General features: G+C 62.8%; 43 protein-coding genes and 3 pseudogenes (2 of these 46 running past the window's edge). 26 read left to right on the forward strand and 20 right to left on the reverse strand.

From position 1 onward, the window contains the following. A protein-coding gene (locus AB5I78_RS18295) for a branched-chain amino acid aminotransferase (protein ID WP_145163725.1) crosses the window boundary here: on the forward strand, window positions 1-774 show its 3' portion. Its footprint begins 246 nt before the window's first position; the window shows 774 of its 1,020 coding nt (coding positions 247-1,020); the start codon falls outside the window, past its left edge; it ends in the stop codon at window positions 772-774. 138 nt (window positions 775-912) lie between these two features. Here AB5I78_RS18295 and AB5I78_RS18300 read toward each other — a convergent pair whose 3' ends face one another. The 5 genes from AB5I78_RS18300 to AB5I78_RS18320 form a co-directional block, all read right to left on the reverse strand. Further along, on the reverse strand, window positions 913-1,806 hold the full coding sequence (locus AB5I78_RS18300; RefSeq protein ID WP_369303047.1) for a GNAT family acetyltransferase: 894 nt from the start codon (window positions 1,804-1,806) through the stop codon (window positions 913-915). A gap of 236 nt (window positions 1,807-2,042) precedes the next feature. Next, on the reverse strand, window positions 2,043-2,876 hold the full coding sequence (locus AB5I78_RS18305) for a TIGR03915 family putative DNA repair protein (protein WP_369303048.1): 834 nt from the start codon (window positions 2,874-2,876) through the stop codon (window positions 2,043-2,045). Continuing rightward, window positions 2,873-4,093 (reverse strand): putative DNA modification/repair radical SAM protein, encoded by a 1,221-nt coding sequence (locus AB5I78_RS18310; RefSeq protein WP_242199283.1) that lies wholly within the window; start codon window positions 4,091-4,093, stop codon window positions 2,873-2,875. The genes AB5I78_RS18305 and AB5I78_RS18310 overlap by 4 nt, the downstream gene beginning before the upstream one ends. A gap of 81 nt (window positions 4,094-4,174) precedes the next feature. After that, window positions 4,175-5,512 carry a lysine N(6)-hydroxylase/L-ornithine N(5)-oxygenase family protein gene (locus tag AB5I78_RS18315; protein WP_106578884.1) on the reverse strand — a complete coding sequence of 446 codons (1,338 nt, stop codon included), beginning with the start codon at window positions 5,510-5,512 and terminating at the stop codon, window positions 4,175-4,177. Window positions 5,513-5,631: 119 nt separating this feature from the next. After that, window positions 5,632-6,114, reverse strand: coding sequence for a sigma-70 family RNA polymerase sigma factor (locus AB5I78_RS18320; protein WP_277933685.1), 483 nt, complete (start codon window positions 6,112-6,114; stop codon window positions 5,632-5,634). Between the two features lie 256 nt (window positions 6,115-6,370). On the opposite strand from AB5I78_RS18320, the gene AB5I78_RS18325 reads away from it, so the two are divergent. The 15 genes from AB5I78_RS18325 to AB5I78_RS18395 all read left to right on the forward strand — a co-directional run bounded on the left by AB5I78_RS18325 (window position 6,371) and on the right by AB5I78_RS18395 (window position 23,188). Continuing rightward, window positions 6,371-7,543, forward strand: a complete 1,173-nt coding sequence (locus AB5I78_RS18325) for an efflux RND transporter periplasmic adaptor subunit (RefSeq protein WP_369303049.1) — start codon at window positions 6,371-6,373, stop codon at window positions 7,541-7,543. Then, window positions 7,527-9,518, forward strand: a complete 1,992-nt coding sequence (locus AB5I78_RS18330; protein ID WP_369303050.1) for a MacB family efflux pump subunit — start codon at window positions 7,527-7,529, stop codon at window positions 9,516-9,518. Before AB5I78_RS18325 ends, AB5I78_RS18330 begins: the two co-directional genes overlap by 17 nt. Further along, entirely contained in the window at window positions 9,511-10,923 is a 1,413-nt protein-coding gene (locus AB5I78_RS18335) for an efflux transporter outer membrane subunit (protein ID WP_369303051.1), read from the forward strand. Before AB5I78_RS18330 ends, AB5I78_RS18335 begins: the two co-directional genes overlap by 8 nt. A 106-nt stretch (window positions 10,924-11,029) precedes the next feature. Next, the gene (locus AB5I78_RS18340) at window positions 11,030-11,791 is read left to right on the forward strand and encodes an alpha/beta fold hydrolase (RefSeq protein ID WP_369303052.1); all 762 of its coding nucleotides are present in this window, start codon (window positions 11,030-11,032) and stop codon (window positions 11,789-11,791) included. Between the two features lie 109 nt (window positions 11,792-11,900). Then, window positions 11,901-12,668 (forward strand): FadR/GntR family transcriptional regulator, encoded by a 768-nt coding sequence (locus tag AB5I78_RS18345; protein WP_369303053.1) that lies wholly within the window; start codon window positions 11,901-11,903, stop codon window positions 12,666-12,668. A 239-nt stretch (window positions 12,669-12,907) separates the two neighbouring features. Beyond that, entirely contained in the window at window positions 12,908-14,110 is a 1,203-nt protein-coding gene (locus AB5I78_RS18350; RefSeq protein ID WP_145163707.1) for an ABC transporter substrate-binding protein, read from the forward strand. 68 nt (window positions 14,111-14,178) lie between these two features. Further along, window positions 14,179-15,039, forward strand: coding sequence for a branched-chain amino acid ABC transporter permease (locus tag AB5I78_RS18355; protein WP_369303054.1), 861 nt, complete (start codon window positions 14,179-14,181; stop codon window positions 15,037-15,039). Window position 15,040: 1 nt separating this feature from the next. Further along, window positions 15,041-16,051 carry a branched-chain amino acid ABC transporter permease gene (locus AB5I78_RS18360; protein WP_369303055.1) on the forward strand — a complete coding sequence of 337 codons (1,011 nt, stop codon included), beginning with the start codon at window positions 15,041-15,043 and terminating at the stop codon, window positions 16,049-16,051. After that, complete coding sequence (locus AB5I78_RS18365) at window positions 16,048-16,797, forward strand: ABC transporter ATP-binding protein (protein ID WP_242199272.1); 750 nt, start codon at window positions 16,048-16,050, stop codon at window positions 16,795-16,797. The genes AB5I78_RS18360 and AB5I78_RS18365 overlap by 4 nt, the downstream gene beginning before the upstream one ends. Then, a complete protein-coding gene (locus AB5I78_RS18370; RefSeq protein ID WP_145163701.1) occupies window positions 16,797-17,492 on the forward strand; it encodes an ABC transporter ATP-binding protein in 696 nt (231 codons plus the stop codon). The genes AB5I78_RS18365 and AB5I78_RS18370 overlap by 1 nt, the downstream gene beginning before the upstream one ends. Before the next feature lie 13 nt (window positions 17,493-17,505). Continuing rightward, a complete protein-coding gene (locus AB5I78_RS18375; RefSeq protein ID WP_262209216.1) occupies window positions 17,506-18,774 on the forward strand; it encodes a Zn-dependent hydrolase in 1,269 nt (422 codons plus the stop codon). Beyond that, window positions 18,771-20,171: an amidase gene (locus tag AB5I78_RS18380; protein ID WP_369303056.1), complete on the forward strand. Its 1,401-nt coding sequence runs from the start codon at window positions 18,771-18,773 to the stop codon at window positions 20,169-20,171. The genes AB5I78_RS18375 and AB5I78_RS18380 overlap by 4 nt, the downstream gene beginning before the upstream one ends. A gap of 126 nt (window positions 20,172-20,297) precedes the next feature. After that, entirely contained in the window at window positions 20,298-20,540 is a 243-nt protein-coding gene (locus tag AB5I78_RS18385) for a hypothetical protein (protein WP_178119722.1), read from the forward strand. Between the two features lie 873 nt (window positions 20,541-21,413). Then, window positions 21,414-22,091 carry a sterol desaturase family protein gene (locus tag AB5I78_RS18390; protein ID WP_369303481.1) on the forward strand — a complete coding sequence of 226 codons (678 nt, stop codon included), beginning with the start codon at window positions 21,414-21,416 and terminating at the stop codon, window positions 22,089-22,091. Further along, window positions 22,088-23,188, forward strand: coding sequence for an SMP-30/gluconolactonase/LRE family protein (locus tag AB5I78_RS18395; protein WP_369303482.1), 1,101 nt, complete (start codon window positions 22,088-22,090; stop codon window positions 23,186-23,188). Before AB5I78_RS18390 ends, AB5I78_RS18395 begins: the two co-directional genes overlap by 4 nt. A 46-nt stretch (window positions 23,189-23,234) precedes the next feature. Here AB5I78_RS18395 and AB5I78_RS18400 read toward each other — a convergent pair whose 3' ends face one another. The 4 genes from AB5I78_RS18400 to AB5I78_RS18415 all read right to left on the reverse strand — a co-directional run bounded on the left by AB5I78_RS18400 (window position 23,235) and on the right by AB5I78_RS18415 (window position 29,119). Further along, window positions 23,235-24,677: a hypothetical protein gene (locus AB5I78_RS18400; protein ID WP_369303483.1), complete on the reverse strand. Its 1,443-nt coding sequence runs from the start codon at window positions 24,675-24,677 to the stop codon at window positions 23,235-23,237. A gap of 255 nt (window positions 24,678-24,932) precedes the next feature. Next, the gene (locus tag AB5I78_RS18405; RefSeq protein ID WP_369303484.1) at window positions 24,933-25,997 is read right to left on the reverse strand and encodes a lipocalin-like domain-containing protein; all 1,065 of its coding nucleotides are present in this window, start codon (window positions 25,995-25,997) and stop codon (window positions 24,933-24,935) included. Further along, on the reverse strand, window positions 25,987-28,449 hold the full coding sequence (locus AB5I78_RS18410; RefSeq protein WP_369303485.1) for an FtsX-like permease family protein: 2,463 nt from the start codon (window positions 28,447-28,449) through the stop codon (window positions 25,987-25,989). The genes AB5I78_RS18405 and AB5I78_RS18410 overlap by 11 nt, the downstream gene beginning before the upstream one ends. 1 nt (window position 28,450) lies before the next feature. Beyond that, the gene (locus AB5I78_RS18415) at window positions 28,451-29,119 is read right to left on the reverse strand and encodes an ABC transporter ATP-binding protein (protein WP_369303486.1); all 669 of its coding nucleotides are present in this window, start codon (window positions 29,117-29,119) and stop codon (window positions 28,451-28,453) included. A 277-nt stretch (window positions 29,120-29,396) separates the two neighbouring features. Between AB5I78_RS18415 and AB5I78_RS18420 the strand changes: the two genes are divergently transcribed. From AB5I78_RS18420 to AB5I78_RS18430, 3 genes are all read left to right on the forward strand, one after another. Further along, on the forward strand, window positions 29,397-30,071 hold the full coding sequence (locus AB5I78_RS18420; RefSeq protein WP_242199521.1) for a histidine phosphatase family protein: 675 nt from the start codon (window positions 29,397-29,399) through the stop codon (window positions 30,069-30,071). 187 nt (window positions 30,072-30,258) lie between these two features. Next, complete coding sequence (gene arnT / locus AB5I78_RS18425; RefSeq protein ID WP_369303487.1) at window positions 30,259-31,914, forward strand: lipid IV(A) 4-amino-4-deoxy-L-arabinosyltransferase; 1,656 nt, start codon at window positions 30,259-30,261, stop codon at window positions 31,912-31,914. Window positions 31,915-31,940: 26 nt separating this feature from the next. Beyond that, the gene (locus AB5I78_RS18430) at window positions 31,941-33,458 is read left to right on the forward strand and encodes an ArnT family glycosyltransferase (RefSeq protein WP_369303488.1); all 1,518 of its coding nucleotides are present in this window, start codon (window positions 31,941-31,943) and stop codon (window positions 33,456-33,458) included. A gap of 1,107 nt (window positions 33,459-34,565) precedes the next feature. Here AB5I78_RS18430 and AB5I78_RS18435 read toward each other — a convergent pair. After that, window positions 34,566-40,834: pseudogene (locus tag AB5I78_RS18435) on the reverse strand (amino acid adenylation domain-containing protein). A gap of 490 nt (window positions 40,835-41,324) precedes the next feature. Here AB5I78_RS18435 and AB5I78_RS18440 point away from each other — a divergent pair. Both AB5I78_RS18440 and adeC read left to right on the forward strand, forming a co-directional pair. Beyond that, window positions 41,325-42,119 (forward strand): helix-turn-helix transcriptional regulator, encoded by a 795-nt coding sequence (locus AB5I78_RS18440; RefSeq protein WP_106578919.1) that lies wholly within the window; start codon window positions 41,325-41,327, stop codon window positions 42,117-42,119. Then, window positions 42,119-43,543, forward strand: coding sequence for an AdeC/AdeK/OprM family multidrug efflux complex outer membrane factor (adeC, locus tag AB5I78_RS18445; protein WP_369300963.1), 1,425 nt, complete (start codon window positions 42,119-42,121; stop codon window positions 43,541-43,543). Before AB5I78_RS18440 ends, adeC begins: the two co-directional genes overlap by 1 nt. Before the next feature lie 42 nt (window positions 43,544-43,585). Here the strand turns inward: adeC and AB5I78_RS18450 are convergent. The 8 genes and pseudogenes from AB5I78_RS18450 to AB5I78_RS18485 form a co-directional block, all read right to left on the reverse strand. After that, window positions 43,586-44,056, reverse strand: a pseudogene (locus AB5I78_RS18450) (sorbosone dehydrogenase family protein); the annotation flags it as partial. A 47-nt stretch (window positions 44,057-44,103) separates the two neighbouring features. Continuing rightward, window positions 44,104-45,039 (reverse strand): pyridoxamine 5'-phosphate oxidase family protein, encoded by a 936-nt coding sequence (locus AB5I78_RS18455; protein WP_369300964.1) that lies wholly within the window; start codon window positions 45,037-45,039, stop codon window positions 44,104-44,106. An 80-nt stretch (window positions 45,040-45,119) separates the two neighbouring features. After that, entirely contained in the window at window positions 45,120-46,004 is an 885-nt protein-coding gene (locus AB5I78_RS18460) for a LysR family transcriptional regulator (protein WP_369300965.1), read from the reverse strand. Continuing rightward, window positions 46,004-46,924: a LysR family transcriptional regulator gene (locus tag AB5I78_RS18465; RefSeq protein ID WP_369300966.1), complete on the reverse strand. Its 921-nt coding sequence runs from the start codon at window positions 46,922-46,924 to the stop codon at window positions 46,004-46,006. The genes AB5I78_RS18460 and AB5I78_RS18465 overlap by 1 nt, the downstream gene beginning before the upstream one ends. 29 nt (window positions 46,925-46,953) lie before the next feature. Then, a complete protein-coding gene (locus tag AB5I78_RS18470) occupies window positions 46,954-47,586 on the reverse strand; it encodes a glutathione S-transferase family protein (protein ID WP_369300968.1) in 633 nt (210 codons plus the stop codon). A 103-nt stretch (window positions 47,587-47,689) separates the two neighbouring features. Continuing rightward, window positions 47,690-47,917: pseudogene (locus AB5I78_RS18475) on the reverse strand (LysR family transcriptional regulator); the annotation flags it as partial. 253 nt (window positions 47,918-48,170) lie between these two features. Next, window positions 48,171-48,962 (reverse strand): iron export ABC transporter permease subunit FetB, encoded by a 792-nt coding sequence (gene fetB, locus AB5I78_RS18480; protein ID WP_369300969.1) that lies wholly within the window; start codon window positions 48,960-48,962, stop codon window positions 48,171-48,173. Continuing rightward, on the reverse strand, window positions 48,959-49,636 hold the full coding sequence (locus AB5I78_RS18485; RefSeq protein ID WP_262210257.1) for an ATP-binding cassette domain-containing protein: 678 nt from the start codon (window positions 49,634-49,636) through the stop codon (window positions 48,959-48,961). Before AB5I78_RS18485 ends, fetB begins: the two co-directional genes overlap by 4 nt. Before the next feature lie 131 nt (window positions 49,637-49,767). On the opposite strand from AB5I78_RS18485, the gene AB5I78_RS18490 reads away from it, so the two are divergent. Next, entirely contained in the window at window positions 49,768-50,844 is a 1,077-nt protein-coding gene (locus AB5I78_RS18490; RefSeq protein WP_369300970.1) for an aldo/keto reductase, read from the forward strand. 266 nt (window positions 50,845-51,110) lie between these two features. Beyond that, entirely contained in the window at window positions 51,111-52,316 is a 1,206-nt protein-coding gene (locus AB5I78_RS18495) for a DUF1835 domain-containing protein (RefSeq protein ID WP_369300971.1), read from the forward strand. Here AB5I78_RS18495 and AB5I78_RS18500 read toward each other — a convergent pair. After that, complete coding sequence (locus tag AB5I78_RS18500) at window positions 52,302-53,417, reverse strand: catalase family protein (protein WP_370004782.1); 1,116 nt, start codon at window positions 53,415-53,417, stop codon at window positions 52,302-52,304. The genes AB5I78_RS18495 and AB5I78_RS18500 overlap by 15 nt on opposite strands. Before the next feature lie 232 nt (window positions 53,418-53,649). Here AB5I78_RS18500 and AB5I78_RS18505 point away from each other — a divergent pair, with 232 nt between their 5' ends. Continuing rightward, window positions 53,650-56,007, forward strand: a complete 2,358-nt coding sequence (locus AB5I78_RS18505; protein ID WP_369300973.1) for an FdhF/YdeP family oxidoreductase — start codon at window positions 53,650-53,652, stop codon at window positions 56,005-56,007. On the opposite strand, the gene AB5I78_RS18510 is transcribed toward AB5I78_RS18505, so the two are convergent. Next, on the reverse strand, window positions 55,950-56,471 hold the full coding sequence (locus AB5I78_RS18510; RefSeq protein ID WP_262210266.1) for a chemotaxis protein CheY: 522 nt from the start codon (window positions 56,469-56,471) through the stop codon (window positions 55,950-55,952). The two genes, AB5I78_RS18505 and AB5I78_RS18510, sit on opposite strands and share 58 nt — an antisense overlap. A gap of 220 nt (window positions 56,472-56,691) precedes the next feature. Here AB5I78_RS18510 and AB5I78_RS18515 point away from each other — a divergent pair, with 220 nt between their 5' ends. Both AB5I78_RS18515 and AB5I78_RS18520 read left to right on the forward strand, forming a co-directional pair. Next, the gene (locus AB5I78_RS18515; protein WP_369300975.1) at window positions 56,692-57,363 is read left to right on the forward strand and encodes a molecular chaperone; all 672 of its coding nucleotides are present in this window, start codon (window positions 56,692-56,694) and stop codon (window positions 57,361-57,363) included. Window positions 57,364-57,413: 50 nt separating this feature from the next. After that, on the forward strand, window positions 57,414-57,671 hold the 5' end (the start) of the coding sequence (locus tag AB5I78_RS18520) for a fimbrial protein (protein WP_242199229.1). The gene runs 699 nt beyond the window's last position; only the first 258 of its 957 coding nucleotides appear in the window; it begins with the start codon at window positions 57,414-57,416; its stop codon lies off the right edge, out of view.

Below are 57,671 nucleotides of genomic sequence, written 5' to 3' on the forward strand. Positions count from 1 at the left end.
ATGCAGCGCAGCTGTGCACGCCTGCTGATGCCGCACGTGTCGACCGAAGACTTCATCGAAGCGTGCAAACAAGTGGTCAAGGCCAACGAGCGGTTCATCCCGCCGTACGGCAGCGGCGGCGCGCTGTACCTGCGCCCGTTCGTGATCGGTACCGGTGACAACATCGGCGTGCGTACCGCGCCGGAGTTCATCTTCTCGGTCTTCGCGATCCCGGTCGGCGCCTACTTCAAAGGCGGCCTGGTGCCGCACAACTTCCAAATCTCCACTTTCGACCGCGCCGCCCCACAAGGCACCGGCGCCGCCAAAGTAGGTGGCAACTACGCTGCCAGCCTGATGCCGGGTGCCGAAGCGAAAAAATCCGGTTTCGCCGATGCGATCTACCTGGACCCGATGACCCACTCGAAGATCGAAGAAGTCGGCTCGGCCAACTTCTTCGGCATCACCCACGACAACCAGTTCATCACGCCGAAATCGCCTTCGGTGCTGCCAGGCATCACCCGCCTGTCGCTGATCGAGCTGGCTCAGTCGCGCCTGGGCCTGAAAGTGGTTGAGGGCGAAGTGTTCATCGACAAACTGGATCAGTTCAAGGAAGCCGGGGCCTGCGGCACAGCCGCCGTGATCTCGCCGATCGGCGGCATCCAGTACAATGGCAAGCTGCACGTGTTCCACAGCGAAACCGAAGTCGGCCCGATCACCCAGCAGCTCTACAAAGAGCTGACCGGCGTGCAAACCGGCGACGTCGAGGCGCCAGAAGGCTGGATCGTCAAGGTCTAAGCCCAAAAAGCCAGCAACACCACAAAACCCATGTGGGAGCTGGCTTGCCTGCGATGGCGGTTTATCAGTGACTGAACAAGTTGACTGATAGACCGTCATCGCGGGCAAGCCCGCTCCCACATTTGCGTTACGGTGTTTTCAGGATTGCGGCGGGATATTCACGGCGACCTTCTTGCCCATACTGATCCTCGGCTCCACCCCATACCCCAGCGCCTCATAAAACCCCACCACCGCATCATTGCCGCCCGTAATCTGCAAATTGATCTTCATGCACCCCAGTGCAGTCAGCGCCTGTTCGGCATACCGTACCAACGAAGCCCCCAGGCCCTGCCGGCGATAATCGCTGTGTACCGCCACCGAATACAGCCAACCACGATGCCCGTCGTAACCGGCGAGAATGCTGCCGATCACAGCCTTTTTATCCGTGGCCACAAAAAACAACCCATCGTTGACCGCCAGCTTCTTATCAATCGCCAACGTCGGCAGGTTGTGCGCGGTGTCGTACCCGAACGCCTGCTGCCACAAAGCCACCACTTGCGCACGGTGCTGACGGTCGCGATACGGCCCGATGGGGTGGCGGGATAACAATGCTTTCTCCATCACCAGCGTGCGCTCGTTACCGTGGTAGACGTCGCGCACGGTGTGAAAACCAATCTTGGTGTAGAACGGCTCGGCGGTCAGCGAAGACGGCACGCTCAAGACCGTCACCCCGGCCTCTCGCGCACGCAGTTCGATCTCAATCATCAGCAACCGGCCAATGCCCTGCCCCTGCAACGCCGGGTTGACGAATACCGAGCGCACCACATTGGCATCCAGCGCCGCAGTGGCGACGATCACCTGCCCCTGCACCGCCACCAGCACAACCCGACGCTGGAGCAAGGCCAGCACGGCGTCAGGGGTAAAATTGCTCGCCACGCGAGCGATCACATCCGCCGGGTAATCCCGCGCATTGCTGCTGTGTAAGGCCGCCAGGATGACCTGGCTGATCCCCTCGGCATCGGCTGCCTGGGCGAGACGAACGGCGGTAGACATGATTGCTCCTGGCTGAAAACAGATTTCATTAGCACCGCCATACTAATGTGGGAGCTGGCTTGCCTGCGATAGCGATCTATCTGTTAATACAGTTGGCACTGATACACGGCTATCGCCGGCAAGCCAGCGCCCACGAAATCAACAGTGGGAGGGAGCTTGCTCCCGATAAGGGCGTGTCTGGCGATGCATTCGGTGACTGACACACCGCTATCGGGAACCAGCCCGCTCTCGCATTTTTAACCGTGCCCGCTGGAAATACGCTTGCCCGGCCTGGTACCAATCAGCTTTGCCTGCCCATCGCGCTGCTTGCCCGTCCGCGCCTCGCTGATCAACCCTGGAATCAACTTGCCCTCCGGCAGGTTCTTCCAGAATCGACTGGGTAAATGCCCTTCCATCACCTTGGGGTTCAAGCGCGCCGGGTTGAAGATATGGCTGTAGTAAGTCAGCCACATGGCGCTGTGAGGGTCTTCGACCTTTTGCGCCAGTTGCTGCCAGGCTTCGGGGCATTCACGTTGATGAATCAACTCCTGACCGTCGTAATAGACCCCATCCAGCGGCGTGGCGATCATCCAGCGATGGCGGCCCATGCGCCCGATGAAGTGCTGACTGGCTGATTTCAATATGTCATGGGCCGGCTCATGCCAGGCCACGTACTCCGGTAACTGCGGCCCGGCCTCCGGGGGCAGCGCGATAAACCGCACAAATGCGTGCAGGTGGTGAGCTTCGCGACTGACCTGCTTGATCCGCCGTTGCAACTCACTGCCCAGCTTGTCCCCGGCCAGCATCGCGGTACGGTCGCCATGGCTGACACGCCACAGCACTTCGTAGAGCAAGCTCCAACGCTGATCGCCGTGATAGCAGGCGGCCGATTCCAACAACGCCAACAGCGCCTTGGGAATTCGCGCCTGGAACGGCCCAAGCTGCTCAGGAATCGGCTCGTCAGTGGCAAACAGGTCCGCCACCTCGGCCTCGCCCCAGCTCACCTGACTGGGGTCGACCTGATGGCTGAGCAGCCAGCGCGCCTGTTCGCGCCAGGTGCTGAACAGGTTGTCGCATTCCAGGCTGATCATCCCCACAACCCCATTTGCTGAGGCTGCGGGCGGTCGCGCAGTTGCTCGCGCAACAACACGCTGGTGGTGTCGGCCTGTTGTGGGTGGTAGTCGCTGGTGATGAAAAATGGCTTGGCCTTGGCCAGCACGCAGCGCATGCGCGCCAAGTCTTCAAAACGGATCTTGCGTTCGCGGCGCAGGTCCACCAGGCGTTGAGTAGTGCGCAGGCCGATGCCGGGGATGCGCGCAATCAACGTGGGTTCGGCGCGATTCAAGTCCAGCGGAAACACCTCGCGATGCTCCAGCGCCCAGGCCAGCTTGGGGTCGATGTCCAGCGCCAGGTGACCGGGGCCTTCAAACAGTTCGTTGGCGCTGAAACCGTAACTGCGCAACAGAAAGTCTGCCTGATACAACCGGTGCTCGCGCATCAGCGGCGGCGCGGCCAGGGGCACGCTTTTCGGGCTGTTGGGGATGGGGCTGAACGCCGAATAATAGACGCGGCGCAACTTGAAGTTGCCGTACAGCGCCTCGGCGCCGTGCAGGATGGTGCTGTCGTCGGTTTCATCGGCGCCGACGATCATCTGCGTGCTCTGCCCGGCCGGCGCGAAACGCGGCGCGCGCGGCTCGTTAAGCACGGTTTGTTCACCGGTGTAGATGGTTTGCATCGCCTGTTTGATCGAAACGATCTGCTTCTCCGGCGCCAGGGTTTGCAGGCTGGCATCGGTGGGCAACTCGATGTTCACGCTGAGCCGATCGGCATAGCGCCCGGCCTCGGCGATCAGCGCAGGGTCGGCTTCGGGAATGGTCTTGAGGTGAATATAGCCGCGAAAGTCATGCTCTTCGCGCAACAGCTTGGCGACCCTGACCAGTTGCTCCATGGTGTAGTCGGCCGAGCGAATGATGCCGGAACTGAGAAACAGCCCGCTGACGCAATTGCGCCGGTAGAAATCCAGGGTCAGGGTGACCACCTCCTCCGGGCTGAAACGCGCACGGGGCACGTCGCTGGAGCGGCGGTTGACGCAGTATTGGCAGTCGTAAAGACAGAAATTGGTCAGCAACACCTTGAGCAACGACACGCAACGGCCGTCCGGGGTGTAACTGTGGCAGATGCCCATGCCGTCGGTGGAACCCAGCCCGGCCTTGCCCTCGGAACTGCGCTTGGGCGCGCCACTGCTGGCGCAGGAAGCGTCGTACTTGGCGGCGTCGGCGAGGATACTGAGTTTTTCGATCAACTGCATGGAGAGCTACCGATACTGGTTTTTTGTACAGTACCAGTAGCTCAACCTTGGCGCCAGTGCCGTCTGTAGGACCGTGCTCGATCAGCTCGCAGTCGCAAGGAGCAAGTCCTGCACCGAGCGTGCTTTGCCCCGATGGCGATCGTTTTCATACAACGACGCCGCGATCTCATCCGCCCGAATCGGCAGTACCGACAGCAAGGTATCGCTCAAGCCATGGCTGGCCTGGCTGAAGCCCTGGATATAAATGCCGGCCTTGCAGCGCTCGTCGGTGACGATGCGGTAGTCGCGCGCTACCTCGAAGTCGCCCATATAGGCTTCCAGCGGCGCGAGCAGTTCGCGGTGCATCTGGCGCTCGTAACCGGTGGCCAGGATCACCGCGTCGTAATGGCTGACGCTGGTTTCGCCGCTGGCGTTGTTGCGCAAGGACAGTTCGATGCCCAGCGGGCTGGCGCTGGCTTTCTCGACCACCGTCATGGTGCGGAACGCCTGGCGGGCGACACCGGAGACTTTCTGGCGATAAAAAATGCCGTAGATGCGCTCGATCAGGTCCAGGTCAACCACCGAATAGTTGGTGTTCTGGTACTCGGCCACCAGGCGTTCGCGCTCGGCGCCGACCTGCTGGAACACCAGGTCGGTAAACGCCGGTGAGAACACTTCGTTGACGAACGGGCTATCGTCGGCGGGCTTGAGCGCCGAACCGCGCAGGATCATGTCGACCTGCACCGACGGGAAACTGTCGTTCAAGTCGATAAAGGCTTCAGCCGCGCTTTGCCCACCGCCGATGATCGCAATGCGCATCGCCTTGCCTTCAACACACGGCTGCTGGGCCATGCGTGCCAGGTATTGGGAGTGGTGGAACACGCGGCCATCATCTTTGAGAGCCTTGAACGCCTCAGGCACACGCGGCGTGCCACCGGCACTGACCACCACCGAACGGGTGGTGCGCACATGCTGTTCGCCCAGCGCGTCACGGGAGATCACGCGCAGTGCTTCAACGTGTTGCTGTTGCAGGATCGGCTCGATGGCCAGCACTTCCTCGCCGTAGCGCGCCTGGGCCTGGAACTGCCCCGCGACCCAGCGCAGGTAGTCGTTGTACTCCATGCGGCACGGGTAAAAAGTGCCCAGGTTGATGAAGTCCACCAGGCGGTCGTGGGCCTTGAGGTAGTTGACGAAGGAATAAGGGCTGGTGGGGTTGCGCAAGGTCACCAGGTCCTTGAGGAACGAAATCTGCAGTTCGCTCTGGGTCACCAGGGTATTGCCGTGCCAACGGTAATCGGCCTGTTTGTCGAGAAACAGCACGTCCAGTTTGCCCTGGGCTTTTTCGCGCTCCTGCAGGGCGATGGCCAACGCCAGGTTCGAAGGGCCGAAACCGATACCGATCAGGTCGTGAACCGCGGGCGAAGCAATTGCCTGTGTCATTCCAGTGTCCTCTGGATAAGCCCCTTGGCGGTGGGGCGGGAATACCTTCAAGACCTGCACAACAGGTCATGTGTTGATAGGAAACGAGGACAGTGAAATAAAATTTAACTGATCATTGATCAGTGCGCGTCCCACTCGCGCATGCGCACCCGGCAATGCTTCATGGCGTTGACGATGTGTTTTTCCACCAGGCTGCGGGAAATACTCAGGCGTTCAGCGATTTGCGGGTGGGACAGGCCGTCAAGTTTGCGCAGCAGGAAGCTGTCACGGCACGTAGCCGGCAGCTCGGCCAGGGCACGCTCGAGCATTTCCAAGCGCAAGTCCTGATCGTGGCAGGCATGCGGCGAACTGGTGGCGAAACGCTCTTCGGTATCCAGTACGTCCAGGGGTTCGGACTGGCGCAAGGCGTTACGCCGATGACCGTCGATTACCAGGTTCAGCGCGGTGCGGTACAAAAACGCACGCGGTTGTTCAATCGGCGTGTCACTGGAGCGCTCCAGCACTCGGACATAAGCGTCATGCACCACATCCTCGGCCACCTGACGGTTGCCCAGCTTGGCGTTGAGGAAACACACCAGCTCGCGATAGTAGTTTTCCACCATGACTCCCGGCCGTCAGGGGCGACGGCATCAAATCCTTGAGTACTAAAGAAGACAGGCCATAGATGATGGCAGTTTGAGTGCGTGCAATTTATAGTAATTCTCATCTACTTTTAAAGAAGTCTTGCATCAATGCGCGAGTTTTTTATTCCATAGAGCTGTTTCCGTGTATGTAAACGCCTAAATCTGCGAGCAATTTTCTCGTATAACACTCAGCCCCCCGCAACTGCGGCCCTCACTTCCTGGCTGGAACCAACGCATGAAACGCCCTCGCCCCGCTCGACGCGCCCTGCTCGCTGTCGCGTGCCTGATCCCCATCCTTGCGGTGGCCGCCTGGCAGGTGCTGCCGCCCGGCCGCGATACGCTGTCCACTGTCACCGTCACCCGCGGCAATATTGAAAACAGCGTCACGGCGCTGGGTACGCTGCAACCGCGCCGGTATGTCGACGTCGGCGCCCAGGCATCCGGGCAGATCCGCGAGATTCATGTGGAGGCCGGGGATCAGGTTAAAGAAGGCCAGTTGCTGGTGGAAATCGACCCTTCCACGCAACAAGCCAAACTCGACGCCAGCCGCTATTCCATCGAAAACCTCAAGGCCCAGCTGCAGGAACAGAAGGCCCAGCACGAACTCGCGCGCCAGAAATACCAACGTCAACAGCGCCTGGCTACCGGCAACGCCACCCGCGAGGAAGACGTGCAAACCGCCAAGGCCGAATTGAGTGCCACCCAGGCCCGGGTCGAGATGTTTCAGGCACAGATCCGCCAGGCCCAGGCCAGCCTGCGCAGCGACGAGGCGGAATTGGGCTATACCCGCATCTACGCGCCCATGAGCGGCACCGTGGTGGCGGTGGACGCACGGGTCGGCCAGACCCTCAACGCCCAGCAACAGACGCCGCTGATCCTGCGCATCGCCAAGTTATCGCCGATGACCGTGTGGGCCGAAGTCTCCGAAGCCGACATAGGTCACGTCAAACCGGGCATGACCGCCTATTTCACCACCCTCGCCGGCGGCAGCCGACGCTGGACCAGCACCGTGCGCCAGATCTTGCCGATACCGCCCAAGCCGCTGAATGAAACCAGCCAGGGCAGTGGCAGCCCCAGCAGCGCCAGCAAAAGCGGCAGTGGCCGCGTGGTGCTCTACACCGTGCTGCTGGATGTGGACAACGCCGACAATGCGCTGATGGCCGAAATGACCACCCAGGTGTTTTTCGTTGCCAGTCAGGTCAAGGACGTACTCACCGCCCCCGTGGCGGCCTTGCTGGGCAGCCACGGCCCCGACCGGCCATTCGCACGGGTGGTGGCCAAAAACGGCGACATCGAGGAGCGCCCGGTACGACTGGGTATCAGCGACCGCCTGCGGGTCGAAGTGCTTGAGGGCTTGAACGAAGGCGATCACCTGCTGATCGGCCCGGTCGATGGCAACGGGGGTTGACTTGACCACGCCGCTGATCGAACTCAAGAACATCCGCAAATCCTACGGCGGCGGCGACAGCCCGCAGGTCGACGTGTTGCGCGGGATCGACCTGTCGATCCATGCCGGGGAATTCGTCGCTATCGTCGGCGCGTCGGGCTCCGGCAAATCCACGCTGATGAACATTCTCGGCTGCCTTGATCGCCCCACCGTGGGCGACTATCTGTTCGCCGGCGAAAACGTCGCGCACCTGGACAGCGACGAACTGGCCTGGCTGCGCCGCGAAGCCTTTGGTTTCGTATTCCAGGGCTACCACTTGATCCCGTCGGGCTCGGCTCAGGAAAACGTCGAAATGCCGGCGATCTATGCCGGCATCAGCGCCGCCGAACGGCACGCCCGCGCCAAGGCGCTGCTGACCCGCCTGGGCCTGGCCGACCGCACCGCCAACCGCCCGCACCAGCTCTCCGGTGGTCAGCAACAACGCGTGTCCATTGCCCGCGCCCTGATGAACGGCGGGCATATCATCCTCGCCGACGAACCCACCGGCGCCCTCGACAGCCACAGCGGCGCCGAGGTGATGGCGCTGCTGGATGAACTGGCGGGCCAGGGCCACGTGGTCATTCTGATTACCCACGACCGTGAAGTGGCGGCGCGTGCCAACCGCATCATCGAGATCCGAGATGGCCTGATCATCAGTGACTCGGCCACCCGTGATACCCACGTGCCCGCCACCGCCCACAGCGGCGCGCTGCAAGCCGTGGACCTGCGCCAGCGCCTGGCCGACGGCGCCGAACACAACGGTGCCTGGAAAGCCGAACTGGTGGACGCCGTGCAAGCGGCCTGGCGGGTGATGTGGATCAACCGCTTCCGCACCGCGCTGACACTGCTGGGCATCATCATCGGCGTGGCGTCGGTGGTGGTGATGCTGGCGGTGGGCGAAGGCAGCAAGCGACAGGTCATGGCGCAGATGGGCGCGTTCGGCTCCAACATCATTTACCTGAGTGGTTCCTCGCCCAACCCGCGCACGCCGCTGGGCATCGTCACCCTCAACGATGTCGAGGCCCTGGCGGCGCTGCCCCAGGTCAAGCGCATCATGCCGGTCAATGGCAGCGACGCGGGTGTACGGTTCGGCAATCTGGACTACCTCGCCTACGTGGGCGGCAACGACGTCAACTTCCCGGAGATTTTCAACTGGCCGGTGGTCGAGGGCAGCTACTTCACCGAGGCTGACGAGCGCGCCGGGGCCACCGTCGCAGTGATCGGCCACCGTATCCGCGAGAAGCTGTTCAAGAACGTCGCCACCCCGATCGGCCAATACATCCTGATCGAGAACGTGCCTTTCCAGGTCATCGGTGTGCTGGCTGAAAAAGGCTCCAGTTCCGGCAACAAAGACAGCGATGACCGTGTCGCCATTCCCTACACCGCCGCCAGCGTGCGCCTGTTCGGCACCTACAACCCCGAATACGTGGCAATTGCCGCCGCCGATGCGCGCAAGGTGCATGAGGCCGAACTGGCCATCGACCAGTTGATGCTCAAGCTGCACAACGGCAAGCGCGACTACCAGTTGACCAATAACGCGGCAATGATCCAGGCCGAGGCGCGCACGCAGAACACCTTGTCGTTGATGCTCGGCTCGATTGCCGCGATTTCCCTGCTGGTGGGCGGTATCGGCGTGATGAACATCATGCTGATGACCGTGCGCGAGCGGACGCGCGAAATTGGTATCCGCATGGCCACCGGCGCGCGCCAGCGCGACATCCTGCGCCAGTTCCTCACCGAGGCGGTGATGCTTTCGGTGGTCGGCGGGCTGTTCGGCATCGCTCTGGCGCTGCTGGTCGGCGGCGTGCTGGTGCTGGCCGAGGTGGCGGTGCAATTTTCTTTGTTGGCGGTGTTTGGCGCGTTTGGCTGTGCGTTGGTCACCGGTGTCGTATTCGGCTTTATGCCGGCCCGTAAAGCTGCCCGGCTCGATCCGGTTAAGGCGTTGACCAGTGAATAAACGATGCATTCCACCGCACCTGTCCTTGCTCAGCCTGTGCCTGTTGCTCAACGCCTGTACCGGCAACCCGCCCCAGGTCGACAGCGGCATCGCGCCGCCCGCCGCGTGGCAATACGCCGAGCGACAGGCCACGCAAGCGACCAACCAGCGTTGGTGGACGCAATTTGGCAGCCCGCAACTCAACCGCCTGATCGACCAGGCCCGGCGCGACAGTTATGACGTGGCGGCCGCCATGGCGCGCGTGCGCCAGGCCCAGGCCAGCGCGGTGATTGCCGGTGCGCCGTTGTTGCCCGAGGTGAATTTCAACCTCTCCGCCAGCCGCGAAAAGCTGCTGCGCGGCAGCGGCAATTCTTCCCTGGACGCTACAGAAAGTAATAAAACCGTCGACAGCTTCGACGCCGACCTCACCGCCAGCTACGAAGTGGATTTCTGGGGCGGCCGTGCTGCCGCCCGTGACAGTGCCCTGCAGAGCCTGCGTGCCAGTGAGTTCGACCAGGCCACTGTGGAGCTGACGCTGCTCAGCAACGTCGCCGACCGCTATGCGCAAACCCTCGCCGCGCGCCAGCGCCAACAGATCGCCGAGCTGAACCTGGCGAATGCGCGCAATGTGCTCGACCTGGTCCAGACCCGCTACGACGCCGGCTCGGCCACAGCCCTGGAACTGGCGCAACAGAAGAGTCTGGTGGCGAGCCAGCAACGGCAACTGCCGCTGATTCAGCAAGTGGCCGAAGAATCGCTAATCACCCTCGCCGCCCTCCTCGGCCAGCCCGTGCAAGCGTTGAACCTGGGCGCCGAGTCGTTCCAGGCGCTGACCTGGCCGACCATTGGCCCGGGCGTGCCCAGCCAACTGCTGAGCCGCCGCCCCGACCTGGCCCAGGCCGAAGCGCAGCTTGCAGCGGCCAGTGCCGATGTCACGGTGGCCCGTGCGGCGATGCTGCCCACGGTGACCTTGGGCGCCACGCTGGGCTCGGGGTCCTACAAGGCCGAGGAACTGCTGCGCAGCCCGTACTACAGCCTGACCTCGGGCCTGGTGGCGCCGATCTTCAACAATGGCCGTTTAAGCGCCGAACGCGACAAGGCCCGCGCCCGTCAGGATGAGCTGCTGCAGACCTATCGCGGCGCCATCATCAACGGCTTTGCCGACGTGGAAAAGTCCCTGAGCAACATCACGCGCCTGGATCAGCAGCGCGATTGGCAAAGCGAAGAACTGCAACAGGCCCAGACCGCCTTCCGGATCGCCGAAAGCCGTTACCAGGCCGGTGCGGAAGACTTGCTGACGGTGCTCGAAACCCAACGCACGCTGTACGCGGCGCAAGACTTGACTGTGCAACTGCGGTTATCGCGTCTTCAAGCCAGCATTGCGCTGTACAAGGCATTGGGTGGCGGGTGGAACGCCGGTTTCTGATAACAAAACTCCGTTGTCCTACACAAACCGTTTAACAAACCTACATTCTTTGACCCGAGGTCCTTGGTAAAAAAGCCGTCTTCAAACGGCTGCCCGGACCCTCTTGATGAAACCCAGCGTTGTTGTAAAAAGCCTGGCGTGCGTCTGCCTCTGGCTGATGGCAAGCCGGGCTTTTGCCGAGCCTCTGATCGCGCCCACGGCGATCGACTGGCTGCTGGATTGTCCCTTCCCCGCCTTTGAACGGCCGGACCCTGAGGTGCTGGAGCGCACCCAATGCGGCAGCGTCAGCGTGCCCCGTGACCACGCCGCGCCCAAGCGTGGCACTGTGCGCCTGGCCCTGACCCGTGTCGGCGCCCGGCAACCGCTGAGCCGCGAGGGTGTGGTGTTCATTCAGGCCGGCGAGCCGCAAAAGGGCCAGGGCGCAACCTTCGTTCTCAAACTGGTCAGCCGCTGGGAGTCCTACGCCACGGCGGCCTATCGCACCCTGACCAACCGTTATGACGTGATCGAACTGAGCCCCCGCGACCTGAGCCAGGAAACCGGTGTGGAACAGGCCGCGCGCGATATGGAGTTTGTGCGCGAACAACTCGGCGAGGCCCGGCTCAACTTCCTCGGCAATGCCCAGGCCACCCGACTTGGCAGTCGGTACGCCGCGCTGTTTACCGAACGCGTCGCGCGCATGGTCTTGGTCAACGCCGGGCACGCGGAACCCGCCACCTCTGGCGTCGAGCAATTGTTGCTCAAGGAATCATCCCGACCCGACGCCGTCGCAGCCGGGTGCGTCAACCGCTGGGTCGCGGATTTTCTGGTCAACGGCCAACAGCCACCTCCCTCTACGCGCTGTCTCGACCCCGGCCGCTGGGAATAATCACTGCGATTACGACCTCTTCGCGCCGAAAACGACACCCTGCGTTGACGCTCTCGACCAATCGTTATTAAGTGCTATTAATCCGCATTAATAGGATCAATAGACACCCATGCTCAGCCGCCCGATGCGACGCAAACGCCAGAAGCTCTCCGATGTGATTGTCGAGTCGGTCAAGCGCTCTATCGTCACCGATGCCTTGAAACCCGGCGACCGCCTGCCCACCGAGCGCGAGTTGATGGAAAGCTTCCAGTGTTCCAAAGGCTCGGCCCGTGAAGCGCTCAAAGCGCTGGAAGTGGAAGGCCTGGTGAGTACGCGCACCGGTCCCAGTGGCGGCGCGTATCTGAACCAGGCCGGCACCGAGCCCGCCAGCCGTGCGTTGCGCAACTACCTGCATTTTCAGCACCTGGACGGCGAGCAGGTGTACCAGCTGCGCAAGGTCATCGAAGTGGAACTGGCCGTGTCGGTGCTCGGACGCTTGAGCGAGGACGACTATCAAGCCCTGCAAGACAACGTGGCTTTGTGCAGCGCGCCGGAGGACAGCGAGGCCGGCCAGCGCGAACAGCGCCTGGCGGAGCTGGAGTTCCACAACCTGCTGGCCAAGGCCTGCCCCAACCCGTTGCTGAGTTTCATGGCGCAGTTTCTCAACGATTTGCTGCGCGATCTGGTGGTGCTGAAAAAAGCCTACAAGCCCAAGCGCAAGCAGTTCGACGCCGCCAACCTCGACTATCACAAGCAGTTGCTGATTGCCTTTCGTGCCGGCGATGAACGCGCAGTGCGCGGCTTGATGCATGAACACATGTGCGATGCCGAACACCATATGACCGCCCTTGAAGGCGAGGTCAGCCCGCACTTTCTATTGGAGTTCGATCACTCTTAAAAACACCACAGCTCCACCTGTGCAAACCCAATCAATGTGGGAGCTGGCTTGCCTGCGATGCACACACCTCGGTGGATCAGTTGAACTGAGTCGATGCTATCGCAGGCAAGCCAGCGCCCACCGTTGACCGAGTTAAACCCGTTGAAGCCATTCATCCAATAACAGGCCTGCCCACAGGCCCTTGCTCCACCGTATCGCCATTGCCGCTCCTGCCAATAACTAAACCAGGGAGTCACCCCATGCAGCGTCGTACGTTGTTGAAAGCCAGTCTTACCGCAGCCGCCGCCCTCAGCCTTCCGCTGGGCGTGCGTTCTGCATTCGCCGCCGAACCCTTCACCTTTTACGGCCTCAAGTCCATGTCTGGCGCCTTTGCCAGCTATGGCAAGTTTGCCGACATGGGTTCGCGGCTCGCGGTGGAACAACACCCCGAGATCCTCGGCCGCCCGCTCAACTACAAGGTCATCGACACCGAAGGCAACGCCGGCAAGGCGGTGCGCAAGGTCCAGGAGGCGATCCAGCAGGACGGCGCACGGTTCTTCCAGGGCTGCACGCTGTCGTCATCGGCCCTGGCGGTGGCCAAGGAAGTCAGCAAGGTCGGCGGCGTGTTCATGACCCCGGTGGGCGCCGATGAGGTGACCGGCAAGGACTGCAACAGTGCGACTTTCCGCTGGTCGGTGCCCACCTACGGCGCGATCCGCGAAACACTGGTGCCGCTGATCAAGCTGCTGCCGGACGCCAAGCGCTGGTACACCATCACCCCGCAGTACGTGTTTGGCGAAGCCTTGCTCGAAGGCGCCAAAAACGTGCTCAAGGAAAACGGCCTGGAGCACGTCGGCAACAGCTATCACTCTTTGCAGGAGCAGGAATTCTCCGGCTACCTGACCAACGCCATCGCCGCCAAACCCGACGTGCTGGTGCTGCTCAACTTCGGCAGCCAGTCGTCCAACACCCTGCGCCAGGCGGTGAATTTCGGCATCAAGGAGCGCATGAAAGTGCTGCTGGTGTGGTCCGCCGGCCTCGACCAATTCCAGGAACTGGGCAGCGATGTGCTCGAAGGCGTGTACCTCGGCGCGCAGTACTGGCACCAGGTCGACAGCCCGCTCAACCGTGAGCTGGTCAAGCTGACCCAGGCCAAATACGGCATCAACCCCACCTACCCGCTGGCCGCCGACTACATCAGCACCAAGGTCATGCTCGACACCATCATTGCCACCGGCAGCTTCGACGGACCGACGGTAGCCAAGGCCATGCAGGGCCTGAGTTTTGAAGGCCCCACCGGTAAGGAATCGATCCGCGCCGGCGACCATCAGGTGATCAAGGATTACTACCTGATGATCGGCAAAGCCGCCGGCGACATGGCCGACAAGGACGACCTGGCCAAAGTGCTCAGTGCCGGCCAGTCGTTCCCGCCGGTGCAAGCCACGGGCTGCGTGCTCGGCTGATCCGCTAAACCATCACCGGTTGTACACGACAGGGCCGCCCGCGCGGCCGCCTGTCCGAGGGTTCCTGCATGCTTAACCTTTACCTGTTCCAGATCCTCAACGGCCTTGGGCTGGGGATGACCTACTTTCTGATCGCGGTCGGGCTGACAATCATTTTCGGCCTGCTCAACTTCGTCAACTTCGCCCACGGCGCGTTCTTCCTGCTGGGCGCCTACATCTGCTACACCGCCGTGAGCCTCACCGGCAACTTCTGGCTGGCGCTGCTGATCGCGCCACTGGTGGTGGCGGCGCTGGCCTGGGTGATCGAGCGACTGTTGATCCAGCGCATTTATCACTTGCCGCACATGTTCCAGATTCTGGTGACCTTAGGGATCGCGCTGATCATCCAGGAAGCCAGCGTGATGATCTGGGGCCCGGTGGGCAAAAGCGTCGCCGTGCCGGAACTGCTGCGCGGCGTGCTGGTGGTCGGCGACTTCGTCTACCCCTACTACCGCCTGTTTCTCATTGTGTTTTCCGGGCTGGTCGGCCTGGGCCTGTGGCTGCTGCTGGAGCGCACACGCTTCGGCGCCCTGGTGCGCGCCGGCAGTGAAAGCACCGAAACCGTGTCGCTGCTGGGCACCAATATCTTCCGCCTGTTCTCGATGACCTTCGCCCTCGGCGTAGCCCTGGCCGGCGTCGCCGGCGTGCTGTTTGCGCCCTTGCGCGGCGCCCAGCCCTTCGTCGGCCCGGAGATTCTCGGCGTGGCGTTCGTGGTGGTGGTGATCGGCGGCATGGGCTCGTTCAGTGGTGCGCTGGTCGGCGGTCTGCTGGTGGGCGTGGTGCAAAGCCTGATGACCACACTTTGGCCCCAAGGCGCGAGCCTGATGATCTACGGCGCGATGGCCGTGGTGATTCTGGTACGCCCTTACGGCCTGTTTGGGAGAGCATGACATGAGCGAGAAAAATCCCCTGCCGTTTGCCAAGACCCAATCAAAAGCGATGTTGCTGTGGGTACTGGCGGTACTGATCGGTTTGCCGTTGATATTGCCTTCGGCAACCCTGGCCACCGAGATCCTGATCTTTGCCATGGCCGCCCTGGCCTGCAACCTGCTGCTGGGCTACACCGGGCTGTTGTCGTTCGGCCAAGGCATCTTCTTCGGCGCCGGCGCCTATTGCGCTGCACTGTTGATGATCCACCTGCAACTGGGCCTGTTCCCTGCCCTGCTCAGCGCCGCCGTGGCCGGCGGTTTCCTCGCGCTGCTGGTGGGCGCCCTGGCAATCCGGCGCACCGGCATCTACTTCGTGATGCTGACCCTGGCGTTCAGCCAGATGGCCTACTTCGTCGCCTACACCCTGAGCGACTGGACCGGCGGTGACAACGGCCTGCTCAGCGTGCCGCGCCCGGAAATCCGCCTCGGTGACACCGTGCTGCTGTCGCTGGCCGACGCCCGCGCGTTCTATGGCTTTGTCGCGGTGCTGTTCCTGTTGATCTTCATCGGCGCACGCCGGGTCATCGCCTCGCCGTTCGGCAGCACCTTGATGGCCATCCGCGAAAACGAAACCCGCGCCTCGGCCATCGGCTACGACACGCGCCACTTCAAGATCCTGGTGTTTGTGCTGTCCGGCGCCGTCACCGGCATCGCCGGGGCGCTGTACGCCATGCTGCTGCACTTTGTGCCGCTGTCGAACATCGATCTGGCGATGTCCGAGAACATCCTGATCATGACCATCGTCGGCGGCACCGGTTCGCTGTTCGGCTCGTTGCTGGGCGCCGGTTCCATTGTGCTGCTGGGCGACTTTCTCTCCGACCTGTGGCCGCGCTGGCTGATGCTGCTCGGCATCATCCTGATCCTGGTGGTGATCTTCATGCGCGGCGGTTTGTGGGGCGGGCTGTCGTCACTGTTCGAACGCGTACGCGGCAGCCGCAAGGCCGACGTTGTGACCAAGGAGAAGCTGTCATGAGCATCCTGCTGGAAACCCAGAACCTGGAACTGGCCTACGGTGCGTTCCACGCGGTGAACGGCGTCAACCTCAAGGTCGAAGCCGGCACCATCCACACCATCATCGGCCCCAACGGTGCGGGCAAGACCAGCCTGTTCCACTGCCTGACCGGCGAACGCCAGGCCACTGGCGGGGCGATTCATTTCGACGGCCAGAACCTGATGCGCAAACCCGCCCACGCCCGCGTCGGCCTGGGCATGGCGCGTTCGTTCCAGCTCACCAGCCTGTTCCAGAACCTCAGCGTGCGCGAGAACCTGCGCCTGGCCGCCCAGGGCCGCGACGGTGCGCGCGCCCTGAACTTCTGGCGCCGCGTCGACAGCAAGCGCGAGCACCTGGAGATGGCCGACCAGGTACTCGAACGCCTGCAACTCACGAGCCGCGCCGACACCCTGGCCGGCGAGTTGTCCCACGGCCAGCAGCGTGTGCTGGAAGTCGGCATGTCGATCTGCTCCAAGCCAAAACTGTTGATGCTCGACGAACCCACCTCGGGCATGGGCATCGATGACATCCCGATCATGACCCAGTTGATCAGCGACCTCGGCCGCGACCACACGGTGCTGTTGATCGAACACAACATGAGCATCGTCATGTCCATCAGCCAACGCATCACCGTGATGAGCCACGGGCAGATCCTGGTGGAAGGCACGCCGGACTTCGTGCGCGCCGATGAACGTGTGCGCACTGCTTACCTGGGAGAGGCCGCCTGATGCTGATCGTCGAGAATATCCATTCCTACTACGACAAAAGCCACGTACTCGAAGGCGTGTCGCTGACCGTCAACCCCGGCGAGCTGGTGACCCTGCTCGGCCGAAATGGCGCCGGCAAGACCACCACGCTGCGCAGCATCCTCGGGATTATCTGCCCGCGCCAAGGCCAGATTCACTTCAACGGCCAGGCGCTGGTGGGCCAGAAGATCTTCGAAATCGCCCGCCAGGGCTTGGCGCTGGTGCCGGAAAACCGCGGGATTTTCCGCCTGCTGAGCGTCGAAGAAAACCTGCGCATCGCCGTGCGCAAGACCAGCCGCTGGCAGCTGGACGACGTGTACGGCATGTTCCCGCGCCTCAAGGAGCGGCGCAAAAACGCCGGCCACGCGTTGTCCGGCGGTGAGCAACAGATGCTCGCCATCGCCCGCGCGCTGCTCAACGACCCCAAGCTGCTGATCCTCGATGAACCCACCGAAGGCCTCGCGCCGGTGATCGTCGACGAACTGGTGAAAATCCTGCGCAAGGTCAAGGACGACGGCCTGCCCGTGCTGCTGGTGGAACAGAACCTGATGGTCTGCGACAAGCTCGCCGACCGCCATTACGTGCTCGAACAGGGCCGCGTGGTGTACGAGGGCAGCGCCGCTGCCTTCCGCGCCGACCCAAGCATCAAGAACCGTTATTTGGCCCTGAGTGCCTGACCGGAGAGTGCCCATGAATAGTTTTGCGCAACCGCTCAAGAGCAACGCCCCGCTGATCAACCGCGACCGCCTGTGGCAATCGCTGATGGACCTGGCCCAACTGGGCGCCACCGTCAAAGGCGGCGTGTGCCGCCTGGCGCTCACCGACCTCGACCGCCAGGCCCGCGACCTGTTCGTGCACTGGTGCGAGGCGGCTGGGTGCAGCGTCAGCGTTGACGCCATCGGCAATATTTTTGCCCGGCGTGCCGGGCGCAATCCCGCCCTGCCCCCGGTGATGACCGGCAGCCATATCGACACCCAGCCCACGGGTGGCAAGTTCGACGGCTGCTACGGCGTGATGGCCGGGCTGGAAGTGATCCGCACCTTGAATGACCTTGGCATTGAGACCCAAGCACCGATCGAGGTGGTGGTGTGGACCAACGAAGAAGGCTCGCGTTTTCCACCGTGCATGATGGGCTCCGGGGTGTTCGCCGGTCAGTTTGACTTGCAGGAAACCCTCGACAAACAGGACGAGCACGGCCTGTCGGTAGGCGCTGAACTGCAGCGCATCGGCTACGCCGGCTCACGCGCGGTGCTTGGCCACCCGGTAGGCGCGTATTTCGAGGCGCATATCGAACAAGGCCCGGTGCTGGAAGACCAGGCCACCACCATTGGCGTGGTCATGGGTTGCCTGGGCCAGAAGTGGTTCGACTTGACCCTCACCGGTGTCGAAGCCCACGCCGGCCCCACGCCCATGCACCTGCGCAAGGACGCCCTGGTCGGCGCCGCCGAAGTCGTCAGCGCGGTCAACCGTATCGCCCATCAGCAACAGCCACACGCCTGCGGCACGGTCGGTTGCCTGAGCGTGCACCCAGGCTCGCGCAATGTGATTCCCGGCCAGGTGCACATGACCATCGACCTGCGCCACCTGCACGCCGACAGGTTGCAAGCCATGGTCGATGAAGTGCGCGGCGTGATTGAAGCCACGGCTGCACGCCACGGATTGACGTTTGCGCTGACGCCCACCGCCGACTTCCCGCCGCTGGATTTCGCCCCGGCCTGCGTCAACGCCGTGCGTGACGGCGCAACGGCCTTGGGCTTGAGCCATATGGACATCGTCAGCGGTGCCGGGCATGACGCGATTTTCGTCGCCGAACTCGGCCCGGCCGGGATGATCTTTGTGCCGTGCGAAGGCGGCATCAGCCATAACGAAATCGAAAACGCCGCGCCGGATGACCTGGCAGCAGGCTGCGCGGTGCTGCTGCGCGCCATGGTCAACGCGGCGCAGGGGGACCTGACATGAGTGAGATGGGCCAACTGACAGCGGTGCAACTGCTGCAGCATTTTCGCGACAAAAGCCTGTCGCCGGTGGAGGTCACCGAAGATGCTTTGCTGCGTATCGAGCGCTACAACCCGGTGGTGAACGCCTACTGCCATGTCGATCCTGAGGGTGCCTTGCGCGCCGCGCGCGCTTCGGAACAACGCTGGCTCAAAGGCCAACCCTGCGGCGCGCTGGACGGCGTGCCCGCTTCGATCAAAGACCTGACGCTGACCCTCGGCATGCCCACCCGCAAGGGGTCACGCACCACCTCCGCCGACGGGCCGTGGGACGTGGATGCGCCCTTCTCGGCCCTGATGCGCAAGGCCGGTGCGGTGCTGCTGGGCAAAACCACCACCCCGGAATTCGGCTGGAAAGGCGTCACCGACAACCCGTTGTACGGCATCACCCGCAACCCGTGGGACACCCGCACCACCGCAGGCGGCTCGTCCGGTGGCGCGGGCGCGGCGGCGGCGTTGAACCTGGGCGTGCTGCACCAGGGCAGCGATGCCGGTGGCTCGATCCGCATTCCGTGTGCGTTCACCGGTACCTTTGGCATCAAGCCGACCTTTGGCTACATACCGCAGTGGCCGGCCAGCTCGATGACGATTCTGTCGCACCTGGGGCCAATGACGCGCACGGTGGAAGACACCGTGCTGATGCTGCAAACCGTCGCGCAGCCGGATGCGCGCGATGGCCTGATCGGTGCGCCACGGACCACACCGTGGCTCAAGCCGGGTGCGAATTTGCAAGGCTTGCGTGTGGCCTACAGCCCGACCTTCGGTTATGTGGATGTCGACCCGCAGGTGGCCAACGTCGTCGCCCAAGCCGTGCAAGGGTTGGTGCAACTGGGCGCGCATGTCGAGCAGATCGACCCGGGTTTCAGTGACCCGCTGGAGGTGTTCAGCACCTTATGGGCCGCCGGCGCCGCCCGCCTGACCAGCACGATGAGCGAGGCGCAAAAACAGCTGCTCGACCCTGGCCTACTGCGTATCGCGCAACGCGGCGAACAGCTGAGCCTGCGCGACTTCAACGACGCCCTCGAAGCCCGCGCGGCACTGGTGGCGCGGATGGCGGCGTTTCATGAGCATTACGACGTGCTGGTGTCGCCGATGATGCCCATCACTGCGTTCGAGGCGGGGCACAACGTACCACCGGGTTCGGGCCTGAACGAATGGATGGAGTGGACGCCGTTTACCTATCCCTTCAATCTCACCCAGCAACCGGCGGCGTCGGTGCCGTGCGGGTTGGCGGCGAATGGCTTGCCGGTGGGGCTGCATGTGGTGGGCGCGCGGTTTGCCGATGAGCAGGTGCTGCGGGTGTGTCAGGCCTATGCCCATGCGTTCCCCACGGAACACCTTGAGGCACCTCGGGTGTTCTGAACTGCGGCGTTCGACCGCGGACTGCGGTGTGCATCGGCGGTTGCGCCTGGCTTATAATTCGCGCTTCATTTTTTGTTGCGCGGGTTGTTTCAGATGCTATTTACAAGGACCGTTCTGGCGAGTGCAGTGCTCGCCCTCCTGCCGATCGTGGCCCACGCTGCAACGCTGGATTTGACCTACGAAGCGCCTGTCACCGAGGCCGCGCCACAGGCTGCACCGGCGACGGCCAAATCGTTGTTCCCCATCAAGACCCAGGCGCCGGTGACCTTCGACTACCACTGCAAGGGCCCGCGTTGCCAGTATGAAGATGACCTGGAGCCGCGCCACGAGGACCAGACCACACAGAGCTGGTCCATCGGTATTCAATAACGATCAGGCGGCTTTTTGCTGGGATGCTATTAGCGATGGGGGGCTTTGGGGGCGTATCCGTTATTGGGTGATGGCTGATAGGGGTTTCGCCCTTACGGCGAGTCACTTTGGAAAAAAAGCCCCAAAGTAACCCAAGGGCTCTTGCCCCACCACTCGGCCAGCGCGGTTTAACCGGGCGCCTAAGATCAAGATCAAAAAGCAGAGCACAGCGGCCTAGTAGCCGACCTGAGTGGTAGAAGCAAAACCGAGGCGGCCTGACAGCCGACCTGATCTTTGAAGGCTGAACTCAATCAAATGTGGGAGCTCGCTTGCCTGCGATGGCATCAACAGGGTGTCACTGACACACCGAGGTGCCTGCATCGCAGGCAAGCCAGCTCCCACAGAAAAGCAAAGCAGTGCGGTGCTGGCGGCTGAACTCGGTCAAATTGTGGGAGCGGGCTTGCTCGCGAATGCGATGGGCCAGTGACACATGAGCTGACTGACACACAGCATTCGCGAGCAAGCCCGCTCCCACATTTGGATCTCTATGCATCAGGTAGATGGGTTTCGTTTGTACTCGGTCAAAGGTGGGAGCTGGCTTGCCTGCGATGGCATCTACTGGTTATGCCTGACACACCGAGGTGCCTGCATCGCAGGCAAGCCAGCTCCCACAGAAAAGCAAAGCAGTGCGGTGGTGGCGGCTGAACTCGGTCAAATTGTGGGAGCGGGCTTGCCCGCGAAGGCGGTGGGTCAGTGACACATGAGCTGACTGACACACCGCATTCGCGGGCAAGCCCGCTCCCACATTTTGATCGGTGTACTGCGCAAAAACTCGCACATTCCCCACCAGCAACTAAGCTCAGCCTCCAACAAAAAAATACCGAGCTGACCGCCATGGCCCACCCTACCGAGACCTTCCGCACCCGTTATCGCGCGGCCATAAGCCGCCATTACCACCCATGGCTGCACGCCGGTTTCGTCCTCGGCTATGGCATTTTCTGCATCACCCTCGCCTGGTCCTCCACCGAACACATCACCCCGCTGCAGTGGCTGACGGTGCCCCTGACCCTGGTGTTCTTCAACCTGTGCATCTACCTCGTGCACCGCCACCTCGGCCATCACAAACACACCCTCGCCCGACTGTTTTATGCGCGGCACACCGGCGACCATCACAGTTTCTTCACGCCCGGCCACATGACCTACGACAGCCCTCGGGACTGGCGCGTGATCCTGTTCCCGGCGTGGCTGATCGTGCTGCACAGCCTGGCCATCGCCCTCCCCGCCTGGTGGATGCTCAAGCAGCTGAGCCCCAACATCGCCGGGCTGTTTGCCGGCTGCATGATCCTCGGTTACTTGCTCTACGAGGTGTTCCACGCCTGCGAACACCTGCCTGCCAACCACCGCGTGGCACGCCTGCCGTGGATCCGCCAGATGCACCAATTGCACGCCCTGCACCACCGCCGCGAACTGATGCAAGGGCGTAATTTCAATATCGTCCTGCCGCTGATGGATTACCTGTTCGGCACTCTGCACTGGGAACCCAACGCCCACGACAACCAGGAACAGTCATGAGCCACCGCCGTCAACATCTTCGTCATGGGCTGTTCGTTGTATCGCTTGCGCTGATCGCCTTTCTGCTGTTGATGCCCACCCAGGTACAACCGGTGAACTGGGCCCCGCCCAAGGCGCCCTCGATGAAGGACGGCACCTACGCTGAGAATCAGCGGCTCAAGGCGGTGCAAAGAATCGGCGCCTCGGACATCGCCGGGCCCGAGGCCTTGTTGCTGGATGCCCAGGGGTTTCTGATCAGTGGCCTGCAGGACGGGCGCATCATCCGAACATCGCCCGACAGCCACACCCTGGAAGTGTTGGCCAATACCGGCGGACGCCCGCTCGGCCTGGCGTTGCACCCGGATGGGCGTTTGATCATTGCCGATGGGGTCAAGGGCTTGCTCGCCCTGGATACCAATCGGCAACTCACGCCGCTGAGCAGCAGCGCGAATGGCTTGCCGTTTGGCTTTACCAATGACGTGACGGTCGACGCCAGCGGGCGTTTTGCCTATTTCAGTGACGCGTCAAGTCGCTGGGGCTATGGCCAGGATGGTGAAGCCGTGATTGAACATGGCGGCGATGGTCGGCTGTTGCGCTATGACTTTGCCACCGGCACCACCGAGGTGTTGCTTGACCAGCTGCAATTTGCCAACGGTGTGGCGCTGGGGCCGGATGAGAACTATGTGCTGGTGAACGAAACCGGCGCCTACCGCATCAGCCGCTACTGGCTCAAGGGTGAGCACGTGGGTAGCCACGACCTGTTTATCGACAATCTGCCAGGCCTGCCGGACAACCTCAGCTTCAACGGCAGCGATCGCTTCTGGGTCGCGCTGTATTCGCCGCGCAACCCCTTGCTGGATGGCTTCGCCGGCTATCCGTTGCTGCGCAAGGTGATGGTACGGGCGCTGATGGTGGTGCCCAAGCCCATCGAGCGTAAGGCTTTTGTGCTGGGGCTGGACACCGACGGCAAGGTCATCGCCAACTTGCAGGATGGCAGCTCGGGCAATTACTCGCCCATCACCACCGCGCGTGAATACGGCGACTGGTTGTACCTGGGCTCGTTGAAGAGCACGAGCATGGCGCGCCTGCCACTGAAGCAGGCACTGGCCCGCGAATGAAAAGGGCAGCCCGGATGGACTGCCCCTTCATGCTTGCGTCAACGGATCAGTGGATGATGTCCTGGGTGCAGATGTGCCCGAAGGTCACGTATGCCACATTGTCACCGCCCACCCCCACACCAGGGAATTCGTCCAGCTCGATACGCCAGCCGCCGAAGTTGAAGGTGGTGTCCCAGTTGTATTTCACGCCGGTGCTGCTGTCCGGGTATTGCACGCGGTAATCGCCGAAGCATTCACCGAGCGCGGCGCTGGCCAGGGAGGTGCCGGCGCTGTTGGTGCTGGCCTTGAAGTCGGTCCAGTGGTACTCGGCGCCCACAAAGCGCTTGTCCACGCGCAGCACTGGCGTAACCCCCAACAGAGGCGCGCCCGTGGAGTCGGACCAGTTGGTGGTCCAGTTCAACGTGCGCGCGGCCTGGGTCGCCATCCAGAATATCGAGGCCGGCACCCGCACGATGTTGTCGCCCTTCACATCCGACGCATTCAACCGTGGCGTAGAGCCAAGGCTCAAGGCGTACGGCTTGGTCGGGTCTTGTGCCACGCCCGGGTTGGCACGTACGCGCACCTTGACGGTGGTGCCCGGCGTGACGCTCGGGTAGGTCGACGTGGAACCGGCCGGCACGGTGACCCAGTTGGCACCGTCGAAACGCTCGAAGAGCCACTGGTTGCGGCTGCCATTTTCATCACCCGCCAGGTACATGCTCACGCTTTGGCCGCGCACCGCCTTGAAGTCGAAGTAATCAACGTCACTGGCGTTGTCGAGGTTGCCGGTCACCTTGTTCATCGAGTCCGGCAGCGCAAAGGCATTTTCCGGTGTGTCGTTGGGCTCAAAGGCGTCGATGTTGGTGTCCACCGCCACACCAAAACTGAACTGCGCGTTGGTGGCGGTCTTGGCCACCATGAACCAGTAGTAATCACCCGCCGGCAGGATGCCGCCCAGGTATTCATCGGCATTGCCTGGGTTATCGGACGTATCGATCAGTTGCGGATTGCCCTGGCCGTCGTCGCGGAACAGGCTCAGCGACATATCGGCGCCCGCGCTCTGGTTAATCAACTGCACCAATACACGGGCGTTGTGCGGCAGGTTGAAGTGGTACGGAAACTCCTGGCCTGTTTGCACTTGGTCGATGGTGTAGAGGGTGTTGATATCCAGGGTCGGGAACAGCGGCTCAAAGGCGGCGACGGCAGCACTTTTCAGGTTGGCCTGGCTCGGCTTTTTCAACTCGCCGATGGCAGTGTTGAACGGTGCGGACTTGGCCGCTTTGCCAGCGGGTTTTACCTTGCCGTTTTTGGCGTCCAGCAGCTTTTGCAGCAGCTCGTCCGGGATCGGCACAGGCGTCAGCGTGCCACCCGGTTTCAGCGCATCGATCACGCCTTGGTTGACCGTACCGGGGGTGAGTATCGAAAGGGTTGGCTCGGCCAGGGCAGAGGCCGAAATAAAGCAGGAGGCCATCATGGCCGCGCCCAGCATAAGGGCTTTTGTCGGTTTCATTTTTTATCCATCCATAGTTAAAAAATTGAAGCTCAGGTAATCGGTGACATCCGGTCACCTGGGGTGGAATGTAGAACATGGCTGTATGCATGTACAGTATTTTTATGGGTTTTTTCACGCTCGGTTTGAACCGATCCAACACAGGCCGTCGGCTTACCAGGCACACCAATACGGCCCGGGCACAAGTCCAGGGGCGCGCATTCACATTGGGAAGTTGCCTACCCGGCAGAGAAAAAGCGCCTGCACAAAGGCGCGTTAATACCCGGTCATTTCCAGATACCCCACCCCGCCCTCAAACTGCACCGGCCCTTCCCAGTACGGAATGCTCAGGTTCATCCAGGCCTTCGGGTTGACGGCCTGGGGTGTGATATCCAGATGCTTGCCGGGGATTTTCAGTGACCAGCGCGTCGGAATGTGGCGCCCGTCGATTGCGGTGGTGGTCAGTGGCGTGAGCTGGATATCGGCGTTGTGCAGCGTCTCGGTGCGGCCCTGTTGATCAATCCAGGTGCCGGTGAGATAGCCCGCGCCGTCTGTTTGCCGAACGCGAAACAGCATCAACTGCTCGCCTCGATCCAGGTGCAGGGAAAACCAGTCCCAGCCGGTCTGACTGGCCGCCAGTGGTTGGCTGCTCCATTCACGGTCGAGCCACGCCGGGCCGCTGACCTCATAGGTGATGCCGTCGATGCTGACAGTGCCGGTCGCGTTGAAAAACGGCTGGCTGTAGTAGTACGACGCCTGGCCCTGATCGGATTTGCGGCTGTAGCCGTTGTCACCTTGCAGCACCAGTGGGCGGCTGGAGGTCAGGTGCAGGTCGTAGGCAAATTGCGCGCCGCCGGCCTTGAGTTGCATCTGCGCCAGAGGGCTTGCGGCGTCGGGGCGGGTAGCGAAATTCCAGTCGTCGATCCAGGCGTTAAACGGCACCGCCTGGGCGCCGGCCTGGCCGATCCCGCCACGCGCGTAGCGTTCGGCAGCGTAATGGTGAGTGGCGGAGGTCACGGCGGCGTGGCCGAGCCAGATCGTGGAGTCGTGCCAGCCGGGTTGCGTCGGCCCCGCCTTCAACGCGTTGCGAAACAGCGTCCATTGCACGCCGAACACATTGCCCTGGGCGTCCTTGAGGTTGGCGGTGACGTACCACCATTCAATGCGAAAACCGTCATGGGGGCCGTGGTCCTCGGGAAAACTGAAGACCTTGCCGGGCACCACCTGAGCAAAGTCCGCCGCATCGCTGCCCAGACCGGCGAAGCTTTCCGGCGGCGCGGGGGCTTTGTCGCACGCGGCCAGCAACAGCAAGGCGGCCCACAACCACGCTTTAATCTTCATTGGCAAACGTCCTCAGCAAATCCGCCGGGCGACTGCGGTACAACTGCCACAACGGCCAGGCCGAGGCCAGCAAGGTGGCCAGCAGCGCCAACCCCAACAACTGAGCAAGCTGCCACGGGAACACCTGCAATGGCAGGCGCCAGCCGAATGCCTGCACGTTGATCACCGCGTCCAGGCACCACGCCAGCACCAGGCCCAGCGGCAACGCCAGCACCAGGGTCAGCACCGCCAACAGCCAGGTCTGGCCCAGGTTGAGCAACATCAATTGCCGACGCGTCACGCCCAGCGCCCACAGGGGCGCGAGTTGGCCCAGTCGGCTTTGGCTCTGGGTTAGCAGGCTGATAAACAGCGCCACGCCGGACACGCCGAGGGTCAGGCTGTTCAAGGCGGCGGTGGCGGCGAAGGTGCGTTCAAACACCTGGCTCGACCAGCCTTTGAGTTGCTGCTGATCGACGATGCGGCTGTCATCCAAGGCAAACGTGCGCTGCACCTCGCGCACCAGCGGTGGCACCTTTTGCGGCTGCACCCGCAGGTTGAAGCGAGCCGGTGTCAGCGTTGGCCAATGCGCCAGCAGGTGGTGTGAATTGACCAGCAGATGGCCTTTGGGGTTGCCGTAGTCGGCGTAAATCCCCACCACCTTGGGCGACCAGACACCCTGATGCGTGGGAATCGCGACGGCATCGCCCAGTTGCACCTTCAAGCGCCTCGCCAATTGTTCGCTGAGCATGACCGTGTCGCCTTGCAGCAACTGGTCCCAAGGCGTGCTTGCCGCCTCCAGCAACGGCCAGTGCTGGCGGTAGGTTGGGTCGTCGACCACGCCGAACACATCCGCCGGCCAGCCCTGCAGTTGCACAGCAACCTGCCAGGTCGGTAGCACCGCCCGCACCAAGGGTTGCTGCGCCAACCACGTCGCGAGTTGCTCGGCCTGAGCCGGGTTTTGCGGGTTGAGGTAGAGCTCCGCCGTCAGGCGCTGCTCCAACCAGTTATTGAAGGTCTGGCGAAAGCCCGAGGTCATGGAGCCCGCGCCGATATTCGCCGCCAGGGCCAGCAGCAAAGCCATCAGCGCCAGGCTCAAGGCCGGCAACTGCTGGCGGCAGTCGGCAAGAAACCACTGGCCGAGCACGGAGCGGCTACGCCCGAGCACCGCCGTCAGCAGCCCATTGAGCACCACCGGCAAACCGAGTGCCGCGCCCAGCAGCAAGGCGGCCATCAACACAAAACCGGCCGCCAGGCTGTCGCCCAACCCTAGCGCCAGCAGTGCGATGACCAGCGCGGTAGCCGCCACCCAACCCTGGCGTCGCAACCAGCGCGCGTGCGCGTCATGCCAGGCCTGAGCATTGGCCAGTGCCAGCAGCGGCAAGCGCGCCGCCCGCCACAGGCTGCTGCCGCCTGCGAGCAGCGCGCCGACGAGGCTCAGGCCCAGCCCGGCCATCCACCACCACGGGCTGAGGCTCAACTGGCCCGGCACCTCGGCGCCGTACAGCCCACGTAAACTTGCGGCGACATCCGGCAGCAGCAGGCTCGCCAACAGATACCCGCTGGCGACACCAAGCACACCGCCGAGCAACGACAACACGCCGAGTTCGACGCCCAGGCTGAGGATCAGCATGCGCGCGCTGACCCCGCAGGCGCGCAAGGTCCGCAATAACCCGCGCCGTTGTTCCAGCGCCAGGCCGATCGCGGCGTGGACAATAAACAGCCCCACCACAAAGGATAAAAAGCCCAGGGCGTCGAGGTTCAAGTGAAAGCTTTCGGTGAGGCGCGCGAGGTTGTTGTCTTCACCCTGCTTGAGTTGCAGCGCAGCCGGTGGCGTGGGATGACCGGCGGCAAAGGCCTTGTCCAGCAGCAGGCGCGACAGTTGCCCCGGCATGCCCAGCAGCGGTTGGGCAAAACCGATATCGGTCAGTAACAGGCCCGGAGCCATGTCCTGCTGAACCTGCAACGGTGGCAAGGCTTGCCCGCTCGCGGCCAGCGGTTGCTCGCCCTCATGCAACCCCAGGGCCGCCAGGGTTTGCGGTGCGATCCAGGTACGCCCCGGCGGGTTGAAAAACGCGATCATTTGCGCCTGGCTCAACCGCTGCCCCGCCACCGCCCCGCCGCCGGGCAACGACAGCGGGTCGATACCCATCAGTTGCAGGCGCAGGTCCTCATGCCCCTTGAGCTGCAAGCGGCCCTGCACCACGGGCGATACCGGCCACCCGGCACGGCGCAGCTCGGCAAACAGCGCCTGGGGGAAGCTGGCAGCGTCCGGCGCACTGAGGCTGGCTTGCGGCTCACCGCCGATCAATTGACTGGCGCGTGCATAACTGTCCCGCGCCTGGCTGTTCAGCGCCTGCACCCCGGTCAACAGTGCGGTGGCCAGCCACAGGCCGGTCAACACGCTGAAAAACTGCACCGGGTGACGCCGCCAATGGCTCAGCAGTGCGCGCAACGTCCAATAAAAAACGCTCATCTCAACGCGCGTCCGCGGGCACGACAAGGCCGCGATGCAGTATCACTTGCTGGTCCAGGCGCGCTGCGATGCGCGGGCTGTGGGTGACCATCAACAGGCTGGTGGCGCTGTCACGCAGCAGGTCCAACAGCAATTGCAACACTTCATCGCTGGTGGCTTCGTCCAGATTGCCGGTCGGCTCATCGGCCAGCAGCAAGCCGGGGCGCGAGGCCAGGGCGCGCCCCACCGCCACTCGTTGCTGCTGGCCGCCGGACAGTTGCTCGGGGTAGCGCTTGAGCAAGTCGCCCAGCCCCAGGCGCTCCACCAATTGTGCCTGCCACTGCGGATCAAAGCGCCCTGCCAGCCGCGCCTGGAACGCCAGGTTGTCCTCGACGCGCAAACTGCCGATCAGGTTGAATTGCTGGAACACCAGGCCGATTTCGGTGCGCCGCCAGTGAGCCAGCTGCGCCTCGGTCAGTTGATCCAGGCGCTGTGTGCCAACCTGGATGCTGCCGCCGTCCACGCGGTCGAGCCCGGCCACCAGATGCAGCAGCGTGCTTTTGCCGCTGCCCGACTCGCCCATCAGCGCAAGGCTACTGCGTTCGCCCAGGTGCAAATCGACGCCCGCCAACACCGTCAGCGGGCCCTGCGGCGTGGCGTAGCTTTTAAGGACACCGTGCACCTGCAACATAAGAGCGCTCACGTGAAAGACTGCAAACGAGAATAACGGCTCATAGTCGCGCCCACGCAATTTTTTCACATTGATTTCACCGCCCGCCTACCCTCGCCCCACTAAATTGCCCACCACACGCCAAGGGTCGGCAACTCGTTAGTTGCCGGCCGTGGCCACTTTTAACCGCTGGATGTTCAGCGAAAAGACAGCAGCCCTATGACAGCCTCTTGCTTAACTTCGGGCATCCGTCGAAGCGTTGCGCCTACTTCAATAAAAACAGTGCAGTACAGTGCCCATGGTGAATGATGTGGTTGACCTTACCCTGACCAAACCGCGCTCGCGCCGCGGCTATATCAAGTGGTTGCGAAAGTGGTGGGCGGGCCTTGCAGTCATCGCGCTGCTGCTCGCCGGCTTCCTGCTGTGGCCCTCATCACCGCGTGACCTGAGCGTGGGCAATCGCTTGCTGAGCTCGCAAGTGCTGCCCAGCTGGCGCGATGGTGACCTGATCGTGCTGGTGCGCCATGAAGAGCGCTGCGACCGCTCGACAAACCCCTGTTTCGGCGGCCCCGAAGGCCTGACAATCGTCGGCACCCAACGCGCGCAAGAACTGGGCAAGGCCTTCCTCAAACTCGGCATGGAAGGCAGCGACGTGCTCGCCAGCCCCGCATTGCGCACGGCCCAGACCTCACACTTCATGTTCGGCAATGCCGAACTGACCTCCGGGCAGCAGGCGATCTGCGGCGCGGCCATTGGCGAAGAGCTGCTCAGCCACAAGCAGCCCGGACGCAACCTCGTATTTGTCACCCACAGCGGCTGTATTGCCGACTTCGAAAAGACTCTGGGTTACCCGCGCGCAGCGTTTCCCGAGTACGGCAGTGCCCTGTTCGTTCGGGTCAAGGCCAACGGCAAATTCGAGACCCTGGGCATCATGAACAACTCCGCGTGGCCCGCCGTCCTGAAACAACTCTAGACACTTTTTTACATATACCCACCTGTATGTTCAGCAAACCGACAGCCCTCTTCTGGCATGTTTAACTGCGCCTGTTACTTCAGGACGTCATGAATATTTTCAGTGACTTAGTGAACTTAGTGACTCTTTCTACTATTACTTACATGCCTCAGTACTCCACCGTTAAACGTCAAGGAGCGACGTTTTGATGACCCGTTTGAAACCTCTGCCGCTACTGTTGCTGGCCTTCGCCGTGTTCTACCTGTTGCCCTTGGGCCTGCACGGTTTATGGATCCCGGATGAAACCCGCTACGCCCAGATCAGCCAGGAAATGCTGCTAAGCGGCAACTGGGTGGCGCCTCACTTCATGGGCGTGCGCTACTTCGAAAAACCTGCCGCCGGCTATTGGCTGATCGCCATTGGCCAGTGGGTGTTTGGCGAAAACCTCTTCGGGGTGCGCATTGCCTCGGCCTTGACCACGGGCCTGAGCGTTCTGCTCGCGTACCTCATCGCCCGCCGCCTGTGGAACGACCCACGCAAGAGCTTCGCCTGTGCCCTGCTCTACATGAGCTTCGGGCTGGTGGCAGGGCAAGCGGGTTACTCCAACCTCGATCCGCAATTCACCCTGTGGGTCAACCTCAGCCTGGTTGCTCTGTGGTTCGCGCTCGACAGCCGTACCCCACGCGGCCGGCTCGGCGCCTGGGCAGTGCTGGGCGTGGCCTGCGCCATGGGGTTCATGACCAAGGGCTTTCTGGCCTGGCTGTTGCCGGTGCTGATCGCCGTGCCGTACATGCTCTGGCAACGACGCCTGGGTGAACTGTTGCGCTATGGCCCGCTGGCGATCCTGGTGGCGGTGGTGCTGTGCCTGCCGTGGGTGTGGGCGATCCATCTGCAGGAACCGGACTACTGGCGCTTCTTCTTCTGGCACGAGCACATCCGCCGCTTCTCCTCCAACAATGCCCAGCACGCCAGGGCCTGGTGGTTCTTCCTGCCGATCATGGTGGTGGCGTGCCTGCCATGGGCGGCGCTGTTGCCCGCGACAGTGGTCAACGCCTGGAAAGACAAAGGCGAGCCGGCGATTATTTTTCTGGCCTTGTGGCTGCTGCTGCCGCTGGGTTTTTTCAGCCTGAGCAACGGCAAGCTGCCGACCTACATCATGCCGTGCCTGCTGCCGCTGGCGTTGCTGATGGGGCATGCGTTGATCGACCTGATCAACCGCGGCAAAACGCGCAGCCTGCGCATCAACGGCCTGTTCAATTTCGCCATCGGCCTCGGCGCGATGGCGACCCTGATTTACCTGCAAATCGGCAAACCGCTGTACAGCAACAGCCACGCCGAGATGTACAGCCTGTCGCTGACCTTCATCGTGCTGTTGGGCTGGATCCTGGCAAATCTGCTGCAAGCCTTCCGCCCGCTGACGCTGTGGGCCATGCCTGCGCTGGCCATCGGCGTGCTGGTGGCGCTGCTGCCTGCCGGCATGCCGCAAGAGGTTACCGATACCGAAATGCCCGACCAGTTCGTGCTTGAGCATCTGGATGAACTGCAACAAACCCATGCTTTGATCAGCAATGAACTGGGTTCGGCCTCGGCTTTGTCCTGGCGCTTGCGCCGCCCTGACGTGGCGTTCTACGACACAGAGGGCGAGCTGCGCTATGGCCTCAAATACGCAGATTCGGTGCACCGCAAAGTCAGATTTGAAAATGTTCAGCCCTGGCTGAGCGAAGCCCGCCAACAAGGCTCGGTCGGCGTATTGATGCGCGTCAGAAGCACCAGTGAACATCGCGAAGAAGGGCAACTGCCACCCGGAGGCCAGCGCTATCGCAAGGGCGCCATGCTGCTGATCATCTATCCCAAACTTCCTTGACGTGATGCCCACCGTGAGAGCCGCCGATGAATTTCTGGAAAACCGATCGCGGCGCGCTGGTGCTGCTGCTGGGCGTCTCGGCGTTACTCCTGCTGCTGGGTCTGGGCAGTCGCGATTTGTGGGGGCCGGAGACCCGTTGGGCCAACATCGCCCTGCAGATGCTGCAAAGCGGTGACTACTTCGACCCCTACCTCAAGGGCGCACCGTATTACGACAAACCGCTGCCCTCTTATTGGCTGATTACCGCGTGTGCCAACTTGATGGGCGGGCTCGGCCCGTGGTCGCTGCGCCTGTCGTCCGTGATCGCGGCCTGGCTGAGCATCTGGCTGGTCTACCTGCTCGGCGAGCGCCTGTTTCGTAAAGGCACCGGGCTGATTGCCGGCTGGATGCTGGCGACCACCTTCTACTTTCTGTTCTGGGCCCGCGTGGCCACGGCCGATGTGCTGACCGTGTGTGGCGTGCTGTCGGCGGTCTGGTGGTATTGGCGCGGGCCGGATGACACGCGGCTGGGACGCTACACGGTATTTTTCCTGCTGCTGGCGGCAACGTCGCTGTTCAAAGGTTTGATCGGCTTTGTGTTGCCGGGCCTGGTGCTGTTGCCGCATCTGCTCAGCGAACACCGCTACCGGCGCCACCTCAACCTGCGCCTGCTGCTGGCCATACTGATCGCGGCGGCGTTCTATTCGATTCCCTTCGTGTTGTCCCACTTTTACGGGGCACCCACCTATGGCGAGAGCGGCCTTGAACTGGTGTTCAAGGAAAACGTGGTGCGCTTTTTCGACCCCTTCGACCACATGGGGCCGATCTATACCTACCTGATCTACCTGCCCGCCTACACCCTGCCCTGGGCGCCGTGCTGGTTGCTTGGCCTGTGGCTGGCGCTGCGCCATTGGCGCCAAACGCCACCCAACGTGCGCTGGCTGGTGTGGGGCCTGGGCCTGCTGTTTGTGTTCTTTACCGCCAGCGGCAGCCGCCGCAGTTATTACGTGTTGCCCCTGGTGCCTTTCGCCCAGTTGCTGGCCGCCTGGTGGCTGAGTGAGCGCCTGCAACAACAACCGGCCCGTTGGCCGCGCTGGCGGAAGGCTTTTGGCATCACCGCCGGCGTGTTGCTGCTGGTGCTGGGCGTGGTCTACCCCTGGACCACCGGCAACGGCGGCGTCACCCGATTCGCCGAGGATGTGCATGCCCAGGCGGTGAAAAGCGCGCCGTGGAATCAGTGGCAGATGGTGCTGGTGGAAGTCGACAACAAGGTCCCGATGTACCTGCAAAACGGCGGCAAGCCGTTTTACTACGTGAGTGAAACCCAGGACTTCCCACGCCAGGGCGACAGCGCCGCGCTGATGGCCTGGCTGGAAAAAACCAGCGGCCAGGGGTTCGACCCGCAGCACACGATCATCGTCGCGCAATACTCAAAGGAAGACCCGACGCCGTTGGCCTACCTGGGCACGGATCATCAGGTGATCACCACGCAGCCGGACAATGGCGAGCGGCTGTTCCAGAAACGTTCGGGCGGCAGCGTGGCGTTTATTCCTGTGCCACGCTGACAGGCCCACTCAGGCGTTGCGGGTCTTCACCTGTGCGTTGAACATGGACAGGCGACGAGCTTGGTGCGCTTGGTGGTGAGTCAGTGAGTTGGCTGAGCTGGCGTGTATATCCGTTATTGGGTGATGGCTGAGGTTGGTTTCGCCCTTACGGCGAGTCACTTTGGAAAAGCCCCAAAGTAACCAAAGGGCTCTTGCCCCACCACTCGGCACCTCGCCTAGGCTCGGTGTGCCCTCACGCAGGCTTTGGAGCGTGGGCCGCCGCGATGGGCCATCCATGGCCCAACACGGCTAAACCGGCGTCCTGCCGGTTTACCCACGCTCCAAAACCTGCGTTCGGCCAGCGTGGTTTAACGGGGCGCCTAAGATCAAGATCAAGATCAAAAGCAAAGCACGGCGGCCTAGTAGCCGACCTGAGTGGTAGAAGCAAAACCGAGGCGGCCTGACAGCCGACCTGATTCTGGAAGCTGAACTCAATCAAATGTGGGAGCTGGCTTGCCTGCGATGGCATCAACTGGTTATGCCTGACACACCGAGTCGTCTGCATCGCAGGCAAGCCAGCTCCCACAGAAAAGCAAAGCAGTGCGGTGGTGGCGGCTGAACTCGGTCAACTTGTCGGAGCGGGCTTGCTCGCGAAGGCGGTGGGTCAGTCAGCTTATGTGTCACTGAACCACCGCATTCGCGGGCAAGCCCGCTCCCACATTTGGATCTCTGTGCATCAGATAGAGGTGTGTTGATCTGCTGGTGCCCTGCTTTTGCTTCTACCACTCAGGTCGGCTTTCAGGCCGCCGTGCTCTTGATCTTGCTTTTGATCTGACAGGCCCCGTCAACCACGCTGGCCGAACGCAGGCTTGAATCCGTGGGTAACCCGGCAGGACGCCGGGTTAGCCGCGTTGGGCCATGGATGGCCCGTCGCGGCGGCCCACGGATTCAAGCCGGAGTGAGGGCATGCCGAGCCTAGGCGAGGCACCGAGTGGTGGGGCAAAGACCTTTTGGTTACTTTTGGGGCGTTTGCCAAAAGTGACCCGCTGTAAGAGCGGAACCATACGAAGCCGTTACCGCAGCAACGGATATGTACTCCCCCCCCCCAAAAAAACCCAACCCCACCCCTCAAATCCGCCGACGCCGCCCAAGCTGCGGAATAGCCGTCTGCACAACATCCACACACTCCACCCGTGTCGCAGTGCAAGCTGCAAGCTGCGCCAAAGTCGGCTGACTGAACAACGTCCGCGCATCCACATCCAACCCCGCCTTGCGCATACGCGCCACCAAACTCACCGCCAGCAACGAATGCCCGCCCAGCTCGAAGAAATGGTCATGCCGCCCTACCCGCTCCAGCTTCAAGACCTGCGCCCAAATCCCCGCCATCAAGGTTTCCACCTCACCAATCGGCGCTTCATACGCACGGCTGACCACCGCCTCCAGCCCGGCTCAGGCAGCGCCTTGCGGTCAAGCTTACCGGCGGGATTAAGCGGCAATACCTCAAGCTGCACAAAAGCCGCCGGCACCATGTACTCCGGCAATTGCTCCAGCACATAGGCCCGCAAGGCCTCCAGGCTCGGCGCCTGAGCGCGCAGGGTGAAGTAGGCCACCAGCCGCTCATCGCGAATCAGCACCGCCACCTCGCGCAGCGCCGGATGCGCCGCCAGGCGTGACTCGATCTCCCCCAGCTCCAGACGCACACCGCGCAGCTTGACCTGAAAGTCATTGCGCCCCAGAAATTCCAGATTACCGTCCGGCAAGTAACGCACCAGATCGCCCGTGCGGTACAGCCGGTCACCCGCCACGAACGGGCTGTCGATAAAGCGCTCGGCCGTCATCTGCTCCAGCCCCAGATAACCCCGGGCTACGCCAACGCCGCCGATATGCAGCTGGCCGCTGACGCCCATCGGCACCGGCGCATCGTGTTCGTCCAGCACATACAGGCGCGTGTTGTTGATCGCACGGCCAATCGGCAACTGCACGGCCGGCACCGGATCGCCGGGTTCCAACGTCCACGCGCTGCTGTCCACCGTGGCTTCGGTGGGCCCGTAGACGTTATGCAAACGCACCTTGGGCAGGCGCGCCTGCACGCCACGGGCCAGGGCTTCGGTGAGTTCGCCACCGCCGCAAAGCACGTCGGTGAGGCTGGTGCACAATGCCGACTCTTCCAGCTCGAGAAACTGCTGCAACATCGCCGGCACGAACTTGATCACCGTGATCTGCTGCTCGCGAATCACTTGCGCCAGATAAGCCGGTTCACGGTGGCCGTCGGGCCGCGCAAGTACCAGGCGCATGCCGTTGGCCAGCGGCCAGAACAACTCCCACACCGAGCCGTCGAAGCTGAACGGCGCACGTTGCAGCAACGCGCCGCCTTCGGCATTCGGGCACAGCCGGGAGCCCCAGTGCATCAGGTTGCCCAGGCCGCGATGTTCGATCATCACGCCTTTGGGCGTGCCGGTGGAACCCGAGGTGTACATCACGTAGGCCAGGTTGGCGACGCTCAAGCCGGGCACCGACGGATTGCCGCTGGGCGCCTGGCTCCAGGCGTTCTGGTCAACGTCGATCACCGGGACAGACACCGCGCCCGGCAAGTCGCGGGTGGCGGCGTGCACCAGCAGGGCCACCGGCTGGCTGTCGTTGAGCATGTAGGCCAGGCGCTCGCGCGGATAGCCCGGGTCGAGTGGCACATAGGCGCCGCCCGCCTTGAGAATCGCCAGCAAACCCACCACCAGGTCCAGCCCGCGCTCGACACACAGCGCCACCCGCGAATCCGGCTCAACCCCGCGTTCACGCAGGTGGAAGGCCAGCTGATTTGCGCGTTCATTGAGCGCGCGGTAGGTCAGTTGCCGCTCGCCGGCCTGTACCGCGATGGCATGAGGAATGTGCCGCGCGTGGGCTTCAAACAGCGCCTGCACGGTCAGGGTTTCGGGGTAGTCGGTTTCGGTGGCGTTGAGGTCCACCAACAGCCGGTGCAGCTCGCTGGCAGGCAGCACCGGCACCGTGCGCAATGGCGTGGCCGGTGCGTGTTCGAGTGTGTCGGCCAAGCCATGCAGGGTCGTGTCGAGGTATGCCAACAGCCGCTGGGCGCCGACCTTGCGCGGCGTCTTGGCCTTGAGCCGAAAGCCGCTGGCAACGTCGTCAACGGTGAGCATCAACGGGTAACTGAGGATGTCTTCACTGCTGAGCAACGCAATGCCCGGCACCAGGTTCAGGCGTGGGTCAGCGTCGGTGTGACGGTAGTTGAGCAGGCTGTTGAACAGCGGCGACGCACTGCTGCAACGCTGGGCCAAGGCGAGCGAGGCCTGTTCATGGGCCAACAAGGCGCTGAGCTGGGTGTGGGTGTCATTGAGCGCATCGAGCACGGTTTGCCCGGCCAGGCGCACGCGCAACGGCAAGGTATTGATGAACATGCCCAGCGCGCGATCGGCGCCCTCGCCGGCTTGCAAACGGCCGAGCAGCACGGTGCCGAACACCACGTCATCGCGGCCCGCGACACGGCTGAGCACATGCGCCCAAGCCAGATGAAACAGGCTGGCAGCGCTGAAGCCAAGGGCACGCGCCTGGGCCCGCAGGCGTTGGTTGAGCGCGTCGCCGAGGGGCTGTTCGGACTCCTCGATTTCAGCGCGGTCTGCCTGCCGCTCCTGCAAGCCGAACGCCAGGGTCGGCTCGTCGACATCCGCCAGGCGCTCGCGGAAGAACGCCTCGTGGGCGGCCTGTCGTTCCGGCGCCCGGGTCTGTGCGACCACATTGCGATACGGCACCGGCACCGGCAGTTGCGCCTGCTCCCCAAGCAGGTGCGCGCGGATTTCGTCCACCAGCACGGTGGTCGAGGTGGCGTCGTTGACCAAGTGATGGAAACGCAGCTTGGCAACCCAGCGCCGGTTATGCGGCTCTTCGGCGTAATCCAGGGCCATCAGCGGCGCCTGGCGCAAGTCCAGCGGCTGATGCTGTTCGCGCAGGGGTTGAACCCGCAATTGCGCGTTGCGCCACACCACTTGCATGGGCTGTTCCAGGGCATCCCAAGCCAGGCTGGTACGCAGGATATCGTGACGGTTGATCACCTGTTGCAACGCCTGGGCAAACGCGTCGAGCTGCGCGCGACTGGCGAAACTGAACAGCGCATGTTGCTGATAGGGATCGCGTTCGTCGGTGAGGTGGTGGTAAAGCAAGCCCTCCTGCAACGGCGCCAGCGGGTAGATTTCCTGCACATTGGCCGCCCCTCCCGGAATGCCGGCGACGATGCGATCAATGCCGGGCTGATCCAGATCGGCCAGCGCGAGCATGTCTGGCGTGATGTGCATGCAACCCGACGGGATGCGGTTAGCCGGCACCTGTCTGTCGCTGCCGGCACTGGCCGCCGCCAACGCTGCCAGGGTGGGCTGGCCGAACAACACCTGCACGTCGGCGCGCAACCCGGCATCACGCATGCGTTGCACCAGTTGCACCGCCAGCAGCGAGTGCCCGCCCAACTCGAAGAAATGATCATGGCGCCCTACCTGCTGCACGTGCAGCAACTGCGTCCAGATCTGCGCCAGAGTGGTTTCCACGCCTTCGAGTGGCGCCTCAAACAACCGCGTCACAAAAGCCGCCTGTGTGGGCGCCGGCAAAGCCTTGCGGTCGAGCTTGCCGTTGGCGGTGAGCGGGAAAGCCTCCAGCTTCACGTAGGCCGCCGGCAACATGTAGTCAGGCAACGAGGCTTGCAAATGGGCACGCAGCGATTCGACAGTGACGCTGGCGCGTTCGACATACCACGCCAGCAATTGCCCCTCACGGAACAGCACCGCGGCTTCCATCACGGCCGGGTGCGTGGCCAGCGCGGATTCGATTTCCCCAAGCTCGATACGCACGCCGCGGATTTTCACCTGATCGTCATTGCGGCCCAGGTACTCGAGATTGCCGTCGGGCAGCCAACGGGCCAGGTCGCCAGTGCGGTACATCCGGCCGTTGCTGAAGGGGTCATCGAGAAAGCGTTCGGCAGTCAGTTCCGGACGGTTGAGATAACCGCGCGCCACGCCCTTGCCGCCGACGTACAACTCCCCCGCCACACCGATGGGCACCGCGCGTTGCTGCTCATCAAGCAAGTAAACGCAGGCGTTGGCGACCGGTGCGCCGATATGCAGCGGCCGGCCCACTTCGACACGCCCGGAGGTGGCGACCACCGTGGCTTCGGTGGGCCCGTAGTTGTTGATCACCTCGAAAGTCTGCGTTCGGCTGAACGAGCGCAGCCGGTCGCCGCCGATCAGCAATGTACGCAATGTAGGGTGTTCCAGGCGCTGACTGAAGGCGTACTCGGCCACCGGCGTCGGCAAAAAGCACACCTGCAACGGCAGCGCGCGCCACCAGTTGAGCAATGCATCGATGTCCTGCGCGTCATCCTGTGCCGGCGGCAGGTGCAGCGTCGCGCCCACACACAGCGCGGGCCAGACTTCCCAGGCCATCGCATCAAACCCGAAGCCGGCCACGCTGGCCGTGTGGCTGCCGGCGCGCAGGTCGAACGCCCGGCAATGCCAGTCCACCAGGTTCGCCACCGTATGGTGCTCGACCATTACGCCCTTGGGCTGCCCGGTGGAGCCGGAGGTGTAAATCACGTAGGCCAGGTTCGACGGCGCGACGGCGACTCGCGGACTGTCGCCCAGGTGCACGGCCGGGTGCTCCAGGCGGATGACCGGCACGTCCAGCAAAGGCAGGCGATGCAGCAAATCCTGCTGGGTCAGCACCGCCACGGGCGCACTGTCGTGCAACAGGTAGTTCAGGCGTTCGGCAGGATGGGCCGGGTCCACGGGGACATAACAGGCGCCGGATTTGAGGATCGCCAACAACCCCACCAGGGTGTCGAGGCCACGCCGGGCCACAATCGCCACGCGATCGTCCAGCTGCACGCCGTGTTCGAGCAACTGCCAGGCCAGCGCATTGGCCTGTTGATCGAGCTGGGCGTAAGTCAGCTGCTGGCCCTGGTGCACCGCCGCGATGGCCTGCGGCGTGCGTGCGGCCTGCGCCTCTATGCGCGCGTGCAGGGTTTGCGGTTCGGTGGCGGGTTGTGCGGTGGCATTCCAACGCAGCAATTGGGCCTGTTCGGCCGGCGTGACCAGCGACAACTCAGCCACGCTCAGCGCGGTGTCTTCCAGGCCTTGTTCCAGCAGCCAGGTAAAGCGCTGCGCCATCGCTTGCACGTCGTCGTGCTGGAAATACGCCTCGTTGTAAACGCAGTGCAGGCACGCGGTGTCCTGATAACGGTTGCTGCGCAGGTGGATGGCAATCGGCAGCGGCTCATGATGGTTGGAAACCTTGACCGCGCGGGCCTGGACCTGACCGTAACGCAGGTCGTGGTCGTCCTGCTCGAAGGACACCGACAGGTCGAACAACTGGCCGCGATCTGTACGCCGCAGGCCCAGCTCACGGTTCATCTCGCTCAACGGGAAGCGTTGATGACGGAAATCCTGCTTGAGCTGGTCACGTATGCCACGCACCAAGGCGCTGAATGGCAACTGCTCGCTGAACTGAAAACGCACCGCACTCACCTGGGTGAACAAACCCACGGTAGACCGAAAACGCGCGTTGGAGCGGTTGAGAATCGGCACCCCCACTACCCACTCATCGCGTTGGCTGGTGCGGGTGAAATACACGTACATCGCCGCCAGCAACACATGAAAGGCCGAGGCCTGATAACGGTTGGCCACTTGTTCCATGCGGTTGAGCAGCGCCACCGGAAACGCTTGCACCAGCGTATTGCTCGGCGCCTGGGCGTTATGCCGAGGCGTCAACAGCGGCGCGGGCAGCACCTGGTATTTGTCCAGCCAATAGGCACGGTCACGGGCATAACGCGCCGATTGCAGGTAGCGCTGGTCGGTGTCGATGAAGTCGATATAGGACGGCGCCAGTGGCTCCGGTTGCCGACCTTGCTCCAGGTCGCTGTACAGCCGAGCCAGGGACTGCAGCATCTGGCCAAAGCCCCAGCCGTCGAGGATCAGGTGGTGAGCCTGGGTACCCAGGCGGTAGTGATCATCGTCGAGTTTGACCAGGAAGAACCGAAACAACGGTTCACCGCTCATGGCATACGGGCGGGCCATTTGCGCCTGCATCAATGCCTGGGTCGCGGCCTGCGGGTCGGGCAGCGCAGAGTAATCGTACTGTCCCACTTCCACGGCCATCGCAGGGACGAAGGTTTGCCGAGGCAGGCCCTGGTCGTCGCTATGCAGCTGGGTGCGCAATGCATCGTGTTTGGCCACCAGCCGCTCGACGGCGCGCTGGATCAAATCGGGGACCACCGGCCCGGCGAAATCGACATAGCCGCCGATGTTGTACAGCGGTGAGTCGCCCACACGCAGTTGGTCGAGCCAAATGTCCTGTTGGGCAGCGGTGAGGGGGAAGCTGGCCGGCTGGCGGGTGAGATGCGTCATAAGATCCTTCTCATGGGAGTTCAGGCACTGGCCGCGCGAGGGCCCATTTCGCCGAAATTGCCGGATTTGAGCATGGGGGTTCGGGCCTGTCTGTCACCCGAAACCCGGACACCACAAAGGCGCAAAACGACCTTGACTGAGGGTTCATTGCTGAATCGATTAAACGCTTGTAGGAAATTGGCTATTTGTGGCCGCTACCAATGCTTAAAAGAATTTTTTAAATAAACATATTTTTCATATAAATCAGCACGTTAATTAAATCTAAAAAGCATAGGCGGTTTTTCGTGGGCGGAATGAGCTGTCAGAAACGTCGAATTAATGACGTGGTTTTTATGGCAGGTTGTGTCCCTCGTTTCCGCTGCATACGTAGGACAAATCCCTATGGCTAAATAAAATCTCGAACGCCGAATTACGTTCAAGGAGCACGGACCGCGCCTCACAAACCCAGGGCGCCCCGTCGACGGTTTTCGACATCAAGGATGAGATGGCTATGAGTCTGACCCGCAGTATTGGCGACACACAGAGCCCGCATTTCTACGCCGAAATGGGTGAGTTGATTTCAAGCAGCGGCCACCAGCACTTCGCCGCCAACATGTTGCACCTCGTGGACAAGTGGGTGCCGATTCATCTGGTGGACCTCAGTGAATGGACCCTCGACGAGCTGCGCGACAGCGTGCGCGAGATCAAGCTCCTGGGCAGCGCCGGCGTTAAAAATGACCTGTCTGCGCCGCAGACCCTGCACCCCATCAAGGACCACCCGCTGCTGCGGCAAATGCTGCGCATGCAGGACCCGCTGCTGATTCAAATGAAGGCCAAGGCCAACAGCGCGCACCCACGCGGCAGCTCACACCAGTGCAACCTGGTGTCGCGCCAGGGCAATCGACGCTGCGTGATTTCGTTCTATCGCCCGCCGACGCAGCCGGGGTTTTCCCTGGCGCAGTTGTCGTTCCTCAAGTGCCTGTCGGACACCCTGCTGCCGTTGATGGAGCGGCACGCGCAAATCCTGCGCCAGGCACCGCATACCGAGATCGAGCCGGCGCACAACCCGCTGGAGCAGTCGCAGTTGCAGCGCGAGTTCTACAAGCGTTTGTCCTTAAGCGATATCACCCTCTCAGCGCGCGAGCAGGAAGTGTGCCTGGGCCTGTTGACCGGCGGCACCGTGCCGCAAATGGCGGAAAAACTTAGCGTGAAAAACAGCTCGATCGAAACCTACCTCAAACGCGCCGCAGCCAAGTTGGGCGTCAGTGGCCGACATGGCCTGGCCAAATGGATGGTTGGCGCCTGATGAACAAAGGGATGCTCACAACGCTAGGCGTGGCCTGGATGCTCGGCGGTTGCTCGCTGATCCCCGAGTACCAGCGGCCGGCGCCGCCTGTGCCGGCGCAGTACCCGCAAAGCGGGGTTTATCGCCTGGCGCAATCGGGCACCGTGGCGATAACCCAGGACTGGCAGCACGTGTTCCACGACCCGGCCTTGCAGCAGTTGATCGCCAACGCGCTGCTCAACAACCGCGACCTGCGCGTTGCGGCGCTGAATGTGGAGGCGTTCCAGGCGCAGTACCGCATCCAGCGTGCGGACCTGTTCCCGGCCCTATCCGCCACAGGCGCCGGCAAACGCCAGAAGTTGCCGGGCGATGTGACCGGCACCGGCAAGTCTGCGATTACTTCCAATTATTCCGCCACGTTGGGGCTCAGCGCTTATGAACTGGATTTGTTCGGCCGTGTGCGCAGCCTCAGCGAGCAGGCGATGCTCACGTACCTGGGCACCGAAGAGGCGCGACGCAGCGCGCAGTTGAGCCTGGTGGCCAACGTCGCCAATGCGTACCTGACCTGGCGCGCCGACCAGGAACTGCTGGCCCTGGCCCAGCAAACCCTGGATGCCGACGACCACAGCTGGCAGCTCACCAGCCGCAGCAAAAGCGCGGGCAAGGCCTCGGCGCTGGACGTGGTGCAAGCGCGCACCGCGGTGGAAAGCACACGTGCGAGCGTGGCCCGTTATGAACGCCAGGTCGCCCAGGACCTGAACAACCTCGCCCTGCTGGTGGGCGCGCCGGTGGATGAGCATTTGCCGGCGCGTCCGCTCGCCGATGAACTGGTGGCGCGCGTGCCCGCAGGGTTGCCGTCCGACTTGCTGCAACGGCGCCCGGATATCCTCCAGGCCGAATATCAGTTGCAGGCCGCCAATGCCAATATCGGCGCGGCGCGCGCGGCGTTCTTTCCATCGGTGACCCTCACGGCCAACGCCGGCAGCACCAGCACGCAACTGTCGGGGTTGTTCAAGGGCGGCTCGGGCACCTGGACCTTCCAGCCGCAGATCAACCTGCCGATCTTCAACGCCGGCAGCCTGCGCGCCAGTCTCGACTACGCAAAACTGCAAAAGGACATCACTGTGGCCCAGTACGAAAAGTCGATCCAGACGGCTTTTCAGGAAGTCGCCGACGGCCTCGCCGCCCGCCAGACCTTCAATGACCAGTTGGATGCACAACGCGATTTCGTCGCGTCCAACCAGGCCTATTACGACCTGGCCCAACACCGCTACCGCAGCGGCGTGGACAGCAACCTGACGTTTCTCGATGCACAGCGCTCGTTGTTCAGTTCGCAACAAGCGCTGATTGTCGACCGGCTGGCACAGTTGGTGGCGGAGGTAAACCTGTATACGGCGCTGGGTGGCGCGTGGGGGGATACGCCGGTGCTGGCGACGGCAAAATAAAGCGGGTTTGGATGTGGGCTAGCCACATCCTTTGTGCAGCGTTCAAGGGGTGCGCTGCGCCACCCGCCACACCTTGTTGCCCACATCGTCTGCCACCAGCAACGCGCCTTGTAACCGGCCTGCGGGTTGCGGTTCCACGAACCCTGTTCACCGACAAACACGCCATCGGCGAACGCCGTTGGTAATCGGGCACCTGGTGGCTGCCAATTTCGTCACGCTCGTTGACCACTGTCCACAGTTGGGTGGAGCCAGGCTTCCAGATGGCGGCGCGGCGTTCTTCGGCGTCGAGGACGTTTTCACCGACATTGCTGTTGGAGCCCACCGTCACATAGAGCCGCGTGCCGTCCGGGTTGGCCAGCAGGTTTTTGGTCCAGTAATGGTTGATCCCGGCCGGCAGCCCGGTGACCTTTACCGGCGTGGCGTCTATGTGGGTCTGGCCCGAGGTAACGCCACCTTGACCACCGCGTCAGCGTTGCCGATGTACAGCTCATCACCCACCAGCGCCATGCCGAAGCATGCGCTTGGCCGGCTTGTGACAACCACTCCGGCCGCTCTGCAAATCACAGCCAACGGCCCATCGCCAGGCTGAACGGCGAGAACTCGGCAAACTGCCAGCGCAACGCCAGCGCTGCCGGGCGCCGTACCGCATGCTCCACGGTCAGCGTCCATAACCGCTGCGCACCGTCGAACATGGCCACTTCGGGGCCGCTGAGGATCAGCGCGGTGCGCCCGGCAATCTGCAGCACGTCGCCCGATTCGAAATCGATAAACAACAGCCCAGCCACCGGGTTGGCCGACAGGTTGCCCAGGGTGTTGAAGAACAGATTGCCGGCGAAGTCGGGAATGGTCAGCACATTGCCGTCGACGCGCACGAAGCCGGTGTTGCCGCCGCGATGGGAGACGTCCACCGAGCGTGCGCCCTCCTCGTCAACGTAGCTTGCGACAAAGAAGGTGTCAGCGTTGCGGATCAGGTGTTGCGCGGCGTCATCCAGCCCGTTCAGGGGCTCGACCAAGGTGCCGGGTTTGCGCGCGATGCCCTCGACCGGGCGTTGTTGAATGTACTTGGGGCAGTTGCCGAACGTGTGCACCACCTCGACCGAAAAGCCAGCGTGACCAAGGCTGCCCACGCGCCCGTTCATGCGGTTGCGGCGGCGGGTAGTGAGGTCGATGCCCAGCAGGCCCACGGACGCACCGCGGTGTAACGCAGCCAGCGCCGGGTCGCCCTTGGACGGCAAGCTGTCGATCTGCAAGGTGTGCGGGTCGGGTGAATGGGCAAACCCCGGCGCGCCTTCGAGCAGCGTCGCCCAAGGGATGCCTTGCGCATCCACCACCGCGAGCATCAAGTAGGGCAACAGCGGATAAAAATCCCGATGCTGCTCCGGCAAATGGTCGCGGATCACCTTGGGCCCCACGACCGCCATGCGCTCGGCAACGCCGGCGCTTTGCTGCATCTGCCGTTCGCCGGCATGCCAGGGGGAGGGTTCGATCAGGTTCATGGCGCACACCTCAGTGTTGGATGGGTGAATGCTGCGCTCTGTCGCCCATCGAGAGAATGCCCACGCTTGGCAATCCAGCATTACGCCAACTGAAACGCCGGATGGTCACGCAGCGCTGCCACGCAGTGATCGACAAAACTGCGCACGCGCATCGGCGCGTTGCGGCCTTCGCGGTACACCACGTGCACCGCCAGCGCCGGCGGTTCAAAGGCCGGTAGCAGGCGACGCAACTGGCCGCTCGCCAACTGGTCATGCACCGGGTAGCTGAGGCAGCGAATCAGCCCCGCACCGTGCACGGCGGCATTGATCGCGCCTTGCACCGTGGTGCAACTCAAGCGTGCGCGCGCCTTCAATGAGCCGCCTTTGAAGCCCCAGTCAACCTGATCGGCACTGGCGATCAGGCGATGCTGCTTGAGGTCGTCGGGATGCGCCGGCTCGCCGTGAGCGGCCAGGTAGTCGGGGCTGGCGCAGAGAATCGGGCGCACCTGCCCTACCCTGCGGGCGATCAGTGACGAACTGGGCAGTTCACCGACCAGGATTGCCACGTCCAGCCCCTCTTCATGCAGGTTGGGGTAATAGTCGTGATAGCGGGCAACGAGACGCACGTCGGGGTAACGCTCCATATAGCCAGCCAACACCGGCGCCATGACGTAGCGGCTGAACAGAAACGGCAGAAAGATTTGCAGGTTGCCCTGAGGCTGCGCGTGCAAACCCTGGGCCGAGGCTTCGGCGGCGTCCACCGCGGCCAGCAGGCGCACGCAGTCGGCCAGGTAGGCGCTGCCCGCGTCGGTCAGGCTCACACCTCGCGTACTGCGTTGCAGCAACTGCGCGTGCAGGCGTGCCTCCACACGCGTAATCGCACGCATCAGCGTCGGGTTGGAGACATGTGCGTGACGGGCCGCCGAGGCCAGGCTCGGTTGCCCGGCGAGCGCCGCAAACAGCTGCATGTCGCGATAACGCTGCATCAGCTGCGCCGCTTCAGCGCCGGGTTCAGGGCCGCGTCCTGCCCGAGGCGCTGAGTGAGAAAGTCGACAAAGGTATGAATTTTGGCCGGCACCCGCGCGCTCTTCTGGAACACCACCTGGATCGGCAGCGGCGCCGGCTCGAAATCCTCCAGCACAATTTCCAGCTCCCCCGCCGCCACCGCCGCCGCGACTTGATAGGACAGCACCCGCGTCATGCCCCAACCCAACCGCGCCAGGTTGATCGCCGCGTTATTGGCCGTGACCACCAGACGCGGCTCGATAGGCACGGTCAGCGGTTGGCCGCCCTCGATAAACCGCCACTCACTCACCAACTGGCTGGAGGACGACGTGACAATCTTCGCTTCACGCAGTTGCTCCGGCCGCGCCGGCCTGCCGTGCTGGTCGAGATACCCTGGCGCAGCACACACTACGCGGCGCACTTCACCCACCTTGATTGCCTGCTGCCCGGGCTCGTGCAGATGGCCGATGCGCACGGCCACCTCCACGCCTTCATCGACCATGTTCACCACGCGGTCGACCAGCAAGGCGTTGATGTTCACCTGCGGAAAACGGTCCAGGTAATCGCCCAGCACCGGCGCCACATACAACTCGCCAAACAGCACGGGCGCGGTGAGCGTCAGGTGACCGCGCGGGATGGAATAACTGCCTGCCGCCGCGTCCTCGGCCTCGTTCAGTTCGGCGAGGATGCGTCGGCAATCTTCCAGGTAGCGCTGGCCGGCTTCGGTCAGGTGCAGGCTGCGCGTGGTGCGCGCCAGCAGTTGTGTGCCGATGCGTTGCTCCATGGCGGCAATGGCCCGGGTCACGCTGGGCGGCGAGGTTTTCAGGCGGCGTGCGGCAGCGGCGAAGCCCGCCTCCTCGGCGACCGCGAGAAATACCTGCATTTCATGAAATCGGTCCATCGGCGCTCACTCTTCTGGCCACAGATCATTTACGGCGCTTGCAGCCCCACTGCTGTGCGCGGCATGCCGACAAAGCCTGGCAAGGCCTCGATGCTGGCGAGCCAGGCGCGTACCTGAGGGTAGTCGGCCAGCGACACATTGCCTTCCGGCGCGTGGGCGACGTAGGTGTAGAAGGCAATATCGGCAATACTCGGCTGCTCGCTGGCCAGGAAGCGGCTCTGGCCCAGTTGCTGCTCCACCAGCCTCAGCAGCGCGTGCGAGCGACTGATGGCGCTGACGGTATCAACCTCAGCGCCAAACACCACGGCCAGTCGCGCGGCCGCCGGCCCGGCGTGAAGTTGACCGGCGGCGGCCGACAGCCAGCGCTGCACGCGCGCCTGGCCGACAGGATCACTCGGCAGCCATTGGCCGTCGCCGTAGGTGTTCGCGAGGTAGACCAGAATCGCATTGGAATCGGCCAACACCGTGCCGTTGTCATCAATCACCGGCACCTGGCCGAAGTGGTTGAGGCGGGCCATAAAGTCCGGGGACTTCTGCGCGCCCTGCTTGAGGTCTACCAGAATAAACTCGCGGGGCAGCCCCAGCAGCGACAACATCAGTTCCACCCGATGGGAGTGGCCGGACAGCGGGAAACCATACAGTTTGATTGCAGGCTGGGACATGAAAGGCTCCAAGGATGAGGTATCGACGCCGCCATGTTCCACCGCTGCGCTGATCGAGGGAATCATCAGGATTTACAATCCAGCATTTCACCGGACGAAACAATCACTGCGCGAATAATTCCATGATCAGGCTGAACAGCGTGATCTTCACCGCGCTGCCCAGCTCGGTCCAGGCCAGTCCGGTGCTGGCCTCATACGCCCCCAGCTCGAGGTGACGCGACACGCAATTGGCCGGCAGCGCGCGCGCCGCCTGTTGTAGCAACACCCCGACGCCCAACCCGGCAGACCCCAGCGCGAGCATGGTGGTGAACTCGCCCAGCTCCGAGGCGATGTTCTCCCACACCGTGCCGTTCGGTGATGCGGTGCAGGCATTTGAGCTGGCGGCGGACAAGACCCAGGCGATGAAGGTGGTGCTGGACTTTGGTGTGGCGGATCTGGATTGAGCCCTTCCCGCCAAACCCTGGAGGAGCTGTCGGGCTTCAGCGAGGCTGTGATAGCGGTGGTTCAGTCAGCTTATTCGGCGACTGATACACCGTTATCGCAGGCAAGCCAGCGCCCACATTTGGGCGGTGCTGGCTGCTGTGTCAGCGCTCTTGCAGCCGGTCGCGCAAAAACCGGTGGTGGGTGGAAAACAGCCGCCGGTAGGTGAGCAACACCGCCCCTACCGTGCCCAATGCCGACGACGCGGCGATCAGAAACATGATCACGATCTGATACCGCACCGCGTCCACCGGGCTCTCTCCCGCCAGTACCTGGCCGGTCATCATGCCGGGCAGGCTGACGATGCCAACCACCGTCATCTGGTTCAGCGTCGGGATCATCCCGGCGCGTACTGCCTGGCGGATGGCTTCCTGCGCGGCTTCCCAGCGCGAACCGCCCAACGCCAGGATCATCTCGATGGTGTTGCGCCCCGAGGTCAGTTCCTGGGTCATGCGCTCGATGCCCAGTGACACGCCGGTCAGGGTATTGCCAAGGATCATCCCCAGAATCGGGATCGCATACTGCGGCTCGTACCACGGGTGGATGCGGATCACCGCAAACAAACCCACCGCCGTGACCAGCCAGGAGCTGCCCCACACCGACAGGATGCTGTCGACCCGTTGCCCGCGATAGGTCCTGCGCCCACGCCCGGCCGCCGACAGGCCGGCGATCAAAGTCATCGCGCACATCAGCGGCAGCACCACGTACCAGTAGGCAAACTCGAACACCCAGCCCAGCAGATAACCGATGGCCAACAACTGCACCACCGTGCGCACCGCCGCCGACAGCAACTGGCGACCCAGGCCCAGGCGCAACAGCAAAGACAGCGCGCCGTTGATCAGGATCAGCGAGGCGGCGATGCCCATGTCCAGCGCGGTGAGGTTTTGATAGTTCATGGTTGGGCCACTGCGCTCAGCACGCCGGCGCTCATCTGCAAGTGGATGGCGCTCATGCGTTGGGCCTGATCAAGGTCGTGGGACACCCAGATGAAAGCACGCGAGGTGTCGCCGGCAAACCAGGCGTCGATCAGCGCTTCCACATCACGGGAAGACGTAGGATCAAGGGCCGCTGTGGGTTCGTCGAGCAACAGCACTTCGGGGTTGAGTTGCAGCGTGCGGATCAGCGCGACCACCTGGGCTTCACCGCCCGACAGGTCACCGGCATTTTTGTGCAGAAAGTCCGCCGTTTTCCCGGCATGCCCGAGCAGCGTGGTGACCGCCTGCAGGTCGAAGCGGCGCTTGCGCAACGTCTTGAGGCTGAACGGGAAACGCAGGTTGTCTTGCACCGTGCCCTCAAGCAGCGCAGGGCGTTGCGACAGGTAGCTGATGTGGCTGCGGTAGTGGGGAATTTCGGCATTGGCAACGGGCTGGCCATTCCACAGAATCTGCCCCGCGGTGGGCGCATCCAGCAGCGCCAGCGCACGCAGGAACACGCTTTTGCCGGAGCCGGAAGAGCCGGTGATCGACACGCGGTCGGCGCTGTTCAAGGTAAAGTCTGTCGGCTCAAGCAAGGCCACTTGGCGACGCTCGTCCACGCGCGTGAGGGCGCGGGTTTCTATCAGTGCGCTCATGGACGCGGTGTTCCTCTTAAATCCTGTTGGGCGCAATGGTGCGGCAGGTGCACGAAGATTTCATGAAAAAATTCAAACTATCGCCGTTCATGTCGTTCACACCTTCACGTGCAATGTAAACAGGAGGCGACATGCAATACCGACAACTGGGCCATTCAGGCCTGCTGGTGTCCGAAATCATCCTGGGCACCGTGCCCTTCGGCGGCCGCGCCGAGTTTGAAAAGTGCGGCGCGGTGGACGTGCCGCAGGCCAAGCGCATGTTCGACATCGCGTTCGACGCCGGCGTGAATATGGTCGACACCGCCGACCTCTACTCCCACGGCCTGGCCGAAGAAGTGGTGGGCAAGGCCTTGGGCGACAAACGCCACGACATCCTGTTGGCCACCAAGGGCCGCAGCCCGGTGGACAAGAACCCGAACAACTCCGGTTCCTCGCGCTACCACTTGATCCGCGCCTGCGAAGCCAGCTTGAAGCGCCTGGGCACCGACCACATCGACCTGTACCAATTGCACAATTGGGACGGCATGACGCCCATCGAGGAAACCCTCGAAGCGCTGCGCCTGTTGGTCGGTTCGGGGAAGATCCGCTACTTCGGCACCAGCAACTTCACGGCCTGGCAAATGATGAAAACCCTGGGCAAGGCCGAGCTGCACGGCATGCTCAAGCCCATCACCCAGCAGATTTACTACACGCCGGAATCGCGCGAAGCCGAATATGAACTGCTGCCGCTGGCGCTCGACCAGTCCGTTGGCACGCTGGTATGGGGGCCGATGGGCGAAGGCCTGCTGACCGGTTCGACGCGGCGCGGGCACAAACCACCGGCCACTACCCGCCAAGGCAGTGACTGGCCGGAACCCTATGTGCATGACCAGGAACGCGCGCTGGATATCATCGAAACCCTCGCCGCCGTAGGCGACGAGCACGGTGTATCGGTGGCGCGCACTTGCCTTGCGTGGCTCAAGGATCGCCCGGGCATTACCTCGCTGATCGTCGGCGCCCGCACCGAAACACACTTGCGCGACAACCTTGCGGCGACCGAACTGAAACTCACCGAAGAACAGTCTTCACGCATCGAGGCGGTGACGCGGCGACAGCCGTTGTATCCGTACTGGCATCGCTTCACCGCCGGGATCGACCGTTTTGACCCGGCGGAGCAGCCGTTCCTGGCCGAGCATCAAAAGACCATGGATGCGCGCAAGGACAAGTAAGAGCAACACAACAAAAAGGTGGGAGCGGGCTTGCCCGCGAAAGCGGTGGTTCGGTCAGCACATTGGCTGACTGACACCGCGCTGTCGCGGGCAGGCCCGTTCCCACACGTGCAGGGTTGCACTGAGCGCCAATGCTGCCTATATTTCCCGCCTGGCGCTCTCTACGCCACCTTCCGCGGAAAGGGCTGCGCCCAAGACACTCACGCTGCATTTCATTTCTACGACTCCCAACCTTAAAGCGGAAAAGGTATGTGCAAGGAGATCGTATGTCGCAACGCCCTGTATCCTCCAACACCGATGGCCGTCTTAACCTTGAGCAGCAGCGCAAGCGCGCCAAGGAACTGTTGCCGCGCCTGAAAAGCCAGGACCCCACCGCCACGTTGTCCCAGGCCCAATGGCACGTCGCCCGGCAACTGGGTTTCAGCAGTTGGCCCAAGCTCAAGGCGCACGTCGACGCCCTCGACTTCGCCGCCCGCCACCCCGCGTTTGAGGCCAGCGATGAAGCCCGCACCACCCACTGGCGTTGCGGCAGCGACATTGCCCACACCCTGCAGGTGGCGGGGTTCAAAGGCCAGTTCCAAATGCTCACCGATCCGCTGTGCATGGGGCCGGTGCGTGACCTCCCCGGCGACGCGTTCCGTGCGATGCGCAGCGCGTTTATCAGCCAGGCGTTCGCCCTGGACCCCACCGAAGCCGCGCGACGCATCAGTGATGAATACCACCAGCTTGAGGCCTTGGCCGACGCCGATCACAGCGTGCTGTGGTGCGAGGCGGATGCCTATGACCAGCTGTTCCTGATCCGTGCGTTGGCCGGGCTTGAGCAGGCACCGCGCAAGCTCGAGCTGATCGAAGTGCACCGCATTCCCGGCGTCGAGCGGTTTATCGGCATTGGCCAACTGGCACCCGACGTCCTCGCGTGGTTATGGCCACAGCGCCGGTTGATCGACGATGAGGCCGTGCAACTGGCCAAGCAGGCCTGGTCGGCTTATTGCAATCCCTCACCGGTCGACTGGGCGCAGGTGGCTCACGGCAACCACCGCACCCTGCCCTTGCTCGCGCCCGCGCTGACGCGCCAATTGCAGGAGCTGCCAGGCAGGCGCGATGGTTTGTCACTCACCGAACGCTTGTCCCTGCAGTACATCGCCGAAGCCGGGCCCGTGCCCTTTGGCCGGGTGTTCGCAGAACTGATGGCCAAGCGTGAGCCGCTGCCGTTTCTGGGCGACATGATGTTCCATGCGTTGTTGCGCCCGTTGATCGATGGTGACGCGCCGTTACTGGTCGAAACTGCAACCGAGCACGATTGGCCGCGTCGCCCACTCGCACTGACCCCACTGGGGCAAGCGGTGCTGAACGCCGACGCCTATTGGCTGGACCACGCCAGCCATACGCGTTGGGTTGGCGGGGTGTGTCTGGAACCCCGCCAACCCCATTGGACGCTGGATGACGACCATCAACCTTTATGGCGTGGTTGACGGCCGCGGTTCGTGGATCGGGCACCCGTTGTGCTCGGCCCTGAACCCGGACGACATCTCGTAAGCCGGTTTACGCACGCGCATTACTCCGCCCAACGGGCGGTGCGCCGCCAGCCCGTGCCACGGGCTGAAGGCCATGCCGTCGTCGATTTTCTGGACGTTTTCAGGGCTCCAGGCCGCCTGCGGCTCGAGGTCGATGCGCGCCACGGTCACGTACGGGCTGAGGTCCTCGGGCCATTGCACGGAAGCATCCTCGATGGGCATTTTTTCCAGGTCAGTGGCCAATTGCACGCGCACCTCCCAGGTTCCGCCGCTCTGGGCAAAATAAGCCTCGACGGCTGCGCGCAGGCCGTCGGGGTTGTCGCCAAAGTCCACGTGCAAGTCGGTCAATGCCGTCAGGTTGGACGACACCGGCACCACAGCGACTTTGGCGTAGTAAGGGCCATAGAGCATCGGCACCACGCTGGAAAAGCTCTCGCCAAGAATATGGGTCTGCGGATGGCCGCCGAGGCTTTTCAGCGTGCCGCTTTCGCCGCCCATGGATTCAAGGGTGGCTTCCACGCCTCGCAGCAGCGCCGAGAAGGCTTTTTTCATGCCCGGCGCTTTGTCAGTGGTCTTGGCCAACAATTTCAGGGTTTTCAAAAAAGCCTTGGGCGTTGCGGCCGTGAAGGCCTTGGCGTTTTGCATGACGAAATCCTGGGTGACCTCGCCATCACTGCCCGGCAATCGCGGGCCGTCCACGCCGACGATCTTGATTGCCAGCCCGCGGGGCGTGGACACCTTGTCATCGAGAATATCGCCCGGGTTGGTCGAAAAGCGCAGGTACACCGGCAACCTCACCGGTTTGGCAAACGCGCCCTGGGCCAGTGTGGCGGGCAGGTTTTCCAGCACGCTGATGTGCCCGCGCAGCAGGCCATGGGCCTTGGCGTGGACACTGCGAGTGGCGTGGCCACTGTCGCGAAAGGTCGTTTCCATGATGCCGTGCAGCGCTTCGGCCAGCTCCTTGCTGGTCTGCGCTTCATCATCGGGAATCTGTTCGAAGGACGGCTCAAAAGCCAAAGGCTGAATCGCTGGGTTGACTACAGGTAGGTCGTTCATCAGGCGTCTCTCCGCTCGGCAAGGTATTCACGGCAGGCTTTTTTAATAGGCAGCGACGACTGAATAAATGCGGCCGTCTTGATTGATAGGGCCGAGGCAGAGAAACGGATGTTCAACAAATCCGCACGGCGTCGGACGAGCGGTTAGCCTGCCGCCCGGAAGCCCACTCGAACCTTTTGCCAAGCGTACTCGTCGTAACGTTATCCCTCACCGATAAAGCCCTCAGGTGCAGCCCATGCTCATCTATCCAAAAGCCCACTTTCACCCCTACACCCACGCGAGCGGCGGCTGGGGCTCGGCGCAGTCGGTGATGAAAATCCTCTGGCGCGAGCAAGCCTTTGCCAAGGCCACCAAAGCGCTGCTCAAACAGAACAAGCCCGATGGCTTCGCGTGCGTCAGTTGCGCCTGGGCCAAACCCGGCAAGCCACATGCCCTGGAGTTCTGCGAAAACGGCGCCAAGGCCACGGCCTGGGAACTGACCTCGCTCAAGACCTCACCTGCGTTCTTCGCCGAACACTCACTCAGTGAACTGCGCCAATGGTCTGACTACGCACTGGAGCAACACGGTCGACTGACCCATCCGATGCGCTACGATGCGGCCACCGACCGCTACCGCGAAACGCCATGGGAGGAGGCTTACCGCGAGATCGGCGCGCAATTGCAAACGCTGCAACCCGACAGCGTGGTGTTTTACGCCTCGGGCCGCGCCTCGCTGGAAACCTCGTTCATGTACCAGCTGTTCGCCCGGGCCTATGGCACCAACAACCTGCCCGACAGTTCGAACATGTGCCACGAAAGCACCTCGGTCGGCTTGCAGGAAAGTATCGGCATCCCTGTCGGCAGCGTGACGCTGGAAGATTTCGAGCACACCGACTGCCTGTTTTTCTTCGGCCAGAATGTCGGCAGTAATGCCCCGCGCATGCTTCACCAGTTGCAGGATGCGCGCAAACGCGACGTGCCGATCATCACCTTCAACCCCTTGCGCGAACGCGGACTGGAACGCTTCGTCAACCCGCAATCACCGGTAGAAATGCTCACCCCCGAATCCACCGTGATCAGTACCCAGTATCACCAGGTGGCGATCGGTGGCGACACGGCCGCCCTGCTCGGCCTGGCCAAAGTGCTGCTGGAGCTGGACGACCAGGCGCAGCGCGACGGGCGTGCGCCGGTACTCGACTACGCCTTTATCGCCGAACACACCGAAGGCTTCGAGGCGTTTGCGGCGATGGTTCGCGCCGCGCAGTGGCCAACCATCGAGCGCCGCTCCGGCCTGAGCCGCGGAGCCCTGGAAGCGGCTGCGCAGGTGTATGCGCGCAGTAACCGGGTCATGATGATCTACGGCATGGGCCTGACCCAGCATCGGCACGGGGTGCAAAACGTGCAGATGCTGGTGAACCTGTTGCTGATGCGCGGCAATTTCGGCAAGCCGGGCGCAGGCATCTGCCCGGTGCGCGGCCACTCCAATGTGCAGGGCCAGCGCACGGTGGGCATTACCGAAGACCCGAAAAAAGTCCCGGTCGAGCTGATCGAGCAGCAGTTCGGCTTCAAGGTGCCGGAGCAAATGGGCCTGTGCACGGTGGACGCCTGCGAAGGCATTCTGGCCGGGCGTGTGCGCGGCTTCATCGGCCTGGGCGGCAACTTCCTGCGCGCGATTCCCGACACGTCGCGCATGGAGCCGGCCTGGCAAACCTTGCAACTCAATGTGCAGATCGCGACCAAACTCAATCGCACGCACTTGCTGCCCGCGCAACACCAGTGGCTGCTGCCGTGCCTGGGGCGTATCGAAATCGACCGGCAGCAGGGTGTCGAGCAAACCTGGGCCACCGAGGACAGCACCGGCTGCATCCACGGCTGGCATGGCAGCGCCGAACCGGTCAGCGCCCACGTGCGCGCCGAGGCCAGCATCGTCGCCGGCCTGGCCCAGGCCACGTTGCCAGCGGGCGGCTCGATTGACTGGCAGGGCTGGAGCGCGGACTACTCAAAAGTGCGCAGCGCCATCAGCCTCATCTACCCGCAGATCTTCCACGACATGGAAACCCGCATGGCCGAACCGGGAGGTTTTCACCGCCCCATCGCCGTTGCGCAGCGCGAATGGCTGACCGAAAGCGGCAAGGCACAGTTCGTGCTGCCCGCCACGCTCAATGAAGACGATGACGTCAACACCGATGTGCTGGCGCGTGACGTGCTGCAACTGATGACGCTGCGCAGCAACGACCAGTTCAACACCACGATCTATGGCTACGAGGATCGCTTTCGCGGCATCAGTGGCACGCGCGAGGTGATCTTCATGCACCGCAACGATATCGCGCGGCTGGGTTTCGAGAACGGTCAGGGGGTGATGTTGACCACCGCCATAGAGCCTGAGGTCAAGCGCCAGGTCGGCCCGCTGGAAATCGTTGCGTATGACATCCCCGAAGGCTGCGCCGCGGCGTACTACCCCGAATGCAACCCGCTGGTGCCGCTCTGGCACCACGCCGAACGCAGCAAGGTGCCGGCGGCCAAATCGGTGCCGATACGCCTGAGCCTGCCGGTTGATCAACGCTTGGGCGAGAGCCCGACGGCGCAGGCCACCACCGCCGGATCGCCCTGGTAGATCGCGCGTGGCGCCGCTGACGGCACGCTGGTCCGGCTGTCAACAGCGCGCAGCACCGGGCGTTCGACGGTTGGCAGGCTATGGTCCGGATCGACCACTTCCATGCAGCGACGCAGCGAGTTGAAATCCGGCGATTGCGACAGCGACAAGTGCAGGGTCTGGCTGACCGATACCGACACCACCGAGCTTTGCGCACATTGCCCGTCGTAGATCAGCGTGTGGCGAATCAGCGGGTTGTCATGGCAATACTTCAACAGGTTGACCTGCCGCGAGTGCACCAGCGCGGTGTTGATGATCAACAGGTCGAACGCCACAACGCCCGAACGTGTCAGTACCTGCAGTTCGTCGAACGAGCTCAAGGGGACGATACGGTGATAGCCCAGCTGGTTGAGCATTTTCTCGATCTTGATCCGTTGCAGAATGTCTGCATCGGCAATCAGAAGGCGTAACGCTTTATTGGACATAGGTAAACCTGACAGTTGGGCATCCGCGTCGATCATTCAACGCTGACCACGTTACCTGTCAGGGGTGAAACCTGACTTTAAGGCGATTCTGAAACGGTAACCGGGTACAGCCGCGCACTTTTAAGAATCGCCTGAAAGCCCCCGCTGCGCCCTGCCCCTACCATGGGCCGCGTTCCCCCACGCTCCCATGGATTCATCTGTGCTCATGTTTTTACTCAGAATGATGATTTTAGCCTGCGGATTGCTGGCCCTTGCACCGCCGCCTGCCAGCGCCGCGCTGAAGGTCGAAGGCACGCGCCTGATCTATTTCGGCCACGACCGCGAAGCCAACATCGGCGTGGTCAACCAAGCTGCACGGGAGGTGGTGGTGCAAACCTGGATCAGCGGCGAGGACGAAGCCAGCAGCCACAGCGTGCCGTTTGCCGCCACCGAGCCGTTGGTGCAACTGGGCGCCGGCGAGCATCATCAGTTACGCATCCTGTATGCCGGTGAAGGGTTGCCCAGCGACCGTGAATCGCTGTTCTGGCTGAACATCATGGAGATCCCGCTCAAGCCGGAAGACCCCAACAGCGTGCAATTTGCGATACGCCAGCGGCTCAAGCTGTTCTATCGGCCACCCGCGCTCAAAGGCGGCTCGGCCGACGCGGTGCAGCAGTTGCAATGGCGCAGCAACGATGGGCGCACCGTCACGGTCAGCAATCCCAGCGCCTTTCACCTGTCGCTGGTGAACCTGCAAACCGACGGCCAGGTGCTCAGTGATTACCTGCTGCTCAAGCCTTTCGAGCGCAAAACCCTGACCGCGCCAGGCCCGTTGCCCAAAGGCACCACCCTCCACTTCACCGAAATCACCGATATCGGTTTGCAAGCCCGCCACAGCGCGGCGCTCAACTGATGGTTCGCGGGGTATTTGCACCAATGTCACTCACCAAACGAATGCTACCCATGCTGCTGTGGGCCTGCGCAGTCCTGCCCGCCACCAGCCATGCGCTGGCCTGCCGTGAGGACGGCAGCGACTCGATCATTACCAAGGAAGCCTTGGGCACCGCCCTGGCGGTGGCGGCCGATGCGCCAAACGGCAGCATTATCTGGGAGTCCGGCCCACGCTCCACCAATGTGATTTGCAAAGATGACTACTACTACGGCCGCGAGGAAATCTACTTCTACGTCAACCCGGCCAACGTCAGCATCGGCACGGGTATC

The sequence above is a fragment of the Pseudomonas sp. N2-3-1-14 genome, from assembly GCF_041228395.1.
Taxonomy (GTDB): Bacteria; Pseudomonadota; Gammaproteobacteria; order Pseudomonadales; family Pseudomonadaceae; genus Aquipseudomonas.

Coding starts and splice junctions, on each gene's coding strand:
- AB5I78_RS18300 (WP_369303047.1), bottom strand. CDS start 1,806: ATGTCTACCGCCGTTCGTCTCGCCCAGGCAGCCGATGCCGAGGGGATC.
- AB5I78_RS18305 (WP_369303048.1), bottom strand. CDS start 2,876: ATGATCAGCCTGGAATGCGACAACCTGTTCAGCACCTGGCGCGAACAG.
- AB5I78_RS18310 (WP_242199283.1), bottom strand. CDS start 4,093: ATGCAGTTGATCGAAAAACTCAGTATCCTCGCCGACGCCGCCAAGTAC.
- AB5I78_RS18315 (WP_106578884.1), bottom strand. CDS start 5,512: ATGACACAGGCAATTGCTTCGCCCGCGGTTCACGACCTGATCGGTATC.
- AB5I78_RS18320 (WP_277933685.1), bottom strand. CDS start 6,114: ATGGTGGAAAACTACTATCGCGAGCTGGTGTGTTTCCTCAACGCCAAG.
- AB5I78_RS18325 (WP_369303049.1), top strand. CDS start 6,371: ATGAAACGCCCTCGCCCCGCTCGACGCGCCCTGCTCGCTGTCGCGTGC.
- AB5I78_RS18330 (WP_369303050.1), top strand. CDS start 7,527: ATGGCAACGGGGGTTGACTTGACCACGCCGCTGATCGAACTCAAGAAC.
- AB5I78_RS18340 (WP_369303052.1), top strand. CDS start 11,030: ATGAAACCCAGCGTTGTTGTAAAAAGCCTGGCGTGCGTCTGCCTCTGG.
- AB5I78_RS18345 (WP_369303053.1), top strand. CDS start 11,901: ATGCTCAGCCGCCCGATGCGACGCAAACGCCAGAAGCTCTCCGATGTG.
- AB5I78_RS18350 (WP_145163707.1), top strand. CDS start 12,908: ATGCAGCGTCGTACGTTGTTGAAAGCCAGTCTTACCGCAGCCGCCGCC.
- AB5I78_RS18355 (WP_369303054.1), top strand. CDS start 14,179: ATGCTTAACCTTTACCTGTTCCAGATCCTCAACGGCCTTGGGCTGGGG.
- AB5I78_RS18360 (WP_369303055.1), top strand. CDS start 15,041: ATGAGCGAGAAAAATCCCCTGCCGTTTGCCAAGACCCAATCAAAAGCG.
- AB5I78_RS18365 (WP_242199272.1), top strand. CDS start 16,048: ATGAGCATCCTGCTGGAAACCCAGAACCTGGAACTGGCCTACGGTGCG.
- AB5I78_RS18370 (WP_145163701.1), top strand. CDS start 16,797: ATGCTGATCGTCGAGAATATCCATTCCTACTACGACAAAAGCCACGTA.
- AB5I78_RS18375 (WP_262209216.1), top strand. CDS start 17,506: ATGAATAGTTTTGCGCAACCGCTCAAGAGCAACGCCCCGCTGATCAAC.
- AB5I78_RS18380 (WP_369303056.1), top strand. CDS start 18,771: ATGAGTGAGATGGGCCAACTGACAGCGGTGCAACTGCTGCAGCATTTT.
- AB5I78_RS18390 (WP_369303481.1), top strand. CDS start 21,414: ATGGCCCACCCTACCGAGACCTTCCGCACCCGTTATCGCGCGGCCATA.
- AB5I78_RS18395 (WP_369303482.1), top strand. CDS start 22,088: ATGAGCCACCGCCGTCAACATCTTCGTCATGGGCTGTTCGTTGTATCG.
- AB5I78_RS18400 (WP_369303483.1), bottom strand. CDS start 24,677: ATGAAACCGACAAAAGCCCTTATGCTGGGCGCGGCCATGATGGCCTCC.
- AB5I78_RS18405 (WP_369303484.1), bottom strand. CDS start 25,997: ATGAAGATTAAAGCGTGGTTGTGGGCCGCCTTGCTGTTGCTGGCCGCG.
- AB5I78_RS18410 (WP_369303485.1), bottom strand. CDS start 28,449: ATGAGCGTTTTTTATTGGACGTTGCGCGCACTGCTGAGCCATTGGCGG.
- AB5I78_RS18415 (WP_369303486.1), bottom strand. CDS start 29,119: ATGTTGCAGGTGCACGGTGTCCTTAAAAGCTACGCCACGCCGCAGGGC.
- AB5I78_RS18420 (WP_242199521.1), top strand. CDS start 29,397: ATGGTGAATGATGTGGTTGACCTTACCCTGACCAAACCGCGCTCGCGC.
- arnT (WP_369303487.1), top strand. CDS start 30,259: ATGACCCGTTTGAAACCTCTGCCGCTACTGTTGCTGGCCTTCGCCGTG.
- AB5I78_RS18430 (WP_369303488.1), top strand. CDS start 31,941: ATGAATTTCTGGAAAACCGATCGCGGCGCGCTGGTGCTGCTGCTGGGC.
- AB5I78_RS18440 (WP_106578919.1), top strand. CDS start 41,325: ATGAGTCTGACCCGCAGTATTGGCGACACACAGAGCCCGCATTTCTAC.
- adeC (WP_369300963.1), top strand. CDS start 42,119: ATGAACAAAGGGATGCTCACAACGCTAGGCGTGGCCTGGATGCTCGGC.
- AB5I78_RS18455 (WP_369300964.1), bottom strand. CDS start 45,039: ATGAACCTGATCGAACCCTCCCCCTGGCATGCCGGCGAACGGCAGATG.
- AB5I78_RS18460 (WP_369300965.1), bottom strand. CDS start 46,004: ATGCAGCGTTATCGCGACATGCAGCTGTTTGCGGCGCTCGCCGGGCAA.
- AB5I78_RS18465 (WP_369300966.1), bottom strand. CDS start 46,924: ATGGACCGATTTCATGAAATGCAGGTATTTCTCGCGGTCGCCGAGGAG.
- AB5I78_RS18470 (WP_369300968.1), bottom strand. CDS start 47,586: ATGTCCCAGCCTGCAATCAAACTGTATGGTTTCCCGCTGTCCGGCCAC.
- fetB (WP_369300969.1), bottom strand. CDS start 48,962: ATGAACTATCAAAACCTCACCGCGCTGGACATGGGCATCGCCGCCTCG.
- AB5I78_RS18485 (WP_262210257.1), bottom strand. CDS start 49,636: ATGAGCGCACTGATAGAAACCCGCGCCCTCACGCGCGTGGACGAGCGT.
- AB5I78_RS18490 (WP_369300970.1), top strand. CDS start 49,768: ATGCAATACCGACAACTGGGCCATTCAGGCCTGCTGGTGTCCGAAATC.
- AB5I78_RS18495 (WP_369300971.1), top strand. CDS start 51,111: ATGTCGCAACGCCCTGTATCCTCCAACACCGATGGCCGTCTTAACCTT.
- AB5I78_RS18505 (WP_369300973.1), top strand. CDS start 53,650: ATGCTCATCTATCCAAAAGCCCACTTTCACCCCTACACCCACGCGAGC.
- AB5I78_RS18510 (WP_262210266.1), bottom strand. CDS start 56,471: ATGTCCAATAAAGCGTTACGCCTTCTGATTGCCGATGCAGACATTCTG.
- AB5I78_RS18515 (WP_369300975.1), top strand. CDS start 56,692: ATGATGATTTTAGCCTGCGGATTGCTGGCCCTTGCACCGCCGCCTGCC.